The 52,169-nt window shown below is 34.2% G+C and carries 41 protein-coding genes and 3 tRNA genes (1 of these 44 only partly in view); 21 read left to right on the top strand and 23 right to left on the bottom strand.

What is annotated here, in order from left to right; all coding sequences use genetic code 11:
- Positions 1 to 360 (top strand): transposase (locus BLR17_RS15880; RefSeq protein ID WP_245683157.1); only part of this gene is annotated, 360 nt, incomplete at its 5' end.
- 317 nt (positions 361 to 677) lie between these two features.
- Here the strand turns inward: BLR17_RS15880 and rpsT are convergent.
- The 5 genes from rpsT to proS all read right to left on the bottom strand — a co-directional run bounded on the left by rpsT (position 678) and on the right by proS (position 2,972).
- Positions 678 to 929 carry a 30S ribosomal protein S20 gene (rpsT, locus tag BLR17_RS15875; RefSeq protein ID WP_066324669.1) on the bottom strand — a complete coding sequence of 84 codons (252 nt, stop codon included), beginning with the start codon at positions 927 to 929 and terminating at the stop codon, positions 678 to 680.
- 164 nt (positions 930 to 1,093) lie between these two features.
- Positions 1,094 to 1,165, bottom strand: a tRNA-Glu gene (locus BLR17_RS15870).
- A 46-nt stretch (positions 1,166 to 1,211) separates the two neighbouring features.
- Positions 1,212 to 1,283, bottom strand: a tRNA-Glu gene (locus BLR17_RS15865).
- 41 nt (positions 1,284 to 1,324) lie between these two features.
- Positions 1,325 to 1,396, bottom strand: a tRNA-Glu gene (locus BLR17_RS15860).
- Between the two features lie 97 nt (positions 1,397 to 1,493).
- Positions 1,494 to 2,972 (bottom strand): proline--tRNA ligase, encoded by a 1,479-nt coding sequence (proS, locus tag BLR17_RS15855; RefSeq protein ID WP_066324664.1) that lies wholly within the window; start codon positions 2,970 to 2,972, stop codon positions 1,494 to 1,496.
- 101 nt (positions 2,973 to 3,073) lie between these two features.
- On the opposite strand from proS, the gene BLR17_RS15850 reads away from it, so the two are divergent.
- From BLR17_RS15850 to BLR17_RS15830, 5 genes are all read left to right on the top strand, one after another.
- Positions 3,074 to 4,003 (top strand): hypothetical protein, encoded by a 930-nt coding sequence (locus tag BLR17_RS15850; protein WP_066324662.1) that lies wholly within the window; start codon positions 3,074 to 3,076, stop codon positions 4,001 to 4,003.
- A 30-nt stretch (positions 4,004 to 4,033) separates the two neighbouring features.
- Positions 4,034 to 5,548 (top strand): OmpP1/FadL family transporter, encoded by a 1,515-nt coding sequence (locus BLR17_RS15845; RefSeq protein WP_066324659.1) that lies wholly within the window; start codon positions 4,034 to 4,036, stop codon positions 5,546 to 5,548.
- Between the two features lie 223 nt (positions 5,549 to 5,771).
- Complete coding sequence (gene rimO, locus BLR17_RS15840) at positions 5,772 to 7,085, top strand: 30S ribosomal protein S12 methylthiotransferase RimO (protein ID WP_066324657.1); 1,314 nt, start codon at positions 5,772 to 5,774, stop codon at positions 7,083 to 7,085.
- A gap of 36 nt (positions 7,086 to 7,121) precedes the next feature.
- Entirely contained in the window at positions 7,122 to 7,592 is a 471-nt protein-coding gene (locus tag BLR17_RS15835) for a hypothetical protein (RefSeq protein WP_066324655.1), read from the top strand.
- Positions 7,593 to 7,621: 29 nt separating this feature from the next.
- Positions 7,622 to 8,524 (top strand): N-acetylmuramoyl-L-alanine amidase, encoded by a 903-nt coding sequence (locus tag BLR17_RS15830; protein ID WP_066324653.1) that lies wholly within the window; start codon positions 7,622 to 7,624, stop codon positions 8,522 to 8,524.
- A gap of 156 nt (positions 8,525 to 8,680) precedes the next feature.
- Here the strand turns inward: BLR17_RS15830 and BLR17_RS15825 are convergent, their stop codons facing one another.
- Entirely contained in the window at positions 8,681 to 9,700 is a 1,020-nt protein-coding gene (locus BLR17_RS15825) for an outer membrane beta-barrel protein (RefSeq protein ID WP_066324651.1), read from the bottom strand.
- A 516-nt stretch (positions 9,701 to 10,216) separates the two neighbouring features.
- Positions 10,217 to 12,415, bottom strand: coding sequence for a B12-binding domain-containing radical SAM protein (locus tag BLR17_RS15820; RefSeq protein WP_066324648.1), 2,199 nt, complete (start codon positions 12,413 to 12,415; stop codon positions 10,217 to 10,219).
- A 146-nt stretch (positions 12,416 to 12,561) separates the two neighbouring features.
- On the opposite strand from BLR17_RS15820, the gene BLR17_RS15815 reads away from it, so the two are divergent.
- Positions 12,562 to 19,794: a T9SS type B sorting domain-containing protein gene (locus BLR17_RS15815; RefSeq protein WP_066324647.1), complete on the top strand. Its 7,233-nt coding sequence runs from the start codon at positions 12,562 to 12,564 to the stop codon at positions 19,792 to 19,794.
- A 54-nt stretch (positions 19,795 to 19,848) separates the two neighbouring features.
- Here BLR17_RS15815 and BLR17_RS15810 read toward each other — a convergent pair whose 3' ends face one another.
- Positions 19,849 to 21,129, bottom strand: a complete 1,281-nt coding sequence (locus tag BLR17_RS15810) for an MFS transporter (RefSeq protein ID WP_245683156.1) — start codon at positions 21,127 to 21,129, stop codon at positions 19,849 to 19,851.
- 106 nt (positions 21,130 to 21,235) lie between these two features.
- Here BLR17_RS15810 and bshC point away from each other — a divergent pair, with 106 nt between their 5' ends.
- Positions 21,236 to 22,825: a bacillithiol biosynthesis cysteine-adding enzyme BshC gene (gene bshC, locus BLR17_RS15805; RefSeq protein ID WP_066324645.1), complete on the top strand. Its 1,590-nt coding sequence runs from the start codon at positions 21,236 to 21,238 to the stop codon at positions 22,823 to 22,825.
- A 97-nt stretch (positions 22,826 to 22,922) separates the two neighbouring features.
- Positions 22,923 to 23,342 carry a nucleoside-diphosphate kinase gene (locus BLR17_RS15800; protein WP_066324644.1) on the top strand — a complete coding sequence of 140 codons (420 nt, stop codon included), beginning with the start codon at positions 22,923 to 22,925 and terminating at the stop codon, positions 23,340 to 23,342.
- A gap of 134 nt (positions 23,343 to 23,476) precedes the next feature.
- Here BLR17_RS15800 and BLR17_RS15795 read toward each other — a convergent pair whose 3' ends face one another.
- Positions 23,477 to 23,773 (bottom strand): DciA family protein, encoded by a 297-nt coding sequence (locus BLR17_RS15795; protein WP_066324642.1) that lies wholly within the window; start codon positions 23,771 to 23,773, stop codon positions 23,477 to 23,479.
- A complete protein-coding gene (locus BLR17_RS15790; protein WP_245683155.1) occupies positions 23,754 to 24,197 on the bottom strand; it encodes a hypothetical protein in 444 nt (147 codons plus the stop codon). The genes BLR17_RS15795 and BLR17_RS15790 overlap by 20 nt, the downstream gene beginning before the upstream one ends.
- A 230-nt stretch (positions 24,198 to 24,427) precedes the next feature.
- Here BLR17_RS15790 and BLR17_RS15785 point away from each other — a divergent pair, with 230 nt between their 5' ends.
- Complete coding sequence (locus BLR17_RS15785) at positions 24,428 to 25,495, top strand: serine hydrolase domain-containing protein (RefSeq protein ID WP_066324638.1); 1,068 nt, start codon at positions 24,428 to 24,430, stop codon at positions 25,493 to 25,495.
- Positions 25,496 to 25,666: 171 nt separating this feature from the next.
- Here the strand turns inward: BLR17_RS15785 and ftsY are convergent, their stop codons facing one another.
- The 9 genes from ftsY to BLR17_RS15740 all read right to left on the bottom strand — a co-directional run bounded on the left by ftsY (position 25,667) and on the right by BLR17_RS15740 (position 32,087).
- Complete coding sequence (gene ftsY / locus BLR17_RS15780; protein ID WP_066324635.1) at positions 25,667 to 26,620, bottom strand: signal recognition particle-docking protein FtsY; 954 nt, start codon at positions 26,618 to 26,620, stop codon at positions 25,667 to 25,669.
- A 127-nt stretch (positions 26,621 to 26,747) separates the two neighbouring features.
- Positions 26,748 to 26,900: a DUF4295 domain-containing protein gene (locus BLR17_RS15775; RefSeq protein ID WP_074517211.1), complete on the bottom strand. Its 153-nt coding sequence runs from the start codon at positions 26,898 to 26,900 to the stop codon at positions 26,748 to 26,750.
- A 76-nt stretch (positions 26,901 to 26,976) separates the two neighbouring features.
- Positions 26,977 to 27,159, bottom strand: a complete 183-nt coding sequence (rpmG, locus tag BLR17_RS15770; protein ID WP_011963553.1) for a 50S ribosomal protein L33 — start codon at positions 27,157 to 27,159, stop codon at positions 26,977 to 26,979.
- 31 nt (positions 27,160 to 27,190) lie between these two features.
- Positions 27,191 to 27,427, bottom strand: coding sequence for a 50S ribosomal protein L28 (gene rpmB, locus BLR17_RS15765; protein WP_026714105.1), 237 nt, complete (start codon positions 27,425 to 27,427; stop codon positions 27,191 to 27,193).
- A gap of 74 nt (positions 27,428 to 27,501) precedes the next feature.
- Positions 27,502 to 28,755: a competence/damage-inducible protein A gene (locus BLR17_RS15760; RefSeq protein ID WP_066324631.1), complete on the bottom strand. Its 1,254-nt coding sequence runs from the start codon at positions 28,753 to 28,755 to the stop codon at positions 27,502 to 27,504.
- Positions 28,756 to 28,859: 104 nt separating this feature from the next.
- Positions 28,860 to 29,204 (bottom strand): Hpt domain-containing protein, encoded by a 345-nt coding sequence (locus tag BLR17_RS15755; protein WP_066324629.1) that lies wholly within the window; start codon positions 29,202 to 29,204, stop codon positions 28,860 to 28,862.
- The gene (locus BLR17_RS15750; RefSeq protein WP_066324627.1) at positions 29,204 to 29,815 is read right to left on the bottom strand and encodes a fumarylacetoacetate hydrolase family protein; all 612 of its coding nucleotides are present in this window, start codon (positions 29,813 to 29,815) and stop codon (positions 29,204 to 29,206) included. Before BLR17_RS15750 ends, BLR17_RS15755 begins: the two co-directional genes overlap by 1 nt.
- A gap of 90 nt (positions 29,816 to 29,905) precedes the next feature.
- Positions 29,906 to 30,676 (bottom strand): 3'-5' exonuclease, encoded by a 771-nt coding sequence (locus BLR17_RS15745; RefSeq protein WP_066324625.1) that lies wholly within the window; start codon positions 30,674 to 30,676, stop codon positions 29,906 to 29,908.
- Between the two features lie 115 nt (positions 30,677 to 30,791).
- Positions 30,792 to 32,087 (bottom strand): dihydrolipoamide acetyltransferase family protein, encoded by a 1,296-nt coding sequence (locus BLR17_RS15740; RefSeq protein ID WP_066324624.1) that lies wholly within the window; start codon positions 32,085 to 32,087, stop codon positions 30,792 to 30,794.
- 412 nt (positions 32,088 to 32,499) lie between these two features.
- Between BLR17_RS15740 and BLR17_RS15735 the strand changes: the two genes are divergently transcribed.
- From BLR17_RS15735 to BLR17_RS15725, 3 genes are read left to right on the top strand one after another with little or no spacing between them, the layout of a single operon-like run.
- On the top strand, positions 32,500 to 33,468 hold the full coding sequence (locus BLR17_RS15735; RefSeq protein ID WP_245683154.1) for a T9SS C-terminal target domain-containing protein: 969 nt from the start codon (positions 32,500 to 32,502) through the stop codon (positions 33,466 to 33,468).
- Between the two features lie 49 nt (positions 33,469 to 33,517).
- Positions 33,518 to 35,383 carry an ABC-F family ATP-binding cassette domain-containing protein gene (locus BLR17_RS15730; protein WP_066324622.1) on the top strand — a complete coding sequence of 622 codons (1,866 nt, stop codon included), beginning with the start codon at positions 33,518 to 33,520 and terminating at the stop codon, positions 35,381 to 35,383.
- 15 nt (positions 35,384 to 35,398) lie between these two features.
- A complete protein-coding gene (locus tag BLR17_RS15725) occupies positions 35,399 to 36,007 on the top strand; it encodes a hypothetical protein (protein WP_066324620.1) in 609 nt (202 codons plus the stop codon).
- 127 nt (positions 36,008 to 36,134) lie between these two features.
- Here the strand turns inward: BLR17_RS15725 and BLR17_RS15720 are convergent, their stop codons facing one another.
- Complete coding sequence (locus tag BLR17_RS15720) at positions 36,135 to 36,359, bottom strand: CDGSH iron-sulfur domain-containing protein (protein WP_066324618.1); 225 nt, start codon at positions 36,357 to 36,359, stop codon at positions 36,135 to 36,137.
- A 216-nt stretch (positions 36,360 to 36,575) separates the two neighbouring features.
- On the opposite strand from BLR17_RS15720, the gene BLR17_RS15715 reads away from it, so the two are divergent.
- Positions 36,576 to 37,202 carry a carbonic anhydrase gene (locus tag BLR17_RS15715; protein ID WP_066324681.1) on the top strand — a complete coding sequence of 209 codons (627 nt, stop codon included), beginning with the start codon at positions 36,576 to 36,578 and terminating at the stop codon, positions 37,200 to 37,202.
- Positions 37,203 to 37,275: 73 nt separating this feature from the next.
- On the opposite strand, the gene katG is transcribed toward BLR17_RS15715, so the two are convergent.
- Positions 37,276 to 39,492: a catalase/peroxidase HPI gene (gene katG, locus BLR17_RS15710; RefSeq protein ID WP_066324615.1), complete on the bottom strand. Its 2,217-nt coding sequence runs from the start codon at positions 39,490 to 39,492 to the stop codon at positions 37,276 to 37,278.
- A 375-nt stretch (positions 39,493 to 39,867) separates the two neighbouring features.
- On the opposite strand from katG, the gene BLR17_RS15705 reads away from it, so the two are divergent.
- Both BLR17_RS15705 and BLR17_RS15700 read left to right on the top strand, forming a co-directional pair.
- Entirely contained in the window at positions 39,868 to 41,646 is a 1,779-nt protein-coding gene (locus BLR17_RS15705; RefSeq protein WP_066324613.1) for an AMP-dependent synthetase/ligase, read from the top strand.
- A 113-nt stretch (positions 41,647 to 41,759) separates the two neighbouring features.
- Positions 41,760 to 42,785, top strand: coding sequence for an AAA family ATPase (locus BLR17_RS15700; protein WP_066324606.1), 1,026 nt, complete (start codon positions 41,760 to 41,762; stop codon positions 42,783 to 42,785).
- On the opposite strand, the gene BLR17_RS15695 is transcribed toward BLR17_RS15700, so the two are convergent.
- Positions 42,774 to 45,221, bottom strand: a complete 2,448-nt coding sequence (locus tag BLR17_RS15695) for a S8 family serine peptidase (RefSeq protein ID WP_066324604.1) — start codon at positions 45,219 to 45,221, stop codon at positions 42,774 to 42,776. The two genes, BLR17_RS15700 and BLR17_RS15695, sit on opposite strands and share 12 nt — an antisense overlap.
- 441 nt (positions 45,222 to 45,662) lie before the next feature.
- Between BLR17_RS15695 and BLR17_RS15690 the strand changes: the two genes are divergently transcribed.
- The 5 genes from BLR17_RS15690 (at position 45,663) to BLR17_RS15670 (ending at position 52,021) form a co-directional block, all read left to right on the top strand.
- Positions 45,663 to 46,130, top strand: a complete 468-nt coding sequence (locus BLR17_RS15690) for a MarR family winged helix-turn-helix transcriptional regulator (protein WP_066324598.1) — start codon at positions 45,663 to 45,665, stop codon at positions 46,128 to 46,130.
- The gene (locus BLR17_RS15685) at positions 46,114 to 48,504 is read left to right on the top strand and encodes a 3-hydroxyacyl-CoA dehydrogenase/enoyl-CoA hydratase family protein (RefSeq protein WP_066324596.1); all 2,391 of its coding nucleotides are present in this window, start codon (positions 46,114 to 46,116) and stop codon (positions 48,502 to 48,504) included. Before BLR17_RS15690 ends, BLR17_RS15685 begins: the two co-directional genes overlap by 17 nt.
- A 97-nt stretch (positions 48,505 to 48,601) precedes the next feature.
- A complete protein-coding gene (locus BLR17_RS15680; protein ID WP_066324593.1) occupies positions 48,602 to 49,783 on the top strand; it encodes an acetyl-CoA C-acyltransferase in 1,182 nt (393 codons plus the stop codon).
- 43 nt (positions 49,784 to 49,826) lie between these two features.
- A complete protein-coding gene (locus tag BLR17_RS15675; protein ID WP_066324591.1) occupies positions 49,827 to 50,180 on the top strand; it encodes a four helix bundle protein in 354 nt (117 codons plus the stop codon).
- Positions 50,181 to 50,230: 50 nt separating this feature from the next.
- Positions 50,231 to 52,021: an acyl-CoA dehydrogenase family protein gene (locus tag BLR17_RS15670; RefSeq protein WP_066324589.1), complete on the top strand. Its 1,791-nt coding sequence runs from the start codon at positions 50,231 to 50,233 to the stop codon at positions 52,019 to 52,021.
- A gap of 73 nt (positions 52,022 to 52,094) precedes the next feature.
- Here the strand turns inward: BLR17_RS15670 and BLR17_RS15665 are convergent, their stop codons facing one another.
- Positions 52,095 to 52,169 carry the final stretch of a DUF4251 domain-containing protein gene (locus tag BLR17_RS15665; protein ID WP_066324588.1) on the bottom strand. 447 nt of this gene lie beyond the right edge of the window, so 75 of the gene's 522 nt are visible here — the last part of the coding sequence; its start codon lies beyond the right edge, outside the window; the stop codon is at positions 52,095 to 52,097.

Raw genomic sequence — 52,169 nt, 5'->3', positions numbered from 1 at the left:
TACAAATCCAAAGAAAAATGGACTGATATCCAAAAAGAAAGAGCTCAAATACTCTTTGAACTATATCCTGAAATAAAAACAGCTTATAATTTATCCCAGCAATTGAGGAGCATCTATAATAACAAAAGTGATAAAAATGTAGCTATGCTTAAATTAGCACATTGGTATAAAAAGGTAGAAGAATCAGGATTTAAGAACTTCAATATACTACTCAATACTATAACCCTGAATTATCAATCAATCCTGAATTATTTTGATAATCGAAGCACAAATGCTTCGGCTGAATCTTTCAATGCTAAAATAAAAGCTTTTAGAAGTCAGTTTAGAGGAGTCAGAAAAATTGTTTTTTTTTCTATTTAGATTATCTAACCTTTTTGGATAATCCCCAACTTTTGTACCTGATCCAAAACTACTCTTATATATGTATCGAATTTATTTAATTGAAAAGCATAAAAAAAACCTGTCTCATTCAGAACGAGACAGGCTGTATGGTTTAAACTAACTCTGTTTACTATATTATTTAATAGAAAACTTAAAAGTAGTTTTAGTTTTATAGTTTTCTCCCGGGTTTAAAACCGTAGTTGGGAAAGTTTTTTGGACTTAAAAAAACACAACAGTAAAAAAAAAAAAAAAGCCTTCTTAAAAAGAAGGTTTTTTAATATCTAAAAATTGCCTAATTACAATTTATTAACAAACTTAGTTAATTTAGATTTCAAGTTAGAAGCCTTGTTAGAATGAATAACATTCTTTTTAGCTAACTTATCAATCATAGAGATTACATTTGACAATTTAGCAACAGCATCTACTTTATCAGTCGCTAAACGAAGTGCTTTAATAGCATTACGTGTAGTTTTATGTTGGTATCTATTTAATACTCTTTTTTTCTCGTTGCTTCTAATTCTTTTTAAAGCTGACTTATGATTTGCCATTTTAATTTTTTTTTAATTGTAATAATTATTTTAAATTATTAGTTTAAAAAGAAAAACCTCCCACAACCACATAAAAAAACGCAATCACTTTGGTTTTAACTAATAAAACAAACATCAGAGACACTTAACATTTGTTTCATAAAACTATTTCACAACTAATTTAGTAGTCCGTAGGGGAATCGAACCCCTGTTACCAGGATGAAAACCTGGCGTCCTAACCCCTAGACGAACGGACCATTATCCCTCTAAGAAAGTTAAGAATCTAATTCAAGATTAACTTTGTAGTCCGTGGGGGAATCGAACCCCCCTTACCAGGATGAAAACCTGGCGTCCTAACCGATAGACGAACGGACCAAATCCCTTATAATTTTTATGAACAATATTTCAATTCTTTGTAGTCCGTGGGGGAATCGAACCCCCCTTACCAGGATGAAAACCTGGCGTCCTAACCGATAGACGAACGGACCATTGCGTTACATATCACAGTGCGTTTCTGTATTGCGGTTGCAAAGATACAACTGTTTTTTAATTCCGCAAGAGCTGATGCAAAAAAAATATTTTTTTTTAATATGCCTTCGCAAAAAACACTCTTCTATTTGACATTTTCCCAGTAAACACACAGCTTCCCGCCTCTTCTACACCATCCAAAGGAATACATCTGATAGTTGCTTTCGTCAACTCTTTAATTTTCTCTTCAGTCTCAGCCGTACCATCCCAATGAGCTGATACAAAGCCTCCTTTGTTTTCCAAAACATCTTTAAACTCTTCAAAACTATTTACCTCGGTAATATGACTTTCTCTGTAATTTAATGCCTTGTTAAACAAATCTTCCTGAATTTGACCTAATAAATCACTTATAAATGTCGCAATTCCTTCTTTAGACTTCACTTCTTTTGTCAAAGTGTCTCTTCTTGCCACCTCATAAGTTCCATTTTCAAGATCTTTTGGACCAACAGCAATTCGTACAGGAACTCCTTTTAACTCCCACTCAGCAAATTTAAACCCTGGTTTTTGCGTAGTTCTGTCATCAAATTTAACCGAAATACGAAGTTTTCGTAAATCAGCAATCAACTTCTCTACTTCCTGCATTATTTGCGCTAATTGCTCATCTGTTTTATATATAGGAACAATCACTACTTGTATTGGAGCTAAATTAGGAGGCAATACCAATCCCTGGTCATCCGAATGCGTCATTACTAAAGCCCCCATCAATCGGGTAGAAACTCCCCACGAAGTCCCCCACACATATTCCTGTTTTCCTTCGGCATTAGCAAATTTCACATCAAAAGCTTCCGCAAAATTTTGTCCTAAAAAGTGAGATGTCCCTGCCTGAAGCGCTTTTCCATCCTGCATCAAAGCCTCAATACAATAAGTTTCCTCAGCACCGGCAAAACGCTCTGTTTCTGTTTTCAACCCCTTAACAACAGGAATTGCCATAAAATTCTGAACAAAATCAGCATATACACTCATCATTTTCTCTGATTCCTCTATAGCCTCTTTTCTTGTAGCATGAGCAGTGTGACCTTCCTGCCATAAAAACTCAGCTGTTCTTAAAAACAAACGCGTACGCATTTCCCAACGAACCACATTAGCCCATTGATTAATCAATAAAGGTAAATCTCTATAAGACTGCACCCAACCTTTATAAGTAGACCAAATAATTGCTTCACTTGTAGGACGAACTATAAGCTCTTCCTCTAACTTAGCATTTGGATCCACAATTAATTTTCCTGGTTTATCAGGATCATTTTTTAATCTGTAATGTGTCACTACAGCACATTCTTTCGCAAAACCTTCGGCATTTTTTTCCTCGGCTTCAAACATACTTTTAGGAACAAATAATGGAAAATAAGCATTTTGATGTCCTGTCTCTTTAAACATCCTGTCTAATTCAGCTTGCATTTTTTCCCAAATAGCATAACCGTAAGGTTTGATAACCATACAGCCTCTAACTCCTGAATTTTCGGCTAAATCAGCTTTTACAACCAGCTCATTATACCATTTCGAATAATCTTCTGATCGTGTAGTAAGGTTCTTACTCATATTGAATATTTTGGCACAAATTTTGTTTTATATTATTTAACTAAATAGTTTGGCAAAACTAACTATTTTTGTAATGTGCAACAATAAAAAACCCAACAGATATGAAAACTAATATTTTTTCATCCCAAAAAGCGCCTAATTTTCTTTACCTTGGATTACTAAGCCTTTTCATGGTTTCTTGTGGTTCTTTTCAAAATAGCTCTTATTATGAAAATGACGGAATTTATTCTACTTCTAACAACAGATATGCAGAACAAAATACTCCATCAGGCAATTATTATAAAGATTATTTTAATTCACTGCAAAAAGACAATCAATCACCTGAAGTATTCACTGATATAGACAGTTACAGCGATTTAGACTCCAAAGACAACAACTCATACTCCAGCTATGGTGACTGGGGAAATAACTACACCAAAGCAGACATTAATATCTACCCTAATTATTGGGGATTAAATTATGGATTTGGATATTCAGGATGGGGTTATCCTTATTCTTATGGTTGGGGCTTGAACAGCTGGGGCTTTAATTATGGCTTTGGATGGAATAATTGGGGATATAATTATTATCCTTACTATAATAGTTATTGGAACTATCCATATTACGGATACAACAATTATTATTACTACGGAAACAACAACTACGGAAACCGCAGAAACTACTCTTATAACCCAAGCCGAAGAGGATCAACAACCTCATACTCAAACTACAGCAATTACTCTTCTCCAACAAGAAATTACACACCAACAAGAAACTACTCTACCAGCAGCAGAACTCCTGTATTCACAAACTCGAGAACATATAACAATTCCAGCAACACCCAATCAACCACTAACAGAAGAAGTAGTTCTCAATATCAAAACAATGACAACCAACAAAGCAGAACTTATTCAAGAAGCGAAAGCTACACTCCTTCAAGATCCTACAGCAGTCCTTCATATGGCGGTGAAAGCAGTGGCCGATCTTATGGTGGTGGCGGAAACAGCGGCGGCGGCGGTGGCTCAAGATCAGCCGGAGGAAGCAGAAGATAAAACAGCGACTTAAAACTAAAAAATACTACGATGAAAAAATACATATTATTATTTCTGTCAGGCCTTGCATTCAACTCAGTACAATCACAAGAGATTACTGATGCAGTCCGATTTAGTCAGGAAAACCTAAACGGAACTGCTCGATTTAGAGCCATGAGTGGAGCATTTGGTGCGTTAGGAGGCGATTTATCATCCTTAAATGTCAACCCTGCAGGTTCAGCAATATTTGCAAACAATCAAATGGGCATAACAGCCAGCAATACCACAACCAAAAATAATTCCAACTATTTTGGCTCGAGAAATACAGAAAACAACAATTCTTTCGACTTCAACCAAGCCGGATTAGTATTTGTTTTCAAAAACAACAACAGAAACAACGAGGGATGGAATAAATTTTCCTTAGCTATAAACTACGACAATAAAAACAACTTCGACAACACTATTGGCTCTTTCGGTATCAACCCCACTACTTCAATTGGGGATTATTTTGTGGCGTATGCCAACGGCATTCCTTTAAATAGTTTTGTAAATGCTAATTATGGTAATCTAGACTATGCTTCTCAACAAGCTTATTTAGGCTTTAATGCCTATATAATTGATCCGGCAAACAACGACCCAAACCCGAACGAATACATCTCTAATATAGCTGAGGGAGGCAATTATTACCAAGAAAACACCATTATTACTAATGGATATAACGGAAAATTATCCTTTAACGCAGCCGCCGCCTGTAATGATAAAGTTTACCTTGGTATCAACTTAAACTCACACTTTGTTGACTACACCCAATCATCCGTCTTTTATGAAGACAATAACAACCCATTACCAACAGCTCCTGACAGCTACAGAGTAAACAAAGTACAATTCAACAATGATTTATATACTTACGGTTCCGGTTTTTCATTTCAACTTGGAGTAATTGGAAAAATAACCCCTGAAGCTCGAATAGGTCTTGCTTACGAATCTCCAACCTGGTACAAATTAAATGATGAACTTACTCAAAGATTAGTTGCCGTAAGCGCTAATACTTCCGGAGAACTAGATCCAGAAGTAATTGACAAAAAAATCACTAATGTTTATGCCCCTTATAAATTACAGACTCCCGGAAAAATAACCGGAAGTTTCGCTTATGTATTTGGAAAAAAAGGATTGATAAATATTGACTATAGTCGTAAAAATTACAGCAATACCAGATTCATACCGGAATACGATTCTTACTATCAAGGCTTAAACAATAGCATGAGTCAAATTCTAAACAAAACAAACGAAGTAAGAATAGGTGCTGAATATAAGATTGAAAGACTTAGTCTAAGAGGCGGATATCGTTTTGAAGAAAGTCCATACAACAACAAATCAATTATAAGTGACTTAAATAGTTTTTCAGCTGGTTTAGGATATAATTTTGGAGGAACAAAACTAGATTTAGCTTATGCTCATTCAAACAGAAATTCGCAACAACAATTCTTCACTAAAGGTTTGACAGACGGAGCCAAGATTAATACCATCACTAACACTGTTTCCTTAACAGTGTTATTTGAATTATAATTACTAAAAAACAATTAAAACAGCCGTCTTGTCTTTTTAAAAACAAGACGGTTATTTTTTTTAGTCGTAATAAAGCCCAAATCCTATCTTTTTTTCTTCGGGAGATAATCCTGAACAATACACAAATAGCTTTATAAAAAAATAGTTAAATGGCAACAATCCCGATAGCTATCGGGACAATTTGAATAAAAAAACGTAATTTTGCCATCCAATTTACAAATCTATGAGAACTAAGTCTTTAAAAAAGAACAAAATAAATGTTATTACCCTGGGGTGTTCAAAAAACATATACGATAGCGAGGTCTTGATGGGACAGCTTCGTGCCAATGGAAAAGAGGTCGAACACGAAGCCCCTGTTGAACGAGAAGGAAATATTATCGTAATTAATACTTGTGGATTTATTGATAATGCAAAAGCGGAATCGGTAAATATGATATTGGAATATGCTGACAAAAAAGAAAAAGGCTTAGTTGACAAAGTTTTTGTAACCGGCTGCTTATCGGAAAGATACCGACCAGATTTAGAAAAAGAAATTCCTAATATAGATCAGTTTTTTGGAACTACCGAATTACCGCAATTGCTAAAAGCTTTAGGTGCCGATTACAAACATGAATTATTAGGTGAAAGACTTACTACAACACCTAAAAACTATGCTTATTTAAAAATTGCCGAAGGTTGTGACAGACCATGTAGTTTTTGCGCTATTCCTATTATGCGTGGAAAACATGTTTCGCAACCTATTGAAAAATTAGTAAAAGAAGCCGAAGGTTTAGCTCGTGACGGAGTGAAAGAACTGATTTTGATTGCTCAGGACCTTACTTATTATGGTCTTGATATCTATAAAAAAAGAAATCTGGCCGAATTACTGGAAGCATTAGCTAAAGTAGAAGGTATCGAATGGATTCGTTTACATTATGCCTTCCCAACTGGTTTCCCAATGGATGTTTTAGAATTAATGAAACGCGAACCTAAAATTTGTAATTACATTGATATTCCTTTACAGCATATTTCGGATTCTATTTTAAAATCAATGCGCCGCGGAACTACTCAGGCTAAAACCACTCAATTATTAAAAGATTTCAGAGCAGCCGTGCCCGGAATGGCAATCCGTACCACTTTAATTGTCGGTTATCCGGGAGAAACTCAGGAAGATTTCGAAATTTTGAAAGATTTTGTTCAGGAAATGAAGTTTGACCGTTTGGGATGTTTTGCTTATTCTCACGAAGAAAACACTCATGCTTATTTACTGGAAGACGATGTTCCTGACGATGTAAAACAAGCCCGTGCCAATGAAATTATGGAATTACAATCTCAAATTTCATGGGATTTGAATCAGGAAAAAATCGGACAGGTATTTAAATGCATCATAGACAGAAAAGAAGGCGGACATTTTGTAGGTCGTACCGAATTTGATAGTCCTGATGTGGATAATGAAGTATTGATTGATGCTTCTAAATTTTACCTTAAAACAGGAGATTTTGCAATGATTAAAATTATCGATGCAACCGAATTCGACTTATACGGAGAACCTGCATAAAATAAATTCTTAGCTTTTTTTTAAAAAACAATTAACATGAACAAGACACTTTTTTTCTTTGTAATAGCGTTAATACTACTATCTTTCAACACAGTTTCTGCCCAATACGGATATGGAAACGGATACGGCTACGGCGGTTACGGAATGGGAAGAAACAGCATGAGTCAAATGAGTCAACCCGACACAAAGCCAAAAGAAATCCCCGTAGAAGTAACTGTAGGCAAGATTATGGAGAAATTAAAACCGGAATTAAATCTTGACGAATTACAAACTATTGCAATTGCAAATGTATATACCGACATTATCAAATCGCAAACAGCAATAATGAAAGATGAAAAGCTAAGTCAACAACAAAAGTCTGATGAAATTAAGGCGCTTTTTGAAGTTAACGAACGAAAAGTCAACGAATATCTAAACGAAGAACAGAGACAAAAATATAAAGCACTCAAAGAAGAGCGCGGAAAAGACAAAAAAGATAAAAAGAAAAAGAAGAAGGAAGACGAATAGTTTTCCTTTTTTAATAAAAAAACATCGCAATGAACAAACATCTCAGTTATATCATCCCGGCCATTATTATTTCTTCATGTTCTACTAATCCGTACAAAAAGAGTGAGAAAGAATACGATAACAAATTAAAAACTTTTAAAGAACAAATATCTAATAAAGAACCCGAGCCGCTACCTATTGTAAGCAAAGTAACTATAAACATTGACAGTGTGTATTCTAAACAACTATACACTTTTAAAGACAGTATTTTCAAAGTAGGTTCTACTAAATTAGAGAATGGAATTCATACAGAATGGATAAGTACAGTAAATTTCAATCTTCGAAAACCTAATTTTATCATCATTCATCATACAGCACAAGATTCTATCCAACAAACAACTAAGACTTTTACAAAAACAAGCTCTCAGGTAAGTGCCCATTACGTAATTGCTGATGATGGACATGTGGTACAAATGCTAAATGATTATTTACGCGCCTGGCATGCAGGAATAAGTTCATGGGGAAAAAACACAGATATTAATTCCTCTTCTATAGGAATCGAATTAGACAATAACGGCCGCGAACCTTTTTCTGAAGCTCAAATTACCAGTCTAATGGCTTTGTTAAGCAAATTAAAGAAAGACTACAACATCCCTACTCAAAACATCATTGGACATTCAGACATTGCGCCCAGTCGAAAAAAGGACCCTAGTGCTTTGTTTCCTTGGAAAACACTAGCCGAAAATGGTTTTGGAATTTGGAAAGATGACATACTTCCACTTGCCCCACTTGATTTTAATCCTGAATTAGCATTACAAATCATCGGTTATAATACTAAAAATTTAAATGCCGCTATAGTTGCTTTCAAATTACATTATATGCCTGAAGAAACCAATGCTATTTTAGACCAAAATACCATAAACACTATTTATTCTATTTATTTAAAACAATAGTATTATATCATTTACAAAAAAAAGCGCTTTCGATTTTTCATGAAGCGCTTTTCTTTTTAAGACTAATTGATAAAAAAACTGCCAAGACACAATCGAATTGTATCTTGGCAGTAAAAAAAAAATTATCACTTATTAAATTTAGAATTTTGACAATTCTTAGAATCCATAAACCACACCTACTGTAAATTGAGAAGCAGATTTTGTTGGCATTAAATCAGAATCAACAAACATATCATCTTTAGCAGAATCTAATCTAAATTCAGGAATAATTGTTAAGCCACCTACTTTATAATTAGCTGACAAAGTGAATGCCGTTACAGAAGAATCTGCTAAATACAAATCTTTAAAATCAAAATATTCAGCACGTAATCCCAAAGAAAAGCTATCATTTACAGCTACTGATGGATATAATGCAACTCCTGTATAATCATACCCTAAAGCATTTCCATGTTTAAAATCAGCAGCATTCAAACCTAATTTGAATTTGTCAGTCAATTGGAAACTAGCTGTTAAATCAATTATAGTTCCAGACTCTGACCCATCCATAAAGTTAAGATAAGTACTTATTTTTTCTGTTGGAGCAAAAGACAATTGAGCACCTATTGTACTTAATCCCTTTATAGAATTAGCTTTGTAATTATTCCAGGTATCATTGAAAGCACCAACCATAATACCTACTTTATCAGAAATAGCATAATTAGCTTTTACCCCGGCATTTTGGAATGGTCCATTAGTAAACAAATATGAAGTTGAATAATGGAAATTTGCCAACGGAGAAATCACCTCATAACCTACAAATGTTCCCATATAACCGGCAGTGAAACTTAATTTATCTGTAGCTGCATAAGTAGCATACAAATTTTGGATATGGAATGAATTTGCTTCATTAGAAGAAACCCCGTCTCCATTTGGAATTGATTGATACTGTCCTCTAGGACCAAAAGAAACTTCACCCACGAAAGAAGTTTTGCCTGTAGTTTTTTTCAAAGCAATATCAATCATCCCTAAAGACACTGAATTCTGATCTGTAGCAAAACTAGTTGGAATATTTGCTGTTTTAGCAAAATCATATTTATAGTAAACATCTGCAGAACCTGAAATTTCTAATGGAGTGTCTTGTGCAAATGTCATGCTTCCTGTCAGCGCTAGAGCTAAAATAAAAATTACTTTTTTCATGTTTAATTTTGTTTTGGTTATTTAAATTATTTTCATTCAAAAGGCGATATTAACATATTATCATCAGTTTTTAATACATTTTTAACTCCTTTGTTGAAGCAAATTTATCAACTTTAAACTTTAGAGAATCGAAAAAATATAACTTTTTATCAATTTTCACGCAGAATTATCAAAAAGCACTATTCATTTGAAAAAAAATGATTTTTTTTTATTTTTCAATACCAAAAAAGGAATTATCCTCACATCAAAAAAACAAAACACCCATTAAAAAACACACTTAAAAACAAAAAACAAGCACAAAAAAGACAAAAACAAACTTAAAAACATTAAAAAAACACAAACACCCCTTAAAAAAATAGGGGTATTAATCAAAAACATATTTTTTTTAAAATATAAATAATTCAAAAAAGTACAAATAAGCAAAACAAAAAGCCTCCATTTAGGAGGCTTTCAATTATAAATTATCTAAGTCAGTATCTATCTGTAAATAAGAAGACGAATATTAAACTCATTTAGCTACAACACTAAAAGCCCAAATTCGCGTAAAGTTTTTATTGGTTTAGAATGCCAAAACAATTCAAAATCTTCTAAATTGCATTCAAAGTCGGCTTTTACTTCCTGAAAAGTATAAGTTTTAGTATTTGCAACAGCAATCTTTTGAAGTATTGCCACTAACCATTCCCCTTCTGCTTTAGCGGTTTGAATCGTAAAACTTTCTTTTTTATCATGAAAAGTCAAACTCATCATTTCCCAGGAACGACCTTTCTTCGTTTTAGTAAAACTTTCGAATGAAGGTTTTCCACCAATCCAAACTACTTTTGCATTGGGTTTTGTATTAAAATCAACATCTGACTCTAAAGCATTAAAAATAAAATCGGGATGAATTTTTGTTTTCGGAATTTTAAAATCAAACCATTCCTGCAAATCAAAATCAAAGCAGATACCGTGCATGTAATTAAAGAGTGATTTTTTCAACCCAAAACTAAACTTATCATGATCAATCCCTGTTTTATCCTTATAATTAATATCATTATTGGCAAAAACCACCCCTAACCCCTCCAGAGGAGGGGAAGTTGGAACAACTCCGAATTTCTCAGGATACAATCCCACAGGACTATGCGCCGTCATGGCAAACTGATGCCAAAATCCCGATTGCAGAATTCCGGCTTCAAACAACTGACGTACCATTTCGAGGCTATCAATGGTTTCCTGTACTGTTTGCGTTGGATAACCATACATTAAATAAGCATGCACCATAATTCCGGCCTGGGTAAAATTGCGCGTTACCCTTGCCACCTGCTCTACCGTTACCCCTTTATCAATTAATTTCAATAATCTATCCGAAGCTACTTCAAGACCTCCCGAAACAGCAATACAGCCCGAAGCTTTTAATAAAAGACACAAATCCTGTGTGAAACTTTTTTCAAATCGAATATTGGTCCACCAGGTAACAGACAATTTTCTTCGAAGAATCTCCAATGCCAAAGCCCGCATTAAAGCAGGCGGAGCTGCTTCGTCAACAAAATGAAAACCGTTTTGTCCTGTTTGCGCAATCAATTCTTCGATACGATCACAAAGTAAACTTACAGCTACAGGTTCGTAAATCTTAATATAATCTAATGAAATATCACAAAAAGTACATTTACCCCAATAGCATCCGTGCGCCATGGTGAGCTTATTCCAACGTCCGTCACTCCACATTCGATGCATCGGATTGACAATTTCAATAACCGAAATGTATTTATCCAAAGGCAAATCGGAATAATCCGGAGTTCCTACCTGAAATTGCTTGTAATCTGATTTTGTGGAATTGTTTTTATAAACTACTGCTCCATTTTCTAAAAGAAAAGTTCTTTTAAATAAATTGTAATCAGGATTTTCTACATTCGAAATTAATTCTTCAATAGGAACTTCACCATCATCCAAAGTAATAAAATCAAAAAACTCAAAAACACGGGCATCCGAAAGCGAACGCAATTCGGTATTAGGAAAACCACCTCCCATTGAAATTTTAATTTCAGGATAATGTTGTTTTACCCATTGTGCGCAACGAAATGCACTATATAAATTCCCCGGAAAAGGAACTGAAATCAAAAAAAATGTAGGTTCAATAGTTTCAATTCTTTCTTTTAAAATCGAAAAAAGAATATTATCAATATAAGTTAGTTCCTGTTGCAAAGCCTCATATAATTCATCAAAGGAATTGGCACTTCGCCCCAAACGTTCGGCATAGCGGCTGAAACCAAAATTTGAATCAACACATTCCACAATAAAATCGGAAATATCTTCAAGATATAAAGTAGCTAAGTGTTTCGCCTTATCCTGCGTGCCCATCGTACCAAATGCCCAATCCAATTCTTCTAATTGAGCAAAACGGGATGCTTCCGGTAAATAATTTTCCTGACAAATTTGTAATGCCAAGGTTGGATTCTTCCCCTGTAAAAAAGCAATTACCGAATCAATCGTTTTAATATACTCGTCCTGCAAAGCAAAGATTCGTTTGCAATTGTCTGATATTGGTTGGCAATTGCCGGTCTGAAACAAATCAGTTAATCCTTCTTTCGAAAATAATTTCAAAATCACCTCAATTCCTAAATCTGCCTGAACTGCTTCTACATTTATTGTATTGAGAAAACCTTTAATATAAGCTGTTGCCGGATACGGCGTATTCAGTTGGGTAAATGGCGGAGTAACAAGAAAGAGTTTTGTTTTCAAAAGGAAATTATTTTGTGCAAAAATAGGGGTTATTTAGAGACTTTTGGTTAAAACCTCTTCAAGGGAATTGTTTCTCTTTTTCACACCCAACTTTACCTCTGTTTTGTAGATATTTGATTACATTTGCAATATGCAAAATCTTATTTATGAAGCGAATTTTACTTCTTTTTATTTTATTACATCAATATACTTTTATTTTTTCTCAAAAAATAAATTCAGAAACGATCAATAAATTTTTATTTGAGGATAAAAATGGCCATTTAATACAAGATTTAGAAAAGCAAAAACAATTTTTTAAAATTCGGGAAGAAAAAAAGAAAGCAGAAATTCTGAATTTGAAAAAAATAAATCTGAGTTCAAAAAATGAAAATTTAACTTCAAAAACAGTAGCTATACTTCAAGCAGCAGAAATGTGTACTAATGGAGGTTTTGAACAATATGAAACTGTAAACGAAAATAGTTATCTTAAAAACTTTCTTTACACCATAGGCGATCCTCCTGGCCCAACACAATGTCGATCGATAACCAATACCGCCGATTCCTATATTAATCGCTACAACCCTAATAATATGAATATTATGGCAACTGGTGTTTCTGCAAATTTGGTTGATCCATATATGGGAGATATTAAAGCCTTTGATCAGTATGCACTGAAAATTAATCATGAAAACTCTTCTACTTATGGTTCTATAGTTCAAGGTAAAAGGTATAAAACAAATAATGAAAATTATCTAAAATTCAATTATAAAGCTGTATTACAAAGCGTGTATGACAACAGTCACACTGATAACCAGGCATTTGTAAAAGCAAGGATTTTAGACAAAAATAAAGTAGTTGTAAATGAATTTTGTTTGGTAGGTGATGAAAAAAACTGCATTTTCTCAAAAGTTCCAAGTCAAACTTCTTCTTATGTTACCTTATATACTACTAATTGGCAATCTGGATTTTTAGACATTTCATCAATCCCAAATAATGAAGAATTTACAGTAGAATTTATGGCTTCTAGATGTGGATTGGGGGGACATTTTGGGTATATGTATGTTGATGATATTTGCTTATTGCATTCTGCAGAGAATCTTCAAGGTTCTGTAGAACTTGATCCTTTGAATAAAGTTTGTCCTGGTTTACCTGTTTCAGTATGTGGTACTTATACTATTCCTAATTCAGGAGGAATTTCTGCATCTGTAAAAAAAATTACTTTAAATGTTTACAACAGTAATAACGTTTCTGTTTATAGTACGTCAACAACCTCAAGCCTAGACACAGCAAATAAAAAGTTTTGTTTCACACTAAATGCCGTAGATTTTCCCAATAGTACCAATGCAAACTACAATGTAGGCGTACAAGTAGATTATGATATTTCCGGAACTTCTTGTACGGGTACAACATTTAATTCAGCAATAGATTCTGATGCAAATTCTGGGTGGGATATTTCCTTTTTGAATTGTACTTCGAATTGTAACATTAATGTAACTACTGCAAAACTATCACAATGTGATGCTAATCATGACGGAAATGAAAATTTTGATTTGTCAAAATTAAATTCTTTAGTGGTTTCTTCTACTACAGGCTTAAATTTTAGTTATTTCAAAAATTACAACGACGCAGAGGCCAATCTGAATGCTATTTCCAGTTATACAAGCTACCCTAGTTCAAGTACTTCAATTTATGTCAGAGTGAGTAAAGATGCAACTTGTTACAAAATAATTTCTGCTGATTTAGAGGTAAGAAACCCCACAGCAACTATTTCAGGTATTTTAAATGTTTGCTCAGGAAGCACTGTATTGACTGCATCTTCAGGGGCTTCGTACTTATGGAGCACAGGAGAAACCTCACAAAGTATAACTGTAACTTCATTGGGAGATTATTCAGTTTCTGTTTCTGATTCTTTTGGATGCAACAGTAATGCGCTTGTTACAATTGAACCGAGTCAAACTGCTGTATCTCCTGTCTTACAGATTACACAACCCTCTTGTTTTACTTCCACAGGAACAATAAAAGTAACTTCAGTGGCATCACAATATAGTTTTGACGATGGCGCAACCTGGAGCACAAACAACACAAGGAGTAATTTGTATCCCGGTATCTATTTAGTAAAAATAAAAACCATAAATGGATGTACTTCCTATTCTCAAAGTGTAACTATCACAGCGGCATCAACTTTGTACCCAAATTATACTTATACAAATCCTTTATTTTGCGGAGATACTGGAAGCATCAATATTACAACTCCATCTACATATTATAGTTTTGATGATGGTGCAACTTGGATTAATAATTCTGTTGCCACCAATCTTTTACCCGGAAATTATAAAATTCGCACCAAAGATTTACAAGGTTGCATTTCATCGGCCAACAATGTACTCCTTAGTAGTAATACGCTGGAAACTCCAACTTATACAATAACACAACCCGCTTGTTCTGAAAAAGGAAGTATTACCATTAATACACTTTCAGATTTTTATACTTTTGACGGAGGAAGTACATGGGTTACAAACAACAAAATGAGCAATTTAAATCCCGGAAGCTATTCTTTAGGGATTAAAAACACTTTCGGTTGCACTTCATATTATACATATGTTTATTTAACCGATTTTCAAAATTCCTATCCTCAATATACAACAGAGCAACCTGTTTGCGGAAAAGACGGAAGCATTACAATTACTACAATAGCAGATTCTTATAGTTTTGATAATGGACTTACTTGGACTAGTAATAATGTTAAAGTTTTACCTTTTGGAAACTATCAAATAAAAATTAAAAACAGTGCGGGATGTATAAGTTCTACTAACTATGTTTCTTTATATCAACCCTACTTGAGCCAGCCAACTATTAGTTTCGAACAGCCAACTTGTGGTGTAAACGGAAAAATAACAGTTAACTCATTATCTGATTTTTATAGTTTTGATAATGGTACAACCTGGACAACTCTTAATTCTAAATCATTGCCTCCTGGTAATTATCAAATAATAACAAAAAATAGTATTGGTTGTACCTCTTATCCAAATTATGTTTCTTTAAATAACCCAAATATAGATCCACCTACTTTCACTGTTGTTCAACCTACTTGTACAACTACAGGCAGCATCACCATAAATACAATTGCAGATTTCTATAGTTTTGATGGAGGCTATACTTGGGGAACTTCTTCTTCTTTATCAAACCTTAATTCTTATGGATATTATACCATTGTAATAAAAAACAAATTAGGTTGTATTTCTAACAACATAAGTATTTCTATTAATTCCCCAAAACTTCCTGATCCAGATTATACAATTACCAATCCAAGCTGCGGGAACATTGGCAATATTACATTCAACACCACTGCGGATTATTATACTATAAATAATGGTGCGACCTGGAGTACAAATAATGTTTTTAATAATTTAACACAAGGATATTACTATTTAATGACAAAAAAAGATGGTTGTACTTCCAATATCATCTCTATTTATATGGATAATTCTAATTTGGCACAGCCCAAATACACCATAACACAACCAACGTGCGGAACAGCAGGCAGTATTAAAATCAATACTATTGCTGATTTTTATAGCATAGACGGGATTAGTTGGGGAACAAATCCAGTTTTTTTGAATCTTTCGCCGGGATATTATTACCCAAAAATTAAAAACAGCCAAGGTTGTGTTTCTAACTATAACTCGGTATATCTTCAAACTTTTTATCTCCCTGTCCCAACTTTTAAAACAACACAACCCACTTGTGGAAACGGAGGAAGCATAACCTTTACTTCAACAGAAGCACAATACAGCATAGATGGCGGCAAAACTTGGAGTACCAATTCAGTATTTACCAATCTAAATGCTGGATATTATACTTTAATGATTAAAAACACTTCTGGATGTACCTCTAATCCTTATGGTACTTCTGCTACCATAAATCAATATTACTTACCATATCCTGATTTTACAGTAATTCAACCAAGTTGTGGTGTCAATGGAAGCATTACTATTGCCACAGTTGCGGCTTCTTATAGCTTTGACAATGGTAATACTTGGACAACAAACCCAATTCTTTCCGGACTTACATCTGGCTATTATAATATAATAATAAAAAATGCAACTGGCTGTATATCTAGAAGTTTATCAATATCTATTAATCCATATTATCTTCCCAATCCAAATGTAAAAGTGATACAACCCAGTTGTGGAAATGGAGGAAGCATCACCATTACAACCCCTGCTGACAGCTATAGTTTTGATGGAGGTACCACTTGGACTACTAATCCCATTTTACTAAATCCTACATCTGCATCTTATACTGTCCTCATCAAAAATGCAATAGGTTGTAAATCAAATTCACAATATTTTTATATAAATAAATATTACTTACCCTCACCTAATATAACTTCCATACAACCTACTTGTAGTACACCTTCAGGAACTATAATAATAAATTCTACGGCAGACCAATATAGCTTTGATGGAGGAACAACTTGGACTACAAATGCTATAAAGAAAAACTTAGTTTCTGGCTCCTATAATGTATTAATAAAAAACAAATCAGGTTGTATCTCATACAATAGCTATGCTTATATTAATAATCCTCCTGCAATTCCTGCAGCGCCTGCTGTACAGATAGTTCAACCTTCTTCTTGCGGAGCTACTGACGGTAGTATAACCATAACTACACCAGCCATAAGTTATAGCTTTAATGATGGAAACAGCTGGACAACAAACCCAATAAAAATAAATGTAGGAGAGGGTACTTACATTGTTAAAATCAAAACCAATTCCTATAATTGCGAGTCCTTAACAACAGTTGTCAATTTGAGTTCCGGTAGTACAATTGCCGCTCCAACTTTTACAACAACCCAACCCAACTGTAGCTCATCAAAAGGCTCTATCTCTATCACAACAAATGCTGCAACTTATAGTTATGACAATGGATTAACCTATGTTTTTTCTAACACTAAAACAGATCTTCTCCCTGGAACTTATTTCGTTAAAATTAAAAATTCATCGGGTTGTGTTTCTGATGCTGCTTCAGTCACTATTTCACCAGTATCCCCACTTCCGGTTCCCGTCTATAAAGCAATTCAGCCAAATTGTACCAATTTTACAGGATCAATTTCTATTGAGACAGTAGCCGATCTTTACAGTTTTGATAACGGACTCACATTTGGAACATCCAATACAAAATTTAATTTATCGCCGGGAACTTATAATTTAATGATTAAAAATAATTCAGGTTGTATTTCTCTGAGTACTCCAGTAACTATAGACGCAGCACCTACAATTCCTGAAGTTCCACAGGTTGTTATAACAGACCCGATAGGCTGTAACTCAGCTAAAGGCAGCATTATGGTTTCAACGGTTGCTAATCTATATAGTTTTGATGACGGCACTACTTGGAGTGCCAACAATACTGCTAGCTTATCACCCGGAAATTATTTAATTAGAATAAAATACACCAACGGATGTCCCTCTGTTGCATATAAAGCAATAATTAATACCCCTTCAGATGCTCCTTCAACTCCAACGTTAAGTGTTACGCATCCTATTAGCTGCAGTAATCCGTTTGGTTCAATTTTAATTACAAGTACGGCTTATCAATATAGTTTTGACAATGGTGCAAATTATTCAACCAATCCAAATTCTGGTAATTTAATTCCCGGAACCTATCTGGTTCGTGTCAAAAACAGTAGTGGTTGCGAATCGGCGCCAGTACTTATAACCATTAATGCACCAACAGATTATCCTGGCAATCCTACATTCACAACTATTCAGCCTGATTGTAATAATTCTAAAGGCACTATTGTAATAACCAGCACTGCATCAGCATATAGTTTTGACAATGGTATTAGTTGGACTACAAATACAACGCAATCAAATCTTGATCCAAAAACCTATTTTATTAAAGTAAAAAACAGTAATGGTTGTGTTTCAAATGCGACTACAGTTACCCTGATTCCTTTTACAAATTTTACTCAAAAACCAACTGCGACAACTCCACAAACTTTCTGCATACAGCAAAATGCGACTTTAAATTCAATTAGTATAACAGGACAAAATATAAAATGGTACGATTCATTAATTGCCGGGAATCTTTTAACAAACATAACTCCACTTCAAAACGGCATCACGTATTATGCTTCGCAAACTATCAATAGTTGTGAAAGTGAAAGAATTCCGGTAACAATTAACATTCAAAATACATTAACGCCAACGGGCAATGCAAATCAGCAATTTTGCACTGCACAAAACCCAACAATTTCAAATATCGTTGTTACAGGAAGTTCAATAAAATGGTATAATGCTATAAACAATGGTACTTTATTAACCGAAACAACTAATTTACAAAACGATAAAACCTATTATGCTTCGCAAACTGTAAATAATTGCGAAAGCGAAAGATTAGGAATTCATGTTTCTATTGTTAATACACCTACGGCTCCAATAGCAACTCCAACACAATCATTCTGTACAAAGGAAAACGCAACTTTAGAGGATATTCAAATTTCAGGACAAAACATAAAGTGGTACGACTCCAATTTTTCTGCAGCTAGCTTACCAAACACAACTCTACTAGAAGACAATAAAACCTATTACGCTTCACAAACCATCGGCTGTGAAAGTAACAGAACTCCTATTTCAATTCGAATTTATAATACTCCATTACCAATAGCAAATAAAAATCAACAATTTTGTATTGACGAAAATGCGACTATTGCAAATATTAGTATTTTGGGTTCAAATATCAAATGGTATGATGAACCTGCTAATGGAAACATTTTAACAGAAACAACTTTATTACTGGATGGTAAAATCTATTATGCTACACAAACTCTTAATAATTGTGAAAGTGACAGATTAGCTGTTACTATGAAAATTCAGGATACACAAACTCCACTTGCCAATTCACCACAAACTTTTTGCATTCAAAAAAATGCTAAAATTAAAGACATTGTTATTTCCGGTCAAAATATTAATTGGTATGAAGATCTTTCATCTTCCATAACTTTATCAGATTTAGCTTTACTTAAAAACGGAATTACTTATTATGCAACACAAAACTTAAACAATTGCGAAAGTGAACGAATTCCTATTGCAATAATAATTCAGGAAGCCACCGCTGTAGATTGCATTAATTTTGAAGAAGAGCTTCCTTTTCCTAAATTCTTTACTCCAAACAATGATGGTTATAATGATAGCTGGACAATTGATTTTGCTTATTTAAAACCTAATACTGGAATAAAAATATTTGACCGATATGGAAAATTCATAAAAGAATTAAGAACCAATTCTTCTTGGGATGGAACTTATCTTGGTAATCAAGAACCTGCATCAGATTATTGGTTTATAGTTATCCGGCTTAATGGTACAGAATTTAGAGGACACTTTTCTTTAAAGCGATAAACTAAAGGTCTTCCGGGAAAATTTCAGAAGACCTTTTTATATTTTATATTTTGTTTAAAACTTATGTTCGTCTTTGCTAATTACCAACAAGGAAACTAGTGAGATACAAGCTGCAACAGTAAGATACATTCCTACCGAAGCTATTCCATAGAGATCCGACAATTTAATTGCAACCATAGGCGCAAAAGCAGCACCTAAAATCCCAGCCATGTTAAAAGTCAAGGAAGCTCCTGTATAACGAACTGTCGTCGGGAATAATTCAGATAAAAAAGTTCCTAACGGACCATAAATGAATCCCATTAAAGACATCCCTAAACACACAAAAACAGTTACTAATACGATATTGTTTGTCGTTAAAAAGAAGGAGAAGAAAAAACCAAAAACAGCTATGGCAATAGTGGTATAAATCAACATTTTTCTTCTTCCAATTTTATCGGCTGCCAAGGCTGAAATCGGAATAAAAATAGCAAAAAACAACACTGAGAATAGCTGAATTAAAAGTGCTTCCCTATTGGAAAATCCTAAACCTTTAGTATTCCAGTTCAACATAAAAACGGTCATCAAATAAAACACTAAGAAAGTAGTAATCGCCGCCAAAGTACCAAAAATCAACTGGTTTTTATACGATTTAAAAACAGTTACAAAAGGAACTTTTACTTCTTTTTGTTCTTCTTTTGAATTCTCAAAAGCTGGGGTTTCCGAAATTTTCAATCGGATATAAAAACCAATAAGTACCAAAAGTGAACTCGCAATAAAGGGAATTCTCCATCCATAATCCATAAAAGCTTCAGAACTCATGGAATCCGTTAACAAGAGAAAAGTTCCTCCCGAAAGCAACAAACCTATTGGTGCTCCTAATTGTGGAAACATTCCATACCAGGCGCGTTTGTGTGGTGGTGCATTTTCAATTGCCAATAAAACAGCTCCTCCCCATTCGCCTCCTAAACCAACACCCTGACCAAATCGGCACAACATCAATAATATGGGAGCTAAAACACCAATACTGGCATAACTGGGTAAAAAACCAATACTTATTGTAGAAATTCCCATGGTTAATAAAGCAACTACCAAAGTTACTTTCCTCCCTATCTTATCTCCATAATGACCAAAAACCGCCGAACCTAAAGGTCTGGCAAGAAAAGCAATTGAAAAAGTAGCCAGAGATTCTAAAGTAGAAGTCGTACTATCGGCTCCGGGGAAAAATAATTGTGGAAATACCAACACCGCTGCATTGGCATAAATATAAAAATCGAAAAACTCTATGGTGGTTCCAATCAAACTACCAAAAAGTACGTGTTTTAAAGAATTTATTTTAACTGACTGTTCTTTCATCATCAAGAAATTAGGATTGAAAATCCTGCAAAAGTCCTCCTTATTTTTGAAAGCTACAAATATTTAGTTCCAATATTTTTTGGTAATTTTACTCAAAAGAAATTCAAACATGCCCAACGACTGTATCAGCTATCAAAAATCAGGATATTTCTCTCCTTTGATGAATGATTATTTAGACCAAAATCCAAAACTACAATCCTTATATAATCGGTTTCCAACTATTGAAAATTTCGAAGCCCAAATAATCGAAAAACAAAGTAATTTCAATAACAATCACAGAAACAGCCTGGTTGCTGTTTTGCAAAAACAATATGCCGGAATTGAAATTTCGCATTTAACCGAGCAAAATATTGAGTCTTTAAAAGTCAACAATACTTTTACAGTAACCACGGGGCACCAATTAAATCTATTTTCCGGTCCTTTATATTTTCTATACAAAATTATCTCAACCATTAATTTAACAACCGAATTAAAAGTAAAATATCCGGCTTATAATTTTGTACCCGTTTATTGGATGGCGACTGAAGACCATGATTTTGAAGAAATTAATTACTTTAATTTCAAAGGACGAAAATTCCGTTGGAATAAAGACAGTACAGGCCCTGTAGGCCGACTTTCAACAGAAGGTTTAGCCGATTTTTTCGAAATATTCGAACAGGAATTAGGTCACAGTACTAATGCCGAAACGCTAAAAAAACTGTTTCAGGATGCTTATTTAAAACATAATAATCTTGCCGATGCCACACGTTATTTGGCTAATACATTATTTGGAACACATGGTTTAGTCATTATTGATGCCGATGATGCCGATTTGAAAAGAAACTTCATTCCTTATATCAAAGAAGAATTAGTACAGCAAACAGCGCACAAAAAAGTACTGGAAACAACACAAAAACTGAAGGAATACGATGTTCAGGTAAATCCGCGTGAAATTAATTTATTTTATATCGAAAACAACTTTCGAGAGCGAATTATTTTTGAAAACGATAAATTAAAAGTAAACAATACTAAAATTGAATTTTCTGAAAGCGAGATTCTGACATTACTCGACAGCAATCCTGAAAAATTTAGCCCGAATGTAATTATGCGTCCGCTATATCAGGAAGTAATCCTTCCGAATCTTTGTTACATTGGCGGAGGCGGGGAAATTGCTTATTGGCTGGAATTAAAATCTTTTTTCGACGCGGTAAAAGTTAGTTTCCCAATACTTTTGGTTCGTAATTCAGTTCTTTTAGCTACCGAAAAACAAATTAAAAAAGCCGACAAATTAAATCTAAGCTGGAATGACTTATTCTCAAAGCAAAATGATTTAATCAAGGAAAAAACAAAAATTTTATCGGAATTTGATGTTGATTTGACTTTGTTAAAAGAACAATTGAAAACACAATTTAACATCCTGAACGAAATTACCACAAAAACAGATCCTTCATTTGCCGGGGCAGTAAAGGCCCAGGAAGTAAAACAAATCAAAGGTCTTGAAAATCTGGAAAAACGTTTACTTAAAGCCGAAAAAATAAAACTAAAAGACACTTTAAATCGTATCACTGATTTACAAAACGAATTATTTCCTAATCAGAGTTTACAGGAACGACAAGCTAATTTTTCTGAATTCTACCTAGAAAGTGGTGAACATTTGATTAACAAACTAATCGAACGTCTTAATCCTCTGGATCAGCAATTTGATATCATTGAATTGTAAAATGTAACAAAAGAAGCGAGATTTATGACGTATTTAATGCGTAATCGCAGTCTTTTTGAGGCAAAAAAAGTTACTTTTATAAAAAAAGAAATTTAAAATGACAACTAACAGAACTTTTACGATGATTAAACCCGATGCTGTCGCTAACGGACACATTGGAAACATACTTGCAATGATTACTAACGCAGGATTTAAAATTGTATCACTAAAATTAACCCAACTTACAGTAGCTGATGCCAAAGCTTTTTATGCTGTTCACGCGGAAAGACCTTTCTATAGAGATTTGGTAGCATTCATGTCCAGCGGTCCTATTGTTGCAGCCATATTAGAAAAAGAAAATGCTGTTTTAGATTTCAGAACGCTTATAGGTGCTACCAATCCTGCTGATGCTGCCGAAGGAACTATCCGTAAATTATACGCCACTTCAATGGGAGAAAATGCAGTTCACGGTTCTGACAGCGATGAAAATGCAGCTATAGAAAGTGCTTTTCATTTTTCAGGAAGAGAGCAATTTTAGTATTCAGTGTTCAGGATTTTAGTGTTCAGTCACAGTTGAAAGCCGCAGATAAAAAAGAAATCCCGTCTTGTTTTTTAGAGCAAGACGGGATTTTTATTTGAATAACTGATTACTAAAAATCTGAACACTGACCACTACCTAAGAACCACATCCTTTACTACATCACGACGCAATTCTTCGTTAATCATCTTTATAATCTTAGATTTTCCATGGCTCAACTCTTCTCTTAATACCGATGAAGTTAATTCCACATACAAAGTACTGCCTTTTAGAACCACATTTCGGGTATAACTGTTTACTCCGTTACCCATTAAATTTTGCCAGGCCTCTTTAACATTTATTCCATCCATTCCTGACTGCAATTTATTTGCCTGAATAATTTGCTTCAAAACATCCCCTACGGTACTTTCGTTATTTAGTCTTTTCGCCATCTTCCAGTAAATTTATTGGTCCTGCTTTTTTATATTGGTACTCTTTATTCTGATCGTTTCTAATCAGCATTTCATCATCCGAAATACTTACTAATTCCTCACTCCATTTAGCATAAGGAGTTGAATAATCCAGATAAACATGGTCATCCGCAAATCGTACTTTTACTTTTTCATAATCGTCATTAAACAAAAAAGTCCCGTTAAATTGCGGTCTCACTTTTCTGCGAATTCCATTATTTCCGTTCATTTTAAAGAAATCAAAATTCTCATTCATTTTGTATTCCTTGTCATCGCCTTCTTTAAAACTTACCTTCTCAATTTCCCAATAACCATTTAATTTATTAATATCTTCGGGAGTAATTTTTTGTTGACAGGAAGCTAAAAACAAACAAACAAAAAGAATTTTTAAAGCATTTTTCATCATAAATAGTATTATTTGGAGCATTTTCCTGCTATCCGCTATATCTGTCGTGCCAAACCCTGGCACAACAGGATGCCGCTTCTATCAGGGCTAGGAATTCGTAGCAAAAATACATTTTGTTTCCCGAATAAAGTTATCATTATTTAAAATTAACTTAGCTAAAAAACGAAACCCACTTAAACTATTTTATATATTTTTGGTCTTAAAGTAATTATAACTTCAACCTCCAAATCATGTCTAAAATAATCTTATCTCTCCTAAGTCTTTTATTGTTTGTAAATTGCAGTTCGGAATCTAATTCAGACTCAACAACTGCGGAAAACATGTATTTCCCACCTAAAAGTGGAACAAATTGGGAAACAAAATCCATTAATGATTTAGGCTGGAAACAGGAAGCAGTCCAACCTTTATTAGATTATTTAGAGCTCAAACATTCTAAATCGTTTATGATTTTAGTGAACGGACGCATTGTTATGGAAAATTATTTTAACGGACATTCAGCCACTACAAATTGGTATTGGGCTAGTGCCGGAAAAACCCTGACTTCAACCCTTACCGGAATTGCAGAACAGGAAGGTTTTATCAATATCAACAATAAAGTTTCCGACTATATTGGAACAGCATGGACAGCTGAAACCTTAGCTCAAGAAAATCTAATTACTTGCAAACATTTACTGACCATGACTTCCGGAATTGAAGATATTGCTAATGGCGACGATGTTTCCCCTTCAAAACTAACCTATAAAGCCGATGCAGGAACACGTTGGGCTTACCATAATGTGTATGTAAAATTACAGGATGTCATTGCTCAGGCTACAGGGCAAAGCTGGAGTAATTATTTCAATTCAAGATTAAGAGACAAAATTGGAATGAATGGTGTTTGGTTAACTTTAGACAACAATATTGTTTATTATAGCACTACCAGAAGTATGGCTCGTTTTGGTTTATTGATGCTCAACAAAGGAAAATGGGAAAACAGCGCCATTTTAAATGAAACCTACTTCAATTCAGCGACTACAACTTCGCAGAATATTAATCTTTCCTATGGCTATTTATGGTGGCTGAACGGAAAAAGCAGTTACCATCTACCTCAAAGTCAAATCCAATTTTCAGGAAGTATCATTCCAAATGGACCAAAAGATATGTTTATGGCATTAGGTAAAAACGACCAAAAGATCTATGTTATTCCAAGTAAAAAAATGGTAGTAATCAGAATGGGAGACGCAGCTGATAATATCAATCTGGCTTTATCTGACTTTGATAATACTTTATGGCAAAAAATAAATGCTTTGTACCAGTAAAATTAAGGCTTGTTTTGGATTCTATTTTTAAATCCTAAAATACAAAGTATAATTCCTATTACTAATAAAATAAAATAAAAAGTACGGTATTGATCTCTGATAAGATTAGCAAGCGCAAAACACGCTACACTAATCATATATAAATAAATTGGAGTTATATTTTTCATGCTTTTATTTAAAGAAACTATCTACAAATTCAAACTTATTGAAGACTTGTAAATCTTCAATTCCTTCTCCAACACCAATGTATTTTACAGGAATTTGGAATTGGTCTGAAATACCAATAACAACACCACCTTTGGCAGTTCCGTCTAATTTTGTTACCGCTAATGAAGTAACTTCGGTAGCAGCTGTAAATTGTTTGGCTTGTTCAAAAGCATTCTGACCTGTGGAACCATCAAGAACTAACAATACATCATGTGGCGCATCAGCAACCACTTTTTGCATGACACGTTTTACTTTAGACAATTCGTTCATCAAATTGATTTTGTTGTGCAAACGTCCGGCAGTATCAATAATTACAATATCAGCATCCTGAGCCACCGCAGATTGCAGGGTATCAAAAGCCACAGAAGCAGGGTCAGACCCCATATTTTGTCTTACAATCGGAACGTCTACCCTGTCAGCCCAAATTTGTAATTGGTCAATTGCAGCTGCCCTAAAAGTATCTGCAGCACCAAGAACCACTTTGTAACCTTGTTTTTTAAACTGATAAGCCAGTTTCCCGATAGTAGTTGTTTTCCCAACTCCGTTAACCCCTACAACCATTAAAACATAAGGTTTAGTAGTAACCGGAATTACAAATTCGGTTGCTTCACCAGTATTGGTTTCTGATAACAACGAAGCAATTTCTTCCTGAAGAATTTGGTTCAACTCCGAAGTACCTAAATATTTATCTTCAGAAACACGTTTTTCTATACGAGTGATAATTTTTAAAGTTGTATCTACACCTACATCAGAAGAAACCAGAATCTCTTCCAGATTATCCAAAACATCATCATCAACTTTAGATTTACCTACAATTGCCTTACTTAACTTCGAAAAGAAAGTAGTTTTTGTTTTTTCGAGACCTTTGTCTAAGGTTTCCTTTTTTTCTGAAGAAAATATTCTTTTAAAAAAACTCATCGTATATACGGTATTAAAAAATAGAGGATTAGCAAACAGACACTAATACCACTTTCAAAAAGTAAATATAGAAAATAAAAAAGCTACTTCCTGAGGAAAGTAGCTTTTCTATATATGCTTTTATGAATTATTTCTTTTTCAAGAATTCATCAACTAATTCAGGAGCAACAATCGTTTCCACGAAAGTATATGCACCAGTTTTTGGAGATTTTACCATTTTGATGGCTTTTGACAATCTCTTAGAAGCTGTTTGTAACGATGCTACGGTTTTCTTTGCCATGATTCAAATGTTATTTGAAGTTTTTCGTGAATCCCGAATGGGTAAACCATTGGAGACTTACAAAAATCTCTAATTATTACTTAATTTCTTTGTGAACAGTTACTCTCTTCAATACAGGGTTGAATTTTTTAATTTCCAATCTGTCCGGAGTATTTTTTTTGTTCTTAGTTGTTATGTATCTTGAAGTACCAGCAACACCTGAAGCTTTGTGTTCAGTACATTCTAAAATTACTTGGATTCTATTACCTTTCTTTGCCATCTTGCTATATATTTATTATAGGAATAAAGAATTATTTAATAAATCCTTCTGACTGTGCTTTTTTCAAAACAGCGTCAATTCCATTTTTATTAATTGTTTTTATCGTAGATGCTGCTACTCTAAGAGTAATCCATCTATCTTCTTCTGGAAGATAAAAACGCTTTTTAACTAAGTTCACAGAAAACTTTCTCTTAGTTTTGTTCATAGCGTGAGAAACGTTATTTCCTACCATCGCTCTTTTACCTGTAAGGTCACAAACTCTTGACATTATATTTATCTTTTATATCGTTATTCAAAATCAGGGTGCAAAGAAAAGAAAAATAAACGGTTCAAACAAAAAAATTATAAGACATTTTTAAAAATTTCTTTCTTAAGTATTTCTAAACTCTTAACCAAGGCTCTATCTATCACTTTTTCACGTGGTTGACCAAAATTAAACTCTTCCACAATTACCTCATTTGGAGTCGCTAAAGCTATAAAAACACTTCCTAATTCAGCATTTTCAACTCCTTTTGTTGGTCCTGCATTTCCGGTTGTAGCAATAGCATAATCAGTATTCATCAGCTTCTGAACATTTGAAGCCATTTCTTTAGCAACCTGAGCACTAACCACCGAAAATTCTTCTATTGATTTTTCAGAAACCCCCAATACATTTATCTTAGCTTCAGTAGCATAAGAAACCACACTCCCTTTAAAATAATTAGAAGCTCCCGCCACTGCAGACAAACGCGCCGCAATTATCCCTCCTGTACAACTCTCTGCTGTAGCAATGGTTTTTTGTTGTTTTGTTAGCATTTTCCCCACTAAAACTTCTATCGTTTCATCCTCATCAAAACCGACAATAATATCATTAATAATAGCATTTAAAGATACCACATATGATTCCAAAGCATTTTCCAATACCTCTTTATTTGTTCCTCTCGCCGAAAGTCGTAAACGAACACTTCCCGGAGCAGGCAAATAAGCCAACTTAATAAATTCCGGCAGACTATTTTCCCAGTCTTCAATTCGTTCCGCCACCATACTCTCCCCTTGTCCATAAGTAAGTATTGTTTTATGAATAATATAAGGACGGTCGTATTCTTTGACTACTTTTGGAATTATTTCATTTTCCACCAAATATTTCATTTCAAAAGGCACTCCCGGCAACGAAACAAAGACTGTATTCTCCTTTTTCATCCACATCCCCGGAGCTGTCCCCACCTGATTATGCAACACGGTACATCGCGATGGAACCAATGCCTGATCTTTATTAATTTGCGTAATAGTACGTTTATAAAAACCTTCTATCAATTGCGTAACATGTTTTAAAACCGCCTGATCTACAACCAATTCATCTTCAAAATAATCACAAAAAGTTTTTTTGGTTACATCATCTTTTGTTGGTCCTAGTCCTCCCGTGATAATTACTAAATCTACTTTGTTTTGTAATTTTGCAAAAGTATCCAGAATATGTTGTTTATCATCACTAATAGAGATCATCTCATTAATTTCTACTCCTATTTTGTCAAGGGACTTTGCAATAAAACCTGAATTGGTATCTATAATCTGACCTATTAAAATTTCATCTCCAATGGTAACAATGGTTGCTTTCATTTAGTAATCTGATAATTTGAGTTGCTTTATAAAATAAAATCAACATCCAAAAAATTGAATGTTGATTCTTATGTGTTTTTTATTCGAATAAAATTAAGACTTATTTACAAATCAAAGTCTTTCTTAATTTCTTTAATTGCTTCTTTTACCTGTGATTTTATGCTATCAAAAGTATGTTCAATATCTTTTCTCTTTCCTTCTTCTTTAGTCCAGGCTTCCACCTGAAGAATTTCCTCAAAAGCTACCGTCATACCCAACAAGTCCAATGTTGGCTTAATTTTATGCGCATAAGCATACGCATGTTTGTGGTCTTTTTTCTTAATCCCTTCTTTAATTTGCGCCAAATCTTCCGGCACATCATTTACAAACAAGGTTAAAATTTCGTTTACAAACTCCTGATCGTTATCTGAGATTGCATATACTTTTGCTAAGTTATAATTTAAAGCCATTATTTTATTTGTATTCTAAATAGTTTTTGTCCTTCTAAATATCCTTCTAAAACATCGTTCGGATTTACCTTTGCAACTCCTTTTGGTGTTCCTGTAAAAATAATATCCCCAATTTTCAAAGTAAAATATTGAGAAACATAAGCAATCAGCTCATCTATTTTCCACAACATCATATTTACATTACCTTCCTGAACGGTTTGATTATTATTTTTCAATTCAAAAGTAAGATTTTCTAACGAACTAAACTGCTCTTTCTTTAAAAAATCACCAATCACCGCCGAACCATCAAAAGCTTTTGCTTTTTCCCAAGGCAAACCTTTCTCTTTTAACTTAGTTTGCAAATCACGGGCGGTAAAGTCAATCCCTACACTTATTTCGTCATAATATTTATGAGCAAATTTAGGCTCGATATACTTCCCTACCTTATTAATCTTAACAATAACCTCAACTTCATGTTGAATATCCTCTGAAAATTCAGGAATAACAAAAGGATGTTGTTTTAACAATATCGAAGAATCCGGTTTGATAAATATCACCAGCTCTGCAGGGCGTTCATTTTGTAATTCTTCTATATGGTCAGCATAATTTCGACCAATACAAATTATTTTCATTCTTTTTAAGTTGCTAAGTTGCTAAGTTGCTAAGAGACTAAGAAACTTTGAGAAAATCTCAGCAACTTAGAAACTTAGTTCCTTAGAACCTTATTTCGTATTTAACTTTCTTAATTTTATTCCCGTTAAGACCTTTTTAGTATACAATGGAAAATCGGCATTTTGAACCCAACTAAAATAACCTGGTTCTTTTTCTAAAACCACATCTACTTTTATCCCTTTGTGTTTTCCAAAAGTAAAAACCTCGTCTCCATCATTATCAAAAGCAATCATCCCCGCAAAATCAGCTATCTTCTTTCTGGTTGTAAACTCCGACAAGAATTTCATATCGTTTTCTAAATCAGGGTAACGCTCTAATTGTGCTTTTAAAATTTCATAAGTAGCCATTGTATCCGCCTCAGCCGAATGCGCATTGTCTAAGCTTTGTCCACAATAAAATTTTAAAGCAGCACTCAAAGTACGCTCCTCTTTTTTATGAAAAATAGTCTGAATATCTACCGAAACTCTGTTTTTCATATCAAAATCCACTCCAGCACGAAGCAATTCTTCTGCCAAAAGCGGAATATCAAATCGATCTGAATTAAATCCGGCCAAATCGCTGTCTTTTATCATATTGTAAACTTGGTTAGCAAGCTCACTAAAAGTAGGTTCATTAGCTACTTTTTCATCGGTAATTCCGTGAACAGCGGTAGTTTGAGGAGGAATTGGAATCGTAGGATTCACCAGCCAGGTTTTGCTTTCTTTATTTCCGTTTGGAAAAACTTTAAATATTGAGATTTCTACAATTCTGTCTTTTCCAATATCAATTCCTGTTGTTTCAAGATCAAAAAAACAGATAGGTCTGTTGAGTTTTAATTCCATTTTTATAATATATAGCTACAAATATATAGTTTTGAGTTTGATTTCTACAATAGTCTAAAAAAGAAAACCCGACAGCTTTTAAAAACTATCGGGTTTGCTAATATAAATTTCGAGACTAAATCGTTCTTGTAACATCAAAATTCTCTAAATACTCCGTCACTCTTTTCACGAACATCCCGCCTAAAGCTCCGTCAATAATACGATGATCATAACCATGAGTTAAAAACATTTTTTGACGAATGCCTATAAAATCACCTTCCGGAGTTTCAATAACCGCGGGAACTTTTCGAATAGCACCCAAGGCCAAAATCCCTACTTCCGGCTGATTCAAAATTGGTGTTCCAAAAACACTTCCAAAAGAACCCACATTCGTTACCGTATACGTTCCCCCTTTAGTTTCATCCGGTTTTAGCTTTCCTAATTTAGCACGATTCCCTAAATCATTTACAGCTTTTGCCATACCCACTAAATTCAGCTGATCGGCATTTTTAATTACCGGAACAATCAAATTACCGTTTGGCAAAGCAGCTGCCATTCCTAAATTGATATTTTTCTTTTTAACAATATAATCACCATCAATTGAAATATTCATACCCGGAAAATCTTTCAATGCTTTGGCAACAGCTTCCATAAAAATAGGAGTAAAAGTCAGCTTTTCACCTTCTCTTTTCTCAAATTCATTTTTATGTTTGTCACGCCATTTTACCATATTGGTAACATCCACTTCTATAAAAGAATAAACATGAGCTGATGTCTGTTGAGAAGAAACCATATAACCCGCAATTAACTTGCGCATTCTGTCCATTTCAACTATTTCGTCTCCACCGCTTATCGAAACCGGAGCAGCCGATTTTGCCGGAACAGCCTCAACAACTTCTTGTACAACTTCAATCTGGGGCTGATTAGTTCTGTTTTTTAAGTATTCTAAAATATCATTCTTAGTCACTCTGCCTTCACTTCCCGTCCCCGGAATTCGTTCTAATTCTTCGATGCCAATTCCTTCGGCAGCAGCAATATTTTTTACTAATGGAGAAAAGAATTTTTCAGAACCACTACTTTTTATACTTTCAGGAACACTTACTGTTTCCTTTGCTATCTCAATCGTTTTTGTTACTTCTTCTATAATTTCCGGTGCTATTGCCTCTTCAATTTCCACCTCTGCATCTTCACCTTCTGTTTCAATGATGGCAATAGTTTGCCCCACCTCAACCAAATCATCTTTTGAGAACAATTGCTCAATCAAAACACCCGAAACTTCACTTGGCACTTCACTATCCACTTTATCGGTAGCAACTTCCAGCACTGCTTCGTCGGCTTCAATTTTATCGCCTACTTGTTTCAACCAATTGGTAATGGTTGCTTCTGCGACACTTTCTCCCATTCTTGGAAGCTTTAATTCGAATCTTGCCATATTGTTAACCTAAAAGATAGTTTTTAATTTCCGCTTGCGAAATTACTAAATTCTTAAAACATAAATTATATTAAATATAGTTTTGCTATATTAATTATAAGAAGCAACTCATTTTCAAAACAATACTCGGCTTATTAATAAAAATCGAATATCAAAAGCTCTCTTTTTTGCCAATTCAACAAAAAAACGAAGCCTCTAACGACACTAAATCTTACAATTATTTAACTTTTTCATTACCTAACAACACTTATTCCTGAACTATTTTTATTTTTTCAACTTCTAAAATAATCATTTTTTTTTAAAAACAGGAAAGCATTTACGGACTGATTCTTAAATTCGAAAAAAGATAAACTTATAAAAATCGTTTACTTTTGAATACTATTAAAAAACGCATTTCTAAATATTGATTACATTGAAAAAAATATTCTTCTTTTTCCTGATACTTTCAATAAACCAAATTCAATCACAAATTTCAGGTTGTACCGATCCGTTATCTAAAAACTACAACCCGCTGGCCACTATCAATGATGGGAGCTGCCTCTATTCTAATATCAAAATCAAACCCGAATCTACCCAAAAACTGAGTGACAGCTTAACAGAAACCTCCGGACTGATTGCTTTAGACAATTTATTATGGACACATAATGATGATACGGATACAACAATTTACGGACTGGATACCAATGGAAAAATTCAAAAGAAAATCAAACTCGAAAAAGTAAGCAACACCGATTGGGAAGAGATTTCACAAGACAGCAGTTACCTCTACATTGGCGATTTTGGGAATAATTATCAGGGTAACCGAACCGATTTGCATATTCTGAGAATTGAAAAAAACTCTTTTTTAGCAAATCAGCCTGTAATTGACACCATCTCTTTTTCTTATTCCGACCAAAAGGACTTTACTGTTCAAAAACCGAATAGCACCAATTTCGACTGTGAAGCTTTTATTGTTTCCAAAGACAGTATTTATTTGTTCAGCAAACAATGGAAATCAAATAAAACCGACATTTACACCTTACCAAAACAAGCCGGAAATCATATTGCTCAATTAAAGCAAACTATTGACACCAAAGGCCTGGTTACAGCCGCAACTTACTTAGAATCTAAAAAACTAATCACACTTTGCGGATATACTAAGTTGGGAAAGCCGTTTTTATATTTATTGTATGATTTTAAAAACCATGATTTTCTGTCAGGAAATAAACGAAGAATTAATCTCCAATTCTCTTTTCATCAAATAGAAGGAATCACAACTACAGATGGTCTTCATTATTATTTAACGAACGAATCCCTGATTCAGAAACCTATTTTAAATGTTCCTCAGCAAATTCATTACTTTGATTTGAGTTCGTTTCTGGATTCCTATCTCCATAAATAATTCGCAAATCGGAATAGAATAGCTTACTTTTGCAAAAAAAATTGCAGCTGTGAATTACTTATCTGTAGAAAACATTTCTAAATCCTTTGGAGAGAGAACACTTTTTGACAACATTTCTTTTGGAATTAACAAAGACCAAAAAATTGCCTTTATAGCCAAAAACGGCTCCGGAAAAACCACTCTTATGAGTATTATTAATGGTTTGGACGAACCTGATACCGGACAAGTTGTTTTGCGAAAAGGAATCAGAATGGCATTCTTATCTCAGGATAATAATTTACAGGACGAGTTAACCATCGAAGAAAGCATCTTTGCTTCAGACAATGAGACTTTAAAAGTCATTGAACAATACGAAAAAGCATTGGAAAATCCGGAAGACGAGGAAGCTTATCAAAAAGCTTTTGACGCTATGGACCGACACAATGCTTGGGATTTCGAAACCCAATACAAACAGATTCTTTTTAAATTAAAGCTGGAAGACTTTAAACTGAAAGTAAAAAATCTTTCAGGAGGACAAAAAAAGCGTCTTTCTTTGGCAATTATTCTAATTAATCGTCCTGATTTATTGATTCTGGACGAACCTACCAATCACCTGGATTTAGAGATGATTGAATGGCTGGAAGCTTATTTTGCTAAGGAAAACATAACCTTATTTATGGTTACGCACGACCGTTTTTTCCTGGAACGTGTTTGTAATGAAATCATAGAATTAGACAACGGAAAACTATACCAATACAAAGGAAATTACTCTTATTATTTAGAGAAAAAAGAAGAGCGAATTACCTCAGAAAACGCAAGCATTGACAAAGCTAAAAACTTATTTGTAAAAGAACTGGAATGGATGCGTCGTCAGCCTAAAGCGAGAACAACCAAATCTAAATCACGTCAGGATGATTTTTATGTAATTAAAGAAAAAGCCCAAAGTCGTCGTAAGGAGAATAAAGTAGAACTGGAAATCAACATGGAACGCATGGGAAGCAAGATTATTGAGCTTCACAAAATTTCGAAAAAATTCAAAGACCGTGTGATTCTGGATAATTTCAGTTTTGATTTCCAACGTGGCGAGCGCATTGGAATCATCGGTAAAAACGGAACCGGAAAATCGACTTTTTTGAACTTATTAACCGGAACTTTACCACTGGATTCAGGAAGAGTTGTAAAAGGCGAAACCATAAAAGTGGGTTATTATACCCAAAGCGGTATCAACCCAAAACCGGGGCAACGTGTTATTGACGTTATCAAAGAATTTGGGGAATACATTCCATTGATGAAAGGAAAAATCATTTCGGCTTCGCAATTATTGGAGCGTTTCCTTTTTGATGCAAAAAAACAATACGATTTTGTAGATAAATTAAGTGGTGGTGAGTTAAAACGTTTGTATTTATGTACCGTTTTGATTCAGAATCCGAACTTTCTGATTCTGGATGAGCCTACAAACGATTTGGATATTGTGACTTTGAATGTATTAGAAAGTTTCCTTCTTGATTATCCGGGATGTTTACTGGTAGTTTCGCACGACCGCTATTTTATGGATAAAATTGTAGATCATTTATTTGTATTCAGAGGACAAGGTGTGATTGAAAACTTCCCCGGAAACTATTCTGATTTCAGGGCTTACGAAGACAGTGCCGATGTTACAATTCAAAAAGAAGAAACAAAAACGGAAAAGAAAGATTGGAAACAAAAAAATCCAACCGGAAACCTAACTTTTAACGAGCAAAAAGAATATCAAAAAATCGAACGCGAAATCAAAGATTTAGAGACAGACAAAGCCAAAATTGAACAACTTTTTTCTGATGGCAAAGTTGCCGACGCCGACATCGAGAAAAAAGCAAAAGAACTGGAAAACATCATTGCTAAAATAGAAACCAAAGAAGAACGCTGGTTTGAACTTTCGGCAAAAATGGAAGGATAAATAATAAATTTCACTATGATAGAAAATATTTTTAATGTTTTAGGAATTCTTTTTTTAGGAACAGGTATATCTTATCTTATTTTAAAATATTTAAGTCAAAAAATTTTTGAAAACTATATTCAAAGAAGATTTGAAAAATATAAAAATCAATTAGAAAAAGAACTTATAACTCATCAAATACTTTTTTCTTCTTTACAAAAAGAAAGAGCAGATGTAACGAAAGAAATTTTCTCATCTATTTTAAAACTAGAAGATAGTACTTACAGATACACTGTGACTTTTAATCAAAATCAATTGGGAGGAGTTAAGCTTGATAATTATACAGTACATATGAATCACTTAGATTCAACTCTTACATCATATACTGAATTAAATAAAAAAATCAATGATAATGAGATTTATTTCTCTGCTGTTTTTATAGATGAATTAAGAAAATTACACAATGTTTATGTAAATACAATTTTAGATTTGGGACGAAAAATAGAAACTAATATTATAAATCTCAACAATGATTCTTTTTTTGAACCTGAATATTTCAAAACCAAAAATGATTTACTTGATCAAAATATAAATCAACTCAAAAACATTCTCTCGACAGAATTCAGAAAATTAATAGGTGTTTAATTTTAAAACAAAATAAAGAACGCTGGTTTGAACTTTCTGCAAAAATGGAAGAATAAAATTCTTTAGCAATCATATACAAAAAAGCTGCATTATTGATTAATGCAGCTTTTTTGTATAATGTCAAATTTTATTTTTTCATTGGTGGCAAATCAAATGCCTTTGGTTCGTGTTCAAAATTATTACGGTGAGAACCATCACAAAAAGGTTTATTAGACGATAATCCACAACGACAAAGCCCTAAAGCTGTTCTTCCTTCTAATCCGTAAACATTTCCATCACAGTCCATAATTTCGAAATCACCTTCAATTTTTATTGAACCATTATTATTGATTATTAACTTTGTCTTACTCATATTATTTTTTTTGAGTTCAAAGATTGCAAAATATATACTGAAAGCTCAAACTATAATCCTGTTTTTAGAATCCTGAAAGCTAATTTATACCGATTATATTTTAATCCGATTGTAATTGTTGGTTAAATAGGAATGTTTATACTTTTTTGTGAGATTATAAAAAGCAATTTTTTTAGATTAGATTTAGATAGTACCTTTGACATAAAAATTAAAAATATGGATATCAAACAAATTTTTGAAAACAACAAAAAGTGGATTGCTAAACAATTACAGGCAGATGAAGCTTATTTTGACAAATTAGGAGCCGGACAAGCACCTGAAATCCTTTATATTGGTTGTTCTGATAGTCGTGTAACTGCCGAAGAGGTTATGGGATTACAACCTGGTGAAGTTTTTGTACACAGAAATATTGCCAATATGGTTCCTAACACCGATTTGAATTCGATGTCTGTTATTAATTATGCAGTAGGAAGTTTAAAGGTAAATCATATTGTAGTTTGTGGACACTATGGTTGTGGAGGAGTTCTTGCTGCTATGCAACAATCTGATTTAGGAATCCTAAATCCTTGGTTGAGAAATATCAGAGACGTGTATAGAATTCACAGAGAAGAATTGGACGCTATCACTGATGAAAATGAAAAATACAAAAGATTAGTTGAATTGAATGTTCAGGAACAATGTATTAATGTAATTAAAACCGCTGAAGTTCAAAAAGCAAATAAAGAAAGAAACTTAAAAGTATACGGTTGGGTTTTTGACATTCATTCAGGTGAATTGATTGACTTGAAAATCGATTTTGATGAAATCTTAAAAGATATCACTAAAATTTACAAAATCGTATAAGCCAATTTTACAGATAAAATAAAAATCCCGTTCCGATTATTTCGGGACGGGATTTTTCAATTTTAAACTTATATTAAACCAAATCAAAACGATCCAAGTTCATCACTTTAGTCCAGGCTGCCACAAAATCGTTGACAAATTTTTCGTTGGAATCAGCACAGGCATAAACCTCAGCAATAGCTCGCAACTCAGAATTGGAACCAAAAATAAGATCCACGCGACTTCCTTTCCATTTTGCTATTCCTGTTTTACGGTTACTACCTTCAAAAACATCCTCAGAGGCAGAAGTTGCTTTCCAGCTAGTGTCTAAATCTAATAAATTCACAAAGAAATCATTGGTCAACATTTCCGGACGATTAGTAAATACCCCGAGTGTAGATTGATCAAAATTAGTATTCAACACACGCATACCGCCTACCAACACCGTCAGTTCAGGAACCGAAAGCGTCATTAATTGGGCTTTATCAACCAATAATTCCTCCGCCGAAATGGTATATTTTGTTTTCAAATAATTACGGAATCCATCAGCAATAGGTTCTAAAACAGCAAAAGATTCCACATCGGTTTGTTCTTGTACCGCATCGTTTCTTCCTGCCGCAAACGGAACAACTATTTTATGCCCTGCCTGAGAAGCCGCTTTTTCAATAGCTGCATTACCTCCTAAAACAATCAAATCGGCAAGTGAAACCTTTTTAGCATCCGTTTGAGCATTATTAAATTCAGCCTGAATGGCTTCTAATTTCGAAATCACCTTGGCTAACTGCGACGGATTATTTACTTCCCAATCTTTTTGTGGCGCTAATCGAATACGTGCTCCATTAGCTCCACCACGTTTGTCTGAACCTCTAAAAGTGGAAGCCGAAGCCCAGGCTGTCGAGACTAACTCCGAAACCGACAATCCTGAATCTAATATTTTTGCTTTAAGCGAAGCAATATCATTACTATCAATTAATTTATGTGTTACTGCCGGAATTGGATCTTGCCAGATCAATTCTTCTTTTGGCACTTCCGGCCCAAGATAACGGGCAATAGGTCCCATATCACGATGAGTCAGTTTATACCAGGCACGTGCAAAAGCATCAGCAAACTTATCCGGGTTTTCATAGAAATCCCTTGAAATCTTCTCATAAATAGGGTCAAATCGCAACGCTAAATCAGCAGTAAGCATCGTTGGCGCATGACTTTTTGATGGATTATGAGCATCCGGAACCGTTCCTGCTCCTGCTCCATTTTTAGGTTTCCATTGGTGTGCTCCGGCAGGACTTTTTGTCAATTCCCATTCAAAACCAAATAAATTTTCAAAATAATTATTACTCCATTTTGTTGGCGAAGTGGTCCAGGCTCCTTCCAAACCGCTGGAAATCGTATCCTCTCCATGACCTTTGCCGAAAGTATTTTTCCATCCTAAACCTTGCTCTTCAATACTTGCTCCTGCTGGTTCAACACCTACGTATTGACCGGGATCAGCAGCTCCGTGGGTTTTTCCAAAAGTATGCCCTCCGGCAACCAAAGCTACTGTTTCCTCATCATTCATTGCCATTCGTCCAAAAGTTTCGCGAATATCTCTTGCCGAAGCCACAGGATCAGGATTACCGTTTGGTCCTTCCGGATTCACATAAATCAACCCCATTTGAACCGCTGCCAAAGGATTTTCTAATTCCCGATCACCTTTATAACGTTTATCATCCAACCATTTTCCCTCAACTCCCCAATAAATATCCTGCTCTGTCTCCCATATATCTTCACGACCTCCGGCAAAACCAAAAGTTTTCAATCCCATTGATTCTAAAGCGCAGTTTCCTGCCAATATCATCAAATCGGCCCATGAGATTTTATTACCGTATTTCTTTTTTATTGGCCACAAAAGCAATCGCGCCTTATCTAAATTCACATTATCAGGCCAACTATTCAATGGAGCAAAACGCTGCGAACCAGAACCTCCACCTCCGCGTCCATCGGCTATACGATAGGTTCCGGCACTATGCCAGGCCATTCGAATAAAAAAAGGTCCGTAATGACCATAATCAGCAGGCCACCAGTCCTGTGAAGTAGTCATCAAATTGTAAATATCTTTTTTAACGGCAGCTAAGTCCAAACTTTTAAAAGCCTCGGCATAGTTAAACCCTGCTCCCATAGGATTTGAAAAATCAGCATGCTGACGCAAAATATTCAATTTTAACTGATTTGGCCACCAGTCATTATTAGTAGTACCAGAACCTGCGCTTTTTTGTTGAGCACCTCCTGAAAATGGGCATTTACCCCCACCATTTGAATTGTTCTTATTTTCCATAATAATTTATTTTTTTATATTTTTTTAAGCCACAATGCTAATTTAAAACAGTTTTTACTATAGAAATAAAATTATCAATAGATAAAAACTATACCCTTATTTAATCATAATCCTCAATTAAATTGAGCTAATTAAATTACTAAAAAAACTTCAAAATAATCATTAACAACTCAAAATCTTATAGTTAAAAAATCTATCTCCCATTTCAATCACTAAATTAGTCTCCAAATATGGTCTTAAATAAAAGTAAAAATCACTTTTCAGGAGAAATTATCATCACTATATCCATCCTGAAATCACCGCTTTTTTTATTATTCAAAAAAGGTAAGTTTAGCATTTTTTTTATATTTTGCATAGGATTCCAAAACCATAAAAATGAAATCGATTAGCCGAATCTTTGACTTTCCATACCATCAACAGGATGAATTCGCTTCTATCCCTGATGCTTTAGCCTCAAAACAAAATGGTGTCTGGGTAAAAATATCTACACAGGAATACATTACACAATCCAATTGTATTTCCAGAGCACTACTGCGATTAGGAATACAAAAAGACGATAAAATTGCCATCATATCTTCTAATAACAGGACTGAATGGCACATAGTAGATATTGGGGTTTTACAAACCGGAGCTCAAACCGTCCCCATCTACCCTACTATTTCTGAACAGGATTACGAATACATTCTGAATCATTGTGAAGCCAGTTATTGTTTCGTTTCTGACGAAGAGCTCTTCAAAAAAATTAACGCTATCAAAAGTAAATTACCGCATCTTAAAGAAATTTACAGTTTCAATGCTATTAGCAATTGCAAAAATTGGAACGAATTATCAGCTCTGGGGGAAGACAATAGCAACCAGGAAGAAGTTGAATCCCGAAAAAACAGTATCAAAACCGAAGATTTAGCCACAATCATTTATACTTCAGGCACAACCGGAAATCCTAAAGGTGTAATGCTTTCACACCAAAATATTGTATCGAATGTTTTAGGTAGTGCTCCCAGAATCCCTTTCAAAGCTGGTGCAAGTCGCGCATTGAGTTTCTTGCCTATTTGTCATATTTTTGAAAGAATGGTTTTGTATTTATACCAATATTATGGTGTATCGATATATTTTGGTGAATCCATTGAAAAAATCGGAGAAAATATCAAAGAAGTACAGCCCACAGTAATTACAGCTGTTCCAAGGTTAATCGAAAAAGTATATGATAAAATTTATGCCAAAGGTGCCGAACTAAGCGGAATCAAAAAAACACTATTCTTCTGGGCTATCAACTTAGGATTGCGTTACGAACCTTATGGAGCCAATGGATTTTGGTATGAATTCCAACTTAAAATTGCCCGAAAACTTATTTTCAGCAAATGGAAAGAAGGTTTGGGTGGTAAACTCGAAGTTATGGTTTCCGGAAGTGCTGCATTGCAAACCCGTTTGTCCCGAATTTTTGCCGCTGCCGAAATTCCCGTTATGGAAGGTTATGGTTTGACCGAAACTTCTCCTGTAATTGCCGTAAACGACATGAGAAATTACGGTTTCCGCATTGGAACTGTTGGTAAAGTTATCGATAATGTAGAAGTAAAAATTGCCGAAGATGGCGAAATTCTGTGCAAAGGTCCAAACGTAATGGTAGGTTATTATAAAAATGAAGCGCTTACCAACGAAGTAATCACTGACGGTTATTTCCATACCGGAGACATTGGTAATCTTGATAAAGATGGATTTCTAAAAATTACCGATCGGAAAAAAGAAATGTTCAAAACTTCCGGCGGAAAATACATTGCCCCTCAATTGATCGAAAACACCATGAAACAATCCCGCTTTATCGAACAAATCATGGTAATAGGCGAAGGTCAAAAAATGCCGGCCGCATTTATCCAGCCTAATTTTGATTTTGTAAAAGAATGGGCTAACAAAAACAAAACCGACATTGGGAAAACAAATCAGGAAATCGTGACCAACGAAAAAGTAATTGCGCGAATCCAACAGGAAATTGACAGTATTAATAGTAAATTTGGACACTGGGAACAAATTAAAAAATTCGAACTCACTCCTACCGTTTGGTCCATTGATGGTGGCGAAATGACGCCCACACTCAAATTAAAACGTAAAAACATACTGGAAAAATATCAGGATTTGTACCAAAAAATATATAGTTTTTAGAACATAAATGATACAAACTAAAAAGCGGCTGTCTTTATGAGATAGCCGCTTTTTTTGTAACTTTATTTATAATTTAATTATTAAAACTAAAAAAACACTATTTTTACACCGAAATGAGTCAATCAGATTATATAAAAGATATTGCAAAATATGGTCTTGAAAATGACCAAGAAAAGCTATTATCTGTACTCAATCAATTAATTGAGCATTCCAAAAACACTAAGAAGTTAAACTTTGCGATTCAATTGCAATCTATATTAAAAGATTCAATACGATTACAAAAACATAATAATTTAACTAAAGTAGGAAGTGACCAATATTTCAATCGATTAGAAGATAAAGAGATTTCAGACTTAATTCTTGAAAAAATAACTTCAGATTATACTTTATCAAATATAGTCATAGAGGACAAAGTGAAGCAAGAACTTGAGTTTTTTATTGAGGAACATCACAGACTTGAGTTACTTCAACAATTTAATTTGCCTGTTTCAAATAAGTTGTTATTACATGGCCCGTCTGGTTGTGGTAAAACATTAGCTTCTTATATTATTGCAGGTGAATTAAAGAAAATGATGATTGTTCTTAATTTAGGAGCTATCGTATCTTCCAAACTTGGTGAAACAAGTAAAAACTTATCTAAGATATTCAAAAAAGCTGCTTTGGAAGATTGTATTATTTTCCTTGATGAATTTGATAGTATAGGTAAGATTAGAGATTATAGCCAAGACCATGGTGAAATGAAACGTGTTGTAAATACTATTTTACAATTATTTGACTATTTACCACAAAATAGTATTGTTGTTGCTGCTACTAATCAAAAAGACATGCTGGATGATGCTTTATTGAGACGATTTGATAATATTATCACTTTTAGTTTGCCCACTGAAAAAGAAATAAAAGAACTCGTTAATCTTACATTAAAAGACGGAAAGTTTGCTTTTAAGAATAAAACTGAAGTAAACAAAATTATTAAGGACTGTAAAGGTTTATCTTACTATAGTATTCAAAAGACGTTGATTAATGCAATCAAAAAATCTCTTTTTGCTTCAATAGGGAATTCTAAAAGTTTAGTCACTTACATTGATACTACAATTTGGAAAAATCTAATATCAATTGAAAAAGATTCATTAAACATCTAATGAATCAATTTCAACTGTAGTATCTGTATCTAAATTACCAATTACCTCGAGATTATTAATAAGCTGTATTTCATCATACAATAATCCTGTTTTATTTTTTGTCGTTTCCTCAATATTAATCACTAAAGAAAAAGGAAAATCACTAGGATAACCAGCCGGTAATCCTCCAATAATTTGGTCAGTAACCAAACAATGAACCGCTAGTTTGAATGCATTCTCTTCATTAATCAAATCACTTACATTAACAATTAATTCTAATTTTTGAGTGTTTGAATACGGAATTGGCTTTGATTTATATCTGCCATTTTGTGACCAAGTTAAAGTTGTTTTTAGCTTAGAATCTACTTCAATATTTGATTTAATGATATCTTCCGCTTCATGATTTTTAAATATAGAAAATGCTATATGAATTGGATTATACGAAAGTTGATTATTTTTTATTGGTAAAAAGCTAAAACAAAGAGTAGCAGTGATTTTAAGAATACGATTTTGTTTTCCCAAATCCATTGTAGTTAAATATTGAGGAAAATGAATTGGATAGACTTTTAAATCATCGTCACTAAGTACATCTTCTAATATTAAAGTTGCTGAATTTTCATTTGAAAAAACACTTTTAAAATTATCTATATAGCCATGACCAGCAACTCTACTTCTTAATTTAGAAACGGACTTATCAAAAGGAACTTTGTTTAAAGAAGCGGAATTTATTATTAAAGCTTTTACTGTTTGTGGATTTAATTCAGGATATTGTTTTTGGATTTTTACTGCCAGATTAGCAATAAGTGGTGTTGCAAAACTAGTCCCTACATCTTTAAATAAACCTTTTTCCGGTCTTGCTGATATTAAATCTATCATCGAATCATCCATATAATCCAAAGAAGTTGGGTTATAGTAACCTAAATCACCTCCGCTTTCAATTACATCCGGTTTGAAATAATTATTATTGGTTTTATTTCTTGAAAAAATTAAACTTAAATCTACATTGCCTTTTCTTGAAAATAAAGTTGGAAATTCTCTTCCATCTGAGATCCCTAAAAATGGGCCATTAGCAATATTATCTGCTGCTGCACCTACTGTGAAATTATTCATACTATCAGCAGGGGTACAAATATTTGTTTTCTCAGAATGAAAATATCCTAAATCATATGAACTATTGTCATTAATTGCATCATTATTATTGGCAGTACAAATGAAAATTAAGCTATCTGTTTCATAAGCAAACTTATCTAATAAAAATGTGTAATCAGAGAAGGTTTCATTTGTTGTTTTGTGTCTATCGTAACAAGTGGTTAATGTAAATATTTTAATTTGTGGGTATTTTACTTTTACATCATAAAGCATTTTTACTAAATCAATTTCAGAAATATAGCTCGTTTCTCCATTTGATATTTTTATTGATAATGCTTTAGCATCCGCGATCACATTTTCATTAAATTGATTAAGATGATTGATTTTACCTAAAGTAGCTAAACCCGCTACTGGTGTGCCATGACCATTTCTTTGAAAATTTGCAGTATCAATAAAGGGATCTCCATTTAGTGTAAAACTTCTATCATTAATTAACAATGGAGCAATAGCGGATGTTGAACTAATACCTGTATCAATAATTCCGATAATTGGCAAATCTTCTTCCGCATTTACAATATTAACTCCTTGTTCACGAGTAACCGTATTGAACTCTCCTGGTCGAACTGTAGTGAAAGCAGAATTGGTAGCACTTTCAATAATATCAAAGTTTTCAACAATTTCTTGAAGTATTTCAGGAGTTGGATTATTTAATTCTAATCTTTCATTTGATTCGTCAAATTTGATTGCTATATTTTTCTCTTGTAAATAAGTAAATAACCTTCCAAGAATATCAGTTTTTAATCCTTCATGCAACGGCAAATTCATTATAGATAAATACACCAAACCTTGCATTTGATCTAAACGGAATTTTAGAATTTCTCTTATTTGTAATAATTCGAATGAAGCTATGTATAGCACATAATTTTCATATTCTAATTCTGTTTGATTTTCCAATTCTTTTTGAATGAATTTATACATTTCATTCATAAATACTTGGAATTTTTCATGGTCTATAATAGCAAATAATCCTTTTTTACCAAAATCGTAAAATGCTACTGCTTCTAAACCAAAATCATTGTAATATTTATTAAAAAAATCACTTATTACAAATTGCCCTTGGAATGTAAATAACACATGGTCTATGTAATGCGGAACATTTAAGGCTTTATTTCTTCTTTCATTTTTTATAGCTACATATTTGTAAAATCTATCTCTGTCTCTACTCAGTGTTTGCGCTACTCTAAAATAGTTTTTTGGCTCTTCATCATCATCTTCATTTTCTTGAGGAAAACCATATTTAAATTTCATTGGAATAACCTTTTCCAATTGTTTTTCTGAAAGTAGTCTTAAATGTTTTCTATTTGGCATAACAACAACAGTAAATATATTAATCTATCAAACATAATCATAATATTACACTTACAATAATTAAAATCTACAATCAACTCATAAAATCGTTAAACAGGAACGTCTTTGGGAGTTGGGATTGCGTGAGGGATGGAAGTGGCATCCTTTTATGGAGCGCAGCAGAATAAAAGATATAACGGACAGCCCGACCTTTTCTCGTCTTTTTTTTTGACGAGAAAAGGACACGCCAAAAAAAAACTACAATTAAACAAATCCGCGATAATCAATACAAGAATCAAAAAATATTAACAAAAAAACAACTGTATTTTATTATGCACGCATACTATTTTTTCTTATATTTGAAATAACAGATATGCTAATATCATAATTTTTAATTCAAAATAAAAAGATTATGATAAAAAATAGATTTTCTTTTTGAGAGAAACTTAATAAGCTTGCCATATGAAAAACAAAACGATAGACTACGTATTAAGAGCGACTTGGCAGGCTATTTCCAGAATGTATAATGAGGAAGCTGTCAAATATGGCGCAACAATGGCAACCGGATTTGCATTATTAAGCATCGACAAAGAAAAAGGAACTCCATCGACTGCTTTGGGGCCTAAAATGGGAATGGAACCCACGAGCCTAACCCGCACCCTGAAATCGATGGAAGAAAAAGGATTAATCATTAAAAAGAAAAATCCCAATGATGGCCGCGGGGTTTTAATTTACTTGACGGATTATGGCAAAGAAAAAAGAGCCTTGTCTAAAAGTACCGTCATTCAGTTTAATGAAAGCATTAAAAAACATATCTCGGATGAAAAATGGGAAAACTTCATTGAAGTTGCCGAAACCATCAACAAATTAATACACGATAAAGAAATATTTAACCAATCTGAAAATACAGAAGATGAAACGCACAATTAAAAAAGTTGCCGTAATTGGTTCAGGAATCATGGGTTCAGGCATTGCTTGTCATTTTGCCAACATCGGTGTGGAAGTCTTACTTTTGGATATTATTCCAAAGGAACTTACCGAAACTGAAAGTAAAAAAGGACTCACTCTGGAAAGTAAAGTGGTTAGAAACCGAATTGTAAATGAACATTTGGCCAATTCATTAAAATCAAAACCTTCTCCTATCTACAGCGCAAAATTCGCCAGCAGAATTTCCACCAGAAATACCACTGATGATATGGCGAAAATTGCTGCCGTGGACTGGATTATCGAAGTGGTGGTAGAACGTTTGGACGTCAAAAAATTAGTTTTCGAACAAATCGATAAATATAGAACTCCGGGAACTTTAGTCACTTCTAACACTTCCGGAATTCCAATTCATTTTATGAGTGAAGGACGAAGCGAAGATTTCCAAAAACATTTTTGCGGAACACACTTTTTTAATCCGGCGCGTTACTTAAAGTTATTCGAAATTATTCCGGGACCAAAAACTTCATCTGAAGTATTGGATTTCCTAAAAAATTACGGAGAACAGTTCTTAGGAAAAACTTCGGTTGTTGCTAAAGATACTCCGGCATTTATCGGAAACAGAATTGGTGTTTTCGGGATTCAGAGTTTGTTTCATTTGGTAAAAGAAATGGGATTAACCATTGAACAAGTTGATAAATTAACAGGACCGGTTATCGGTAGACCTAAATCGGCTACTTTTAGAACTGTCGATGTCGTTGGTTTAGATACTTTGGTACATGTTGCCAATGGAATTTATGAAAATTGTCCAGAAGACGAAGCACATGAACTGTTCCAACTACCGGAATTCATCAAAAAAATGGTTGAAAACAAATGGTTCGGAAGCAAAACCGGACAAGGGTTTTATAAAAAAGTAGACAAAGATATTCTTTCTTTAGATTTGGATACTTTGGAATATCGTCCAGCTAAAAAAACTTCGTTTGCAACTTTAGAACTTACAAAAACCATCGAAAAACCTATTGATCGCTTTAAAGTTTTAATCAAAGGACAAGATAAAGCAGGTGAATTTTACAGAAAAAGCTTCGCCGCTTTATTTGCATATGTTTCGAATAGAATTCCTGAAATCTCAGATGAATTATACAAAATTGACAATGCAATGAAAGCAGGTTTTGGATGGGAAAATGGTCCGTTCGAAATTTGGGATGCTATCGGAGTTGAAAAAGGAATCGAAATGATTAAAGCCGAAGGCTACACTCCTGCTCCATGGGTAAATGAGATGCTGGCTTCGGGAAGCAGCAGTTTTTACACGATAAAAGAAGGAGCTACTTATTTTTATGACATTTCGAAAAAATCACAAGAAAAAGTTCCCGGACAAGATGCTTTTATTATTCTGAATAATATTCGCGAAAGCAAAAAAGTTTGGAGCAATAGCGGCGCTATCATCGAAGATTTAGGCGACGGAATTTTAAATATCGAATTCAAATCGAAAATGAATACCATTGGTGGCGATGTTTTACAAGCCATCAACAAAGGAATTGATTTAGCGGAAAAAGAATATTCAGGATTAGTTATTGGAAATCAAGCGGCTAATTTTTCAGTTGGTGCCAATATCGGAATGATATTCATGATGGCTGTCGAACAGGAATATGACGAACTGAATATGGCTATCAAATTATTCCAAGACACCATGATGCGTGTGCGCTACTCTTCAATTCCGGTAGTCGTTGCACCACACGGAATGACTTTTGGAGGTGGATGTGAAATGAGTTTGCATGCCGATAAAGTGGTTGCCGCCGCAGAAACCTATATGGGATTGGTGGAATTTGGCGTTGGCGTGATTCCTGGTGGAGGTGGTTCAAAAGAAATGACTTTGCGTGCGGCTGATTTATTCCGTAAAAATGATGTAGAACTAAACACCTTACAGGAATATTTCTTAACCATTGCGATGGCTAAAGTTTCAACTTCAGGTTATGAAGCTTTTGATACGGGTTTATTACAGCACGGAAAAGACATTATTGTGGTGAACAAAGATCGCCAAATTGCCGAAGCCAAAAAGCACGCTTTGTTAATGGCTGAAGCCGGCTACACTCAACCTATCAGACGTAACGATATTAAAGTATTAGGAAAACAAGCTTTGGGGATGTTCTTAGTAGGAACCGATCAAATGGTAGCCGGAAGTTACATCTCTGAACACGATAAAAAAATAGCCAATAAACTGGCTTATGTAATGGCCGGAGGTGATTTATCCGAACCGACATTGGTATCTGAACAATATTTATTGGATTTAGAAAGAGAAGCTTTCTTATCGCTTTGTACCGAAAGAAAAACATTGGAACGAATTCAATATATGTTAAAAGCGGGGAAACCTTTGAGAAATTAGTCTAAAAAAGAATAAAGAGAATAGAACATAGAAAATAGATTTAACCGAACAGTCTTTTCTCTATATTCTATATTCTTTCATCTAAAAATATGAAAATATGAAAACAGCCTATATAGTAAAAGCATACCGAACAGCAGTGGGAAAAGCACCTAAAGGACTGTTCCGATTTAAAAGACCGGATGAATTGGCAGCAGAAACCATTCAACACATGATGAATGAACTGCCTGATTTTGACAAAAAACGCATTGATGATGTTATGGTAGGAAATGCCATGCCGGAAGCAGAACAAGGCTTGAATTTTGGACGCTTAATCTCGTTAATGGGATTAGAAATCAATGATGTCCCGGGAGTAACAGTCAATCGTTATTGCGCCTCGGGACTGGAAACTATCGGTATGGCAACTGCCCGCATCCAATCAGGAATGGCGGATTGTATAATTGCCGGTGGTGCCGAAAGTATGAGTTTTATTCCAATGGGCGGCTACAAACCCACACCCGATTATGCTCTTGCCAAAGCAGGACATGAAGATTATTACTGGGGAATGGGACTAACAGCCGAAGCTGTAGCGAAACAGTTTAATATTTCCAGAGAAGATCAGGATTTATTTGCTTATAATTCGCATCAAAAGGCATTAAAGGCACAAGCTGAAGGCAAATTTGACTCACAAATTGTTCCTATTACTGTTGAACAAACTTTTATTAATGCAAAAGGTAAAAAAGAAACCACATCTTACACTGTCAATAAAGACGAAGGTCCGAGAGCGGATACATCTCTGGAAGCATTAGCTAAATTAAGACCTGTTTTTGCCGCCGACGGAAGCGTTACTGCCGGAACCTCATCGCAAATGAGTGATGGTGCAGCCTTTGTTTTAATTATGAGCGAAGAATTGGTCAAAGAATTAAACTTAACACCCATAGCTAGATTAGTCAATTATGCATCAGCAGGAGTTGAACCAAGAATCATGGGAATTGGCCCTGTAAAAGCCATTCCAAAAGCATTAAAACAAGCCGGATTACAATTAAAAGACATCGATTTGATTGAATTAAACGAAGCTTTTGCATCCCAATCCTTAGCCGTAATCAGAGAATTAGGTTTGAATCCTGATATTGTAAATGTAAACGGAGGAGCCATTGCCTTAGGACATCCTCTTGGATGTACAGGAGCAAAATTGTCTGTTCAGCTATTCAACGAAATGAAACGCCGTGGCAATAAATACGGAATGGTAACCATGTGTGTGGGAACAGGACAGGGAGCTGCGGGGATTTTTGAGTTGCTTTAAAAAGAAAATGGAATAGAGAGAATAGAAAATAGACGAAATAATCATGACAAGACATAATTATAAGAATTTAAAAATATGGCAATTAGGCATTCAAATTGCAAATGATATTTCAGATGTTTTATTGGAGTTTCCAAAGCATGAAAGATATGATTTAAGTTCACAAATAAGCAGATGTTCTATTTCTGTACCAAGTAATATTGCCGAAGGCTCTGCCGGGACAGATAAATCTTTTAGTCACTTTATTGATATTTCGTTAGGTTCTTCTTTTGAATTGAATACGCAACTAATAATCGCAAAACACCGAAAATACATTAACGATACAACTTTTAACCTACTAGAAACTAAAATAGAAGAATTTCAACGAATGACAATGTCATTTCAAAATAACCTCAAGTAGGTCTATTTTCTATTCTCTCTGTTCTATTTTCTGATTAAAAAATAAAAACCATGGACAACAAAACAAGAGGAGGACAATTCCTCGTAAAAGAGACAAAATGCGAAGATATTTTTATTCCGGAAGATTTCTCTGAAGAACAAAAAATGATGCGCGATATGGTCAAAGAATTCGTTGATAAAGAACTTTGGCCAAACAAGGATCGTTTTGAAAAAAGAGACTTTGGGTTCACCGTTGAATGTATGCACAAAGCAGCCGAACTGGGGCTTTTGAGCGTTTCTGTTCCCGAGGCTTACGGTGGAATGGGAATGGGATTTGTGGATACCGTTTTGGTTTGTGATTATATTTCGGGAGCTACAGGTTCGTTTTCGAGTGCTTTTGGTGCGCACACCGGAATTGGAACATTACCAATCACGTTGTACGGTACAGAAGAACAGAAACAAAAATACGTTCCGAAACTGGCTTCTGGCGAATGGTTTGGTGCTTACTGTCTGACCGAACCCGGCGCAGGAAGTGATGCAAATTCCGGAAAAACGAAAGCTGTTTTGTCCGAAGACGGCACACATTACAAAATTACAGGACAAAAAATGTGGATCACCAATGCCGGATTTTGCTCCCTTTTTATAGTTTTTGCCCGAATTGAAGATGATAAAAATATCACCGGTTTTATCGTAGAAAACAATCCAGAAAATGGAATTTCTACCAATGAAGAAGAACACAAACTAGGAATTCGTGCTTCGTCAACAAGACAGGTATTTTTTAATGAAACAAAAGTTCCTGTAGAAAATATGCTTTCTGAAAGAGGAAATGGTTTTAAAATTGCCATGAACGCGTTGAATGTTGGCCGAATCAAATTGGCTGCAGCCTGTTTAGATTCGCAACGAAGAATCATTTCGGGTGCTGCCAAATATTCGAATGAAAGAATCCAGTTTAATGTTCCTATTTCTAAGTTTGGCGCCATCAGATACAAACTGGCAGAAATGGCTACCAGCTGTTATGCCGGAGAAAGTGCGGTTTACAGAGCTGCCAAAAGTATTGAAGAACGAATTGCTATTCGAGAAAGCGAAGGCGCTCCGCATCAGGAAGCCGAATTAAAAGGTGTAGAGGAATTTGCCATCGAATGTGCTATTCTAAAAGTTGCCGTTTCCGAAGACATTCAAAATTGCTCCGACGAAGGAATTCAGATATTTGGAGGAATGGGATTCTCCGAAGATACTCCGATGGAAAGTGCCTGGCGTGATGCAAGAATTACCCGAATCTATGAAGGAACTAACGAAATCAACCGCATGCTTTCGGTAGGAATGTTAATCAAAAAAGCCATGAAAGGTCATGTGGATTTATTAGGTCCGGCATCTAAAGTACAAGAAGATTTAATGAGCATCCCATCATTTGACACTCCGGATTATTCGGAATTGTTTGCTGAAGAAAAAGAAATGATCAGCAAATTGAAAAAAGCTTTTTTAATGGTTGCCGGTGGAGCCGTTCAAAAATATGGCCCTGATTTAGATGAACACCAACAATTACTAATTGCTTCGGCTGATATTTTAATCGAAATCTATATGGCTGAATCTACTATTTTAAGAACTGAAAAATTAGCTAAAAAAGTAGGAGAAGCAAATATCAAAGAGCAAATCGCTATAGCTAAATTGTATTTATACAAAGCAGTGGATATTGTAACTCAAAAAGGAAAAGAAAGCATTATTTCTTTTGCCGAAGGCGATGAACAACGCATGATGTTAATGGGATTGAGACGTTACACTAAATACACCAATATGCCTAATATTGTTGAAATAAGAAGAACTATTAGTGCCAAAATTATTGCCGAAAACAAATATTGTTTCTAATCGATTCTCTTTGAAACCGAGCAAAAAAACGTCCCGTCCCTATAGTATCGGGACGGGACGTTTTTATTTTATATCATTCCTTTTTATCTTCTTTAATGGGCATTATTTCTCCGAAATAAGTTATTGGAGCACGATTATTACTATTAAT

Source organism: Flavobacterium glycines, from assembly GCF_900100165.1.
GTDB lineage: Bacteria > Bacteroidota > Bacteroidia > Flavobacteriales > Flavobacteriaceae > Flavobacterium > Flavobacterium glycines.
The sequence above is the reverse complement of the archived record's forward strand: the minus strand, read 5'-3'. Positions and strand labels throughout refer to the sequence as shown.

Excerpts from the sequence above, each read along its gene's own strand:
- BLR17_RS15685 (WP_066324596.1), top strand. The coding sequence starts at position 46,114 with ATGAAACGCACAATTAAAAAAGTTGCCGTAATTGGTTCAGGAATCATG.
- rpmB (WP_026714105.1), bottom strand. The coding sequence starts at position 27,427 with ATGTCAAGAGTTTGTGACCTTACAGGTAAAAGAGCGATGGTAGGAAAT.
- BLR17_RS15670 (WP_066324589.1), top strand. The coding sequence starts at position 50,231 with ATGGACAACAAAACAAGAGGAGGACAATTCCTCGTAAAAGAGACAAAA.
- BLR17_RS15850 (WP_066324662.1), top strand. The coding sequence starts at position 3,074 with ATGAAAACTAATATTTTTTCATCCCAAAAAGCGCCTAATTTTCTTTAC.
- BLR17_RS15755 (WP_066324629.1), bottom strand. The coding sequence starts at position 29,204 with ATGGCTTTAAATTATAACTTAGCAAAAGTATATGCAATCTCAGATAAC.
- BLR17_RS15675 (WP_066324591.1), top strand. The coding sequence starts at position 49,827 with ATGACAAGACATAATTATAAGAATTTAAAAATATGGCAATTAGGCATT.
- BLR17_RS15690 (WP_066324598.1), top strand. The coding sequence starts at position 45,663 with ATGAAAAACAAAACGATAGACTACGTATTAAGAGCGACTTGGCAGGCT.
- BLR17_RS15715 (WP_066324681.1), top strand. The coding sequence starts at position 36,576 with ATGGATATCAAACAAATTTTTGAAAACAACAAAAAGTGGATTGCTAAA.
- BLR17_RS15845 (WP_066324659.1), top strand. The coding sequence starts at position 4,034 with ATGAAAAAATACATATTATTATTTCTGTCAGGCCTTGCATTCAACTCA.
- BLR17_RS15775 (WP_074517211.1), bottom strand. The coding sequence starts at position 26,900 with ATGGCAAAGAAAACCGTAGCATCGTTACAAACAGCTTCTAAGAGATTG.
- BLR17_RS15695 (WP_066324604.1), bottom strand. The coding sequence starts at position 45,221 with ATGCCAAATAGAAAACATTTAAGACTACTTTCAGAAAAACAATTGGAA.
- bshC (WP_066324645.1), top strand. The coding sequence starts at position 21,236 with ATGCCCAACGACTGTATCAGCTATCAAAAATCAGGATATTTCTCTCCT.
- BLR17_RS15705 (WP_066324613.1), top strand. The coding sequence starts at position 39,868 with ATGAAATCGATTAGCCGAATCTTTGACTTTCCATACCATCAACAGGAT.
- rpmG (WP_011963553.1), bottom strand. The coding sequence starts at position 27,159 with ATGGCAAAGAAAGGTAATAGAATCCAAGTAATTTTAGAATGTACTGAA.
- BLR17_RS15800 (WP_066324644.1), top strand. The coding sequence starts at position 22,923 with ATGACAACTAACAGAACTTTTACGATGATTAAACCCGATGCTGTCGCT.
- BLR17_RS15700 (WP_066324606.1), top strand. The coding sequence starts at position 41,760 with ATGAGTCAATCAGATTATATAAAAGATATTGCAAAATATGGTCTTGAA.
- BLR17_RS15795 (WP_066324642.1), bottom strand. The coding sequence starts at position 23,773 with ATGGCGAAAAGACTAAATAACGAAAGTACCGTAGGGGATGTTTTGAAG.
- BLR17_RS15745 (WP_066324625.1), bottom strand. The coding sequence starts at position 30,676 with ATGGAATTAAAACTCAACAGACCTATCTGTTTTTTTGATCTTGAAACA.
- BLR17_RS15750 (WP_066324627.1), bottom strand. The coding sequence starts at position 29,815 with ATGAAAATAATTTGTATTGGTCGAAATTATGCTGACCATATAGAAGAA.
- BLR17_RS15810 (WP_245683156.1), bottom strand. The coding sequence starts at position 21,129 with ATGATGAAAGAACAGTCAGTTAAAATAAATTCTTTAAAACACGTACTT.
- proS (WP_066324664.1), bottom strand. The coding sequence starts at position 2,972 with ATGAGTAAGAACCTTACTACACGATCAGAAGATTATTCGAAATGGTAT.
- ftsY (WP_066324635.1), bottom strand. The coding sequence starts at position 26,620 with ATGAGTTTTTTTAAAAGAATATTTTCTTCAGAAAAAAAGGAAACCTTA.
- BLR17_RS15740 (WP_066324624.1), bottom strand. The coding sequence starts at position 32,087 with ATGGCAAGATTCGAATTAAAGCTTCCAAGAATGGGAGAAAGTGTCGCA.
- BLR17_RS15825 (WP_066324651.1), bottom strand. The coding sequence starts at position 9,700 with ATGAAAAAAGTAATTTTTATTTTAGCTCTAGCGCTGACAGGAAGCATG.
- BLR17_RS15815 (WP_066324647.1), top strand. The coding sequence starts at position 12,562 with ATGAAGCGAATTTTACTTCTTTTTATTTTATTACATCAATATACTTTT.
- rimO (WP_066324657.1), top strand. The coding sequence starts at position 5,772 with ATGAGAACTAAGTCTTTAAAAAAGAACAAAATAAATGTTATTACCCTG.
- BLR17_RS15680 (WP_066324593.1), top strand. The coding sequence starts at position 48,602 with ATGAAAACAGCCTATATAGTAAAAGCATACCGAACAGCAGTGGGAAAA.
- BLR17_RS15830 (WP_066324653.1), top strand. The coding sequence starts at position 7,622 with ATGAACAAACATCTCAGTTATATCATCCCGGCCATTATTATTTCTTCA.
- BLR17_RS15785 (WP_066324638.1), top strand. The coding sequence starts at position 24,428 with ATGTCTAAAATAATCTTATCTCTCCTAAGTCTTTTATTGTTTGTAAAT.
- rpsT (WP_066324669.1), bottom strand. The coding sequence starts at position 929 with ATGGCAAATCATAAGTCAGCTTTAAAAAGAATTAGAAGCAACGAGAAA.
- BLR17_RS15725 (WP_066324620.1), top strand. The coding sequence starts at position 35,399 with ATGATAGAAAATATTTTTAATGTTTTAGGAATTCTTTTTTTAGGAACA.
- BLR17_RS15720 (WP_066324618.1), bottom strand. The coding sequence starts at position 36,359 with ATGAGTAAGACAAAGTTAATAATCAATAATAATGGTTCAATAAAAATT.
- BLR17_RS15790 (WP_245683155.1), bottom strand. The coding sequence starts at position 24,197 with ATGATGAAAAATGCTTTAAAAATTCTTTTTGTTTGTTTGTTTTTAGCT.
- BLR17_RS15760 (WP_066324631.1), bottom strand. The coding sequence starts at position 28,755 with ATGAAAGCAACCATTGTTACCATTGGAGATGAAATTTTAATAGGTCAG.
- BLR17_RS15835 (WP_066324655.1), top strand. The coding sequence starts at position 7,122 with ATGAACAAGACACTTTTTTTCTTTGTAATAGCGTTAATACTACTATCT.
- katG (WP_066324615.1), bottom strand. The coding sequence starts at position 39,492 with ATGGAAAATAAGAACAATTCAAATGGTGGGGGTAAATGCCCATTTTCA.